Annotated in this window: 52 protein-coding genes and 1 tRNA gene (1 of these 53 running past the window's edge); 26 read left to right on the forward strand and 27 right to left on the reverse strand. The window is 67.2% G+C overall.

Going from position 1 to position 57275, the window contains the following annotated elements; all coding sequences use genetic code 11:
- Positions 1 to 1227, reverse strand: a 1227-nt coding sequence (gene aroA, locus ACE5CZ_RS02140; protein ID WP_374945715.1) for a 3-phosphoshikimate 1-carboxyvinyltransferase, incomplete at its 3' end; no start/stop codon positions are given.
- Positions 1228 to 1428: 201 nt separating this feature from the next.
- On the opposite strand from aroA, the gene ACE5CZ_RS02145 reads away from it, so the two are divergent.
- The gene (locus ACE5CZ_RS02145) at positions 1429 to 2049 is read left to right on the forward strand and encodes a sigma-70 family RNA polymerase sigma factor (RefSeq protein ID WP_374945773.1); all 621 of its coding nucleotides are present in this window, start codon (positions 1429 to 1431) and stop codon (positions 2047 to 2049) included.
- On the forward strand, positions 2046 to 2288 hold the full coding sequence (locus tag ACE5CZ_RS02150) for a zf-HC2 domain-containing protein (RefSeq protein ID WP_374945716.1): 243 nt from the start codon (positions 2046 to 2048) through the stop codon (positions 2286 to 2288). Before ACE5CZ_RS02145 ends, ACE5CZ_RS02150 begins: the two co-directional genes overlap by 4 nt.
- Before the next feature lie 69 nt (positions 2289 to 2357).
- Here ACE5CZ_RS02150 and ACE5CZ_RS02155 read toward each other — a convergent pair whose 3' ends face one another.
- Positions 2358 to 6170 carry a multifunctional oxoglutarate decarboxylase/oxoglutarate dehydrogenase thiamine pyrophosphate-binding subunit/dihydrolipoyllysine-residue succinyltransferase subunit gene (locus ACE5CZ_RS02155; RefSeq protein WP_374945717.1) on the reverse strand — a complete coding sequence of 1271 codons (3813 nt, stop codon included), beginning with the start codon at positions 6168 to 6170 and terminating at the stop codon, positions 2358 to 2360.
- A gap of 189 nt (positions 6171 to 6359) precedes the next feature.
- Here ACE5CZ_RS02155 and ACE5CZ_RS02160 point away from each other — a divergent pair, with 189 nt between their 5' ends.
- The 3 genes from ACE5CZ_RS02160 (at position 6360) to ACE5CZ_RS02170 (ending at position 10298) form a co-directional block, all read left to right on the forward strand.
- Positions 6360 to 7799, forward strand: coding sequence for a GuaB1 family IMP dehydrogenase-related protein (locus tag ACE5CZ_RS02160; RefSeq protein ID WP_374945718.1), 1440 nt, complete (start codon positions 6360 to 6362; stop codon positions 7797 to 7799).
- A 119-nt stretch (positions 7800 to 7918) separates the two neighbouring features.
- Complete coding sequence (locus ACE5CZ_RS02165) at positions 7919 to 9268, forward strand: hemolysin family protein (protein ID WP_374945774.1); 1350 nt, start codon at positions 7919 to 7921, stop codon at positions 9266 to 9268.
- Positions 9261 to 10298 carry a hemolysin family protein gene (locus tag ACE5CZ_RS02170; RefSeq protein ID WP_374945719.1) on the forward strand — a complete coding sequence of 346 codons (1038 nt, stop codon included), beginning with the start codon at positions 9261 to 9263 and terminating at the stop codon, positions 10296 to 10298. The genes ACE5CZ_RS02165 and ACE5CZ_RS02170 overlap by 8 nt, the downstream gene beginning before the upstream one ends.
- 20 nt (positions 10299 to 10318) lie before the next feature.
- On the opposite strand, the gene ACE5CZ_RS02175 is transcribed toward ACE5CZ_RS02170, so the two are convergent.
- Entirely contained in the window at positions 10319 to 11404 is a 1086-nt protein-coding gene (locus tag ACE5CZ_RS02175; RefSeq protein WP_374945720.1) for an NADH:flavin oxidoreductase/NADH oxidase, read from the reverse strand.
- Positions 11405 to 11424: 20 nt separating this feature from the next.
- A complete protein-coding gene (locus ACE5CZ_RS02180; RefSeq protein ID WP_374945721.1) occupies positions 11425 to 12060 on the reverse strand; it encodes an HAD family hydrolase in 636 nt (211 codons plus the stop codon).
- A 53-nt stretch (positions 12061 to 12113) separates the two neighbouring features.
- On the opposite strand from ACE5CZ_RS02180, the gene ACE5CZ_RS02185 reads away from it, so the two are divergent.
- Positions 12114 to 13007 (forward strand): NAD(P)H-hydrate dehydratase, encoded by an 894-nt coding sequence (locus ACE5CZ_RS02185; RefSeq protein ID WP_374945722.1) that lies wholly within the window; start codon positions 12114 to 12116, stop codon positions 13005 to 13007.
- Positions 13008 to 13010: 3 nt separating this feature from the next.
- Here the strand turns inward: ACE5CZ_RS02185 and ACE5CZ_RS02190 are convergent, their stop codons facing one another.
- On the reverse strand, positions 13011 to 13715 hold the full coding sequence (locus ACE5CZ_RS02190; protein ID WP_374945723.1) for a YceI family protein: 705 nt from the start codon (positions 13713 to 13715) through the stop codon (positions 13011 to 13013).
- Between the two features lie 157 nt (positions 13716 to 13872).
- Between ACE5CZ_RS02190 and ACE5CZ_RS02195 the strand changes: the two genes are divergently transcribed.
- Together ACE5CZ_RS02195 and ACE5CZ_RS02200 are read left to right on the forward strand one after the other, a co-directional pair.
- Entirely contained in the window at positions 13873 to 15117 is a 1245-nt protein-coding gene (locus tag ACE5CZ_RS02195; RefSeq protein ID WP_374945724.1) for a glycosyltransferase 87 family protein, read from the forward strand.
- Positions 15117 to 15428 (forward strand): MTH1187 family thiamine-binding protein, encoded by a 312-nt coding sequence (locus tag ACE5CZ_RS02200; RefSeq protein ID WP_374945725.1) that lies wholly within the window; start codon positions 15117 to 15119, stop codon positions 15426 to 15428. Before ACE5CZ_RS02195 ends, ACE5CZ_RS02200 begins: the two co-directional genes overlap by 1 nt.
- Here ACE5CZ_RS02200 and ACE5CZ_RS02205 read toward each other — a convergent pair.
- From ACE5CZ_RS02205 to ACE5CZ_RS02230, 6 genes are all read right to left on the reverse strand, one after another.
- Complete coding sequence (locus ACE5CZ_RS02205) at positions 15418 to 16107, reverse strand: response regulator (protein ID WP_374945726.1); 690 nt, start codon at positions 16105 to 16107, stop codon at positions 15418 to 15420. The two genes, ACE5CZ_RS02200 and ACE5CZ_RS02205, sit on opposite strands and share 11 nt — an antisense overlap.
- Before the next feature lie 18 nt (positions 16108 to 16125).
- Complete coding sequence (locus ACE5CZ_RS02210; RefSeq protein WP_374945727.1) at positions 16126 to 17400, reverse strand: hypothetical protein; 1275 nt, start codon at positions 17398 to 17400, stop codon at positions 16126 to 16128.
- Positions 17397 to 18563 (reverse strand): sensor histidine kinase, encoded by a 1167-nt coding sequence (locus ACE5CZ_RS02215; protein WP_374945728.1) that lies wholly within the window; start codon positions 18561 to 18563, stop codon positions 17397 to 17399. Before ACE5CZ_RS02215 ends, ACE5CZ_RS02210 begins: the two co-directional genes overlap by 4 nt.
- Before the next feature lie 230 nt (positions 18564 to 18793).
- Positions 18794 to 19999, reverse strand: a complete 1206-nt coding sequence (locus ACE5CZ_RS02220; protein ID WP_374945729.1) for a homoserine O-acetyltransferase — start codon at positions 19997 to 19999, stop codon at positions 18794 to 18796.
- Between the two features lie 82 nt (positions 20000 to 20081).
- Positions 20082 to 21410, reverse strand: coding sequence for a bifunctional o-acetylhomoserine/o-acetylserine sulfhydrylase (locus ACE5CZ_RS02225; RefSeq protein ID WP_374945730.1), 1329 nt, complete (start codon positions 21408 to 21410; stop codon positions 20082 to 20084).
- A gap of 51 nt (positions 21411 to 21461) precedes the next feature.
- Entirely contained in the window at positions 21462 to 22568 is a 1107-nt protein-coding gene (locus ACE5CZ_RS02230) for an acyltransferase family protein (RefSeq protein ID WP_374945731.1), read from the reverse strand.
- Positions 22569 to 22683: 115 nt separating this feature from the next.
- Between ACE5CZ_RS02230 and ACE5CZ_RS02235 the strand changes: the two genes are divergently transcribed.
- Entirely contained in the window at positions 22684 to 23472 is a 789-nt protein-coding gene (locus ACE5CZ_RS02235; protein ID WP_374945732.1) for an SDR family oxidoreductase, read from the forward strand.
- Here the strand turns inward: ACE5CZ_RS02235 and ACE5CZ_RS02240 are convergent.
- Entirely contained in the window at positions 23460 to 23588 is a 129-nt protein-coding gene (locus ACE5CZ_RS02240; protein WP_374945733.1) for a hypothetical protein, read from the reverse strand. The two genes, ACE5CZ_RS02235 and ACE5CZ_RS02240, sit on opposite strands and share 13 nt — an antisense overlap.
- A gap of 52 nt (positions 23589 to 23640) precedes the next feature.
- On the opposite strand from ACE5CZ_RS02240, the gene ACE5CZ_RS02245 reads away from it, so the two are divergent.
- From ACE5CZ_RS02245 to ACE5CZ_RS02255, 3 genes are read left to right on the forward strand one after another with little or no spacing between them, the layout of a single operon-like run.
- On the forward strand, positions 23641 to 24159 hold the full coding sequence (locus tag ACE5CZ_RS02245; protein ID WP_374945734.1) for a phosphoribosyltransferase: 519 nt from the start codon (positions 23641 to 23643) through the stop codon (positions 24157 to 24159).
- Positions 24160 to 24190: 31 nt separating this feature from the next.
- Complete coding sequence (locus tag ACE5CZ_RS02250) at positions 24191 to 24892, forward strand: uracil-DNA glycosylase (protein WP_374945735.1); 702 nt, start codon at positions 24191 to 24193, stop codon at positions 24890 to 24892.
- Positions 24893 to 24901: 9 nt separating this feature from the next.
- Positions 24902 to 25480, forward strand: coding sequence for a GNAT family N-acetyltransferase (locus ACE5CZ_RS02255; protein ID WP_374945736.1), 579 nt, complete (start codon positions 24902 to 24904; stop codon positions 25478 to 25480).
- A gap of 20 nt (positions 25481 to 25500) precedes the next feature.
- Here the strand turns inward: ACE5CZ_RS02255 and ACE5CZ_RS02260 are convergent, their stop codons facing one another.
- Entirely contained in the window at positions 25501 to 26025 is a 525-nt protein-coding gene (locus tag ACE5CZ_RS02260; RefSeq protein WP_374945737.1) for a DinB family protein, read from the reverse strand.
- A 30-nt stretch (positions 26026 to 26055) separates the two neighbouring features.
- On the opposite strand from ACE5CZ_RS02260, the gene ACE5CZ_RS02265 reads away from it, so the two are divergent.
- The gene (locus tag ACE5CZ_RS02265; protein WP_374945738.1) at positions 26056 to 27504 is read left to right on the forward strand and encodes an amidase; all 1449 of its coding nucleotides are present in this window, start codon (positions 26056 to 26058) and stop codon (positions 27502 to 27504) included.
- 43 nt (positions 27505 to 27547) lie between these two features.
- Positions 27548 to 27958 (forward strand): siderophore-interacting protein, encoded by a 411-nt coding sequence (locus tag ACE5CZ_RS02270; RefSeq protein ID WP_374945739.1) that lies wholly within the window; start codon positions 27548 to 27550, stop codon positions 27956 to 27958.
- Between the two features lie 39 nt (positions 27959 to 27997).
- On the opposite strand, the gene ACE5CZ_RS02275 is transcribed toward ACE5CZ_RS02270, so the two are convergent.
- The 10 genes from ACE5CZ_RS02275 to ACE5CZ_RS02320 form a co-directional block, all read right to left on the reverse strand.
- Positions 27998 to 29281 (reverse strand): GNAT family N-acetyltransferase, encoded by a 1284-nt coding sequence (locus ACE5CZ_RS02275; RefSeq protein WP_374945740.1) that lies wholly within the window; start codon positions 29279 to 29281, stop codon positions 27998 to 28000.
- Positions 29282 to 29323: 42 nt separating this feature from the next.
- Complete coding sequence (locus tag ACE5CZ_RS02280) at positions 29324 to 31831, reverse strand: glycoside hydrolase family 65 protein (RefSeq protein ID WP_374945741.1); 2508 nt, start codon at positions 31829 to 31831, stop codon at positions 29324 to 29326.
- On the reverse strand, positions 31828 to 32631 hold the full coding sequence (locus ACE5CZ_RS02285; RefSeq protein WP_374945742.1) for an HAD family hydrolase: 804 nt from the start codon (positions 32629 to 32631) through the stop codon (positions 31828 to 31830). The genes ACE5CZ_RS02280 and ACE5CZ_RS02285 overlap by 4 nt, the downstream gene beginning before the upstream one ends.
- Before the next feature lie 110 nt (positions 32632 to 32741).
- Positions 32742 to 33617 carry an SDR family NAD(P)-dependent oxidoreductase gene (locus tag ACE5CZ_RS02290; RefSeq protein ID WP_374945743.1) on the reverse strand — a complete coding sequence of 292 codons (876 nt, stop codon included), beginning with the start codon at positions 33615 to 33617 and terminating at the stop codon, positions 32742 to 32744.
- Positions 33614 to 34012, reverse strand: a complete 399-nt coding sequence (locus ACE5CZ_RS02295) for a Fe-S oxidoreductase (protein ID WP_374945744.1) — start codon at positions 34010 to 34012, stop codon at positions 33614 to 33616. Before ACE5CZ_RS02295 ends, ACE5CZ_RS02290 begins: the two co-directional genes overlap by 4 nt.
- Positions 34009 to 35460, reverse strand: a complete 1452-nt coding sequence (locus tag ACE5CZ_RS02300) for a dihydrolipoyl dehydrogenase family protein (protein WP_374945745.1) — start codon at positions 35458 to 35460, stop codon at positions 34009 to 34011. Before ACE5CZ_RS02300 ends, ACE5CZ_RS02295 begins: the two co-directional genes overlap by 4 nt.
- 15 nt (positions 35461 to 35475) lie before the next feature.
- On the reverse strand, positions 35476 to 36279 hold the full coding sequence (locus ACE5CZ_RS02305) for a crotonase/enoyl-CoA hydratase family protein (RefSeq protein WP_374945746.1): 804 nt from the start codon (positions 36277 to 36279) through the stop codon (positions 35476 to 35478).
- Positions 36276 to 37136, reverse strand: coding sequence for an arginase family protein (locus ACE5CZ_RS02310; RefSeq protein WP_374945747.1), 861 nt, complete (start codon positions 37134 to 37136; stop codon positions 36276 to 36278). Before ACE5CZ_RS02310 ends, ACE5CZ_RS02305 begins: the two co-directional genes overlap by 4 nt.
- 41 nt (positions 37137 to 37177) lie before the next feature.
- Positions 37178 to 37924, reverse strand: a complete 747-nt coding sequence (locus tag ACE5CZ_RS02315) for a PspA/IM30 family protein (protein ID WP_374945748.1) — start codon at positions 37922 to 37924, stop codon at positions 37178 to 37180.
- Between the two features lie 49 nt (positions 37925 to 37973).
- Complete coding sequence (locus ACE5CZ_RS02320; RefSeq protein ID WP_374945749.1) at positions 37974 to 40079, reverse strand: TPM domain-containing protein; 2106 nt, start codon at positions 40077 to 40079, stop codon at positions 37974 to 37976.
- Between the two features lie 105 nt (positions 40080 to 40184).
- Between ACE5CZ_RS02320 and ACE5CZ_RS02325 the strand changes: the two genes are divergently transcribed.
- Positions 40185 to 40928 (forward strand): gamma-glutamyl-gamma-aminobutyrate hydrolase family protein, encoded by a 744-nt coding sequence (locus ACE5CZ_RS02325; protein ID WP_374945750.1) that lies wholly within the window; start codon positions 40185 to 40187, stop codon positions 40926 to 40928.
- Here the strand turns inward: ACE5CZ_RS02325 and ACE5CZ_RS02330 are convergent.
- From ACE5CZ_RS02330 to ACE5CZ_RS02345, 4 genes are all read right to left on the reverse strand, one after another.
- Positions 40917 to 41387: a MarR family winged helix-turn-helix transcriptional regulator gene (locus tag ACE5CZ_RS02330; RefSeq protein WP_374945751.1), complete on the reverse strand. Its 471-nt coding sequence runs from the start codon at positions 41385 to 41387 to the stop codon at positions 40917 to 40919. The two genes, ACE5CZ_RS02325 and ACE5CZ_RS02330, sit on opposite strands and share 12 nt — an antisense overlap.
- Before the next feature lie 134 nt (positions 41388 to 41521).
- A complete protein-coding gene (locus ACE5CZ_RS02335; protein WP_374945752.1) occupies positions 41522 to 43276 on the reverse strand; it encodes a pyruvate dehydrogenase in 1755 nt (584 codons plus the stop codon).
- Positions 43277 to 43309: 33 nt separating this feature from the next.
- Positions 43310 to 44002, reverse strand: coding sequence for a Pr6Pr family membrane protein (locus ACE5CZ_RS02340; protein ID WP_374945753.1), 693 nt, complete (start codon positions 44000 to 44002; stop codon positions 43310 to 43312).
- Positions 44003 to 44032: 30 nt separating this feature from the next.
- Positions 44033 to 44104, reverse strand: a tRNA-Arg gene (locus tag ACE5CZ_RS02345).
- A 112-nt stretch (positions 44105 to 44216) separates the two neighbouring features.
- Here ACE5CZ_RS02345 and ACE5CZ_RS02350 point away from each other — a divergent pair.
- The 11 genes from ACE5CZ_RS02350 to prmC all read left to right on the forward strand — a co-directional run.
- Positions 44217 to 45011, forward strand: coding sequence for a transglutaminase family protein (locus ACE5CZ_RS02350; protein ID WP_374945754.1), 795 nt, complete (start codon positions 44217 to 44219; stop codon positions 45009 to 45011).
- Between the two features lie 58 nt (positions 45012 to 45069).
- Positions 45070 to 46749, forward strand: a complete 1680-nt coding sequence (locus tag ACE5CZ_RS02355; protein ID WP_374945755.1) for an arginine--tRNA ligase — start codon at positions 45070 to 45072, stop codon at positions 46747 to 46749.
- Between the two features lie 9 nt (positions 46750 to 46758).
- The gene (locus ACE5CZ_RS02360) at positions 46759 to 47529 is read left to right on the forward strand and encodes a DUF2993 domain-containing protein (RefSeq protein WP_374945756.1); all 771 of its coding nucleotides are present in this window, start codon (positions 46759 to 46761) and stop codon (positions 47527 to 47529) included.
- Positions 47529 to 48437 carry a hypothetical protein gene (locus ACE5CZ_RS02365; protein ID WP_374945757.1) on the forward strand — a complete coding sequence of 303 codons (909 nt, stop codon included), beginning with the start codon at positions 47529 to 47531 and terminating at the stop codon, positions 48435 to 48437. Before ACE5CZ_RS02360 ends, ACE5CZ_RS02365 begins: the two co-directional genes overlap by 1 nt.
- A gap of 116 nt (positions 48438 to 48553) precedes the next feature.
- The gene (gene lysA / locus ACE5CZ_RS02370; RefSeq protein WP_374945758.1) at positions 48554 to 49987 is read left to right on the forward strand and encodes a diaminopimelate decarboxylase; all 1434 of its coding nucleotides are present in this window, start codon (positions 48554 to 48556) and stop codon (positions 49985 to 49987) included.
- Complete coding sequence (locus tag ACE5CZ_RS02375; protein WP_374945759.1) at positions 49984 to 51342, forward strand: homoserine dehydrogenase; 1359 nt, start codon at positions 49984 to 49986, stop codon at positions 51340 to 51342. The genes lysA and ACE5CZ_RS02375 overlap by 4 nt, the downstream gene beginning before the upstream one ends.
- 4 nt (positions 51343 to 51346) lie before the next feature.
- Positions 51347 to 52444, forward strand: coding sequence for a threonine synthase (thrC, locus tag ACE5CZ_RS02380; protein WP_374945760.1), 1098 nt, complete (start codon positions 51347 to 51349; stop codon positions 52442 to 52444).
- Positions 52441 to 53373 (forward strand): homoserine kinase, encoded by a 933-nt coding sequence (thrB, locus tag ACE5CZ_RS02385; protein ID WP_374945761.1) that lies wholly within the window; start codon positions 52441 to 52443, stop codon positions 53371 to 53373. Before thrC ends, thrB begins: the two co-directional genes overlap by 4 nt.
- A 195-nt stretch (positions 53374 to 53568) precedes the next feature.
- The gene (gene rho / locus ACE5CZ_RS02390) at positions 53569 to 55746 is read left to right on the forward strand and encodes a transcription termination factor Rho (RefSeq protein WP_374945762.1); all 2178 of its coding nucleotides are present in this window, start codon (positions 53569 to 53571) and stop codon (positions 55744 to 55746) included.
- Between the two features lie 3 nt (positions 55747 to 55749).
- Complete coding sequence (prfA, locus tag ACE5CZ_RS02395) at positions 55750 to 56832, forward strand: peptide chain release factor 1 (RefSeq protein ID WP_374945763.1); 1083 nt, start codon at positions 55750 to 55752, stop codon at positions 56830 to 56832.
- An 8-nt stretch (positions 56833 to 56840) separates the two neighbouring features.
- Positions 56841 to 57275, forward strand: partial view of a peptide chain release factor N(5)-glutamine methyltransferase gene (prmC, locus tag ACE5CZ_RS02400; RefSeq protein WP_374945764.1) — the beginning only. 468 nt of this gene lie beyond the right edge of the window; only the first 435 of its 903 coding nucleotides appear in the window; the start codon lies at positions 56841 to 56843; its stop codon lies off the right edge, out of view.

Consider the following 57275-nt stretch of genomic DNA (forward strand, 5'->3'; position numbering starts at 1 on the left):
CTTCCAGGTGCCGCCGTGCAGTGGGGCGGGCTCGATGCGCAGCCCGTCGTCGAGTTCGGTGACGGCGCCGCCGAGGGCGTTGATCTCTGTGGCCAGGGCGGCGAGCCGGTCGGTCTCGTGGTGCCGAATATGCCCGATGCCGGTGATCTCGCTGGGGGAGTCGGCTAGTGCAGCGAGCGCCACAAGCGCCGGGGCGAGCTCGCCCCCCTCTGAGAGGTCGAGCGTGATGCCGTGGATCCGGCCATCGCCTTCCACCGTGAGAACTCCATCGGCCAGCAACACGGTGGCGCCGAATAGAGGAAGGTGGTCGACGAGGTGTGCGCCGACCTGGGTCGTGCGTGCCGGCCAGCGGCTCATGCTCACGCGCCCGCCGGTGGCGATCGCAGCGGCGAGAAACGGCGCCGCGTTCGACAGATCGGGTTCGATGTCGACGGTGAGGCCCCGGATGCGACCGGGCGCGACCACCCAGACGCCCGGCTCGGGCGACTCGACAGTCACTCCTCGAGCTGCCAGCGCCTGGATCGTCATCTCGATGTGCGGTTGGCTCGGGACGCGCTCGCCCGAGTGGCGCAGCACGAGTCCGTCGTCGAATCGGCTGGCCGAGAGCAGCAGGCCCGACACGAACTGGCTCGAGCTGGACGCGTCGATGACGACCGTGCCGCCGGTGACGCGACCGGTGCCGTGCACGGTGAAGGGGAGCGCCCCGGCACCGTCGTCCGCGATATCGACGCCCAGAGAGCGAAGCGATGAGATGGTCGTCGCCATGGGCCTGCGCCGGGCGGCCGCGTCGCCGTCGAACACGGTGGGCCCGAGGGCGAGAGCGGCGACGGGCGGGATGAAGCGCATGACGGTTCCCGCGAGACCGCAATCGACCGTCGTGCTTCCGAGCAGTTCTTCGGCGGGGGTGATTATCCAGTCGTCGCCGAAGCGACCGTCTCCGGCAACGGATTCGATCGTCGTGCCCAAGGATCGGAGGGCGTCGACCATCAACGTCGTGTCTCGCGAATGCAGCGGGGCTCGGAGCGTCGACGGCGAATCCGAGAGAGCGGAGAGCACCAGCTGTCTGTTCGTGAGGCTCTTCGAGCCAGGCAGCGCGACAGCCGCGATGACCGGGCCTGAAGCCGTCGGTGACGGCCAAGCCGAATCTCCCGGCGGAACGGATGCGACCCCCGGAGTCTCGTCGTCGTAGGGAGAGAAGCGCGGATCGAGTTGGTTGATGATGCCCATTGCCCCCCAGATTACCGCGACGCCGGAATAAACCGCGCGGCGAATGCGGTTGTTGATCCTATCGAGGGCCGCACCGGCACTCGCATGAGCGAGAGGCAGAGTGATGCAGACGTGGTGACACAGCAGCTCGCGCGTTTCGTGGTCGAGCCCGCCGGTCTGGCCTGGGCCGAACGCGCGCTCGCAGAAGTAGACTCTGCTCTGATGAGCAACTCCACACCTGACACTCCTCCCGCGGCGACCCCAGATCCTCGGGACCTGTTCGAGGAACAGGCGATACCGTTCCTCGACCAGCTGTACGGCGCTGCCCTGCGCATGACCCGCAACCTGGCCGACGCACAAGACCTGGTGCAGGAGACATTCGTCAAGGCGTATGCGGCCTTCGGCCAGTTCGAGCAGGGCACGAACCTCAAGGCGTGGCTGTATCGCATTCTCACGAACACGTTCATCAACACCTATCGCAAGAAGCAGCGCGACCCCTATAAGGGCACCATCTCCGACATGGAGGACTGGCAACTCGGCGAGGCCGAGTCGGCGACGGCCATGTCGAGTCGATCGGCCGAGGCCGAGGCAATCGACCACCTGCCCGACAGTGCGGTCAAAGACGCGCTGCAGTCGATCCCCGAAGATTTTCGTCTGTCTGTCTATTTCGCCGACGTCGAAGGTTTCTCCTACCAGGAGATCGCCGACATCATGAAGACCCCTGTCGGCACGGTAATGAGTCGTCTGCATCGAGGCAGACGGCTTCTGCGGGGACTTCTGACCGACTACGCAGCAGATCGCGGCATCCGTGTCGCATCGAAGACCGGGAGCACGAAGAAATGACCGATTGCGGTTGCGACAAGGCCAAGGCAGAACTCGAGGAGTATCTGCACAATGAACTCTGCTCGACGGATGCCGAAGATATCCGCGAGCACCTCGCCGGATGCACCGACTGCGAGTCCGAGCTCCACGTGGGGCGCGTCCTCACCGAGGCCGTGCAGCGCGCCTGCCGCGAGACGGCACCCGGCGACCTCCGCAACCAGGTGCTGCTGTCCATCCGCACGATTCAGGCCACGCACTAGCGAGAGACCGACAACCGGCTTCTCCCCGCATCCCGACAGGTCGGGTGTGCTGGAGAAGCCGGTTGATCGTCACTTCTGGATGGCGCGCTCGATCAGTTCGGCCTGTTCGACGGCGTGCCTCTTGGCCGAACCAGCCGCGGGCGATGCTGCCGCCGGGCGCGAGATCACGCGCACGAACCGTTTGAGGTGCGGGGCGACCTCGACGGCCACGAACGGCCACGCGCCCTGGTTCTCGGGTTCGTCTTGCACCCAGACGACCTCGGCATTCGGATACTGCCCCAGAACCGACTTCAGCTCGTCGAGCGGGGCCGGGTAGTACTGCTCGAGTCGAACGAGGGCGATCGTGTCGTCGGGCTTCTTCTGCAACTCGTTGAGCAGGTCGTAGTGGATCTTGCCGGAGTGCAACAGCACTCGCGTAACCGAGGCCTTGTCGGTGATGCGCACATCGTCGACGACGGGCTCGAAGGTTCCGGTCGTGAGATCAGGCACGTCACTGGTGGCGCCACGCAGTCGAAGCATCGCCTTCGGGGTGAACACGATGAGCGGCTTGCGGGGTCGAGCGTAGGCCTGCCGACGCAACAGGTGGAAGTACGACGCCGGCGTGGAGGGACGCGCGACCGTCATGTTGTTCTCGGCGCACAGCTGCAGGTAGCGCTCGATCCGGGCGGAGGAGTGATCCGGCCCCTGTCCTTCGTAGCCGTGGGGAAGAAGCAGCACGAGCGACGAACGCTGCGCCCATTTCTGCTCGGCCGACGAGATGAACTCGTCGATCACGATCTGGGCACCGTTCGCGAAGTCTCCGAACTGAGCTTCCCAAAGCACGAGCGCGTCGGGCCTTTCGACGGAATAGCCGTATTCGAAGCCCATGGCGGCGTACTCGCTCAGCAGCGAGTCGTAGATCCAGAATCGTGCCTGGCTTTCGCCCAGGTTGGCGAGGGGGAGCCACTCCTGCCCGTTCTCACGGTCGTGCAGCACGGCGTGCCGCTGCACGAAGGTGCCGCGGCGCGTGTCTTGGCCGGCAAACCGCACGGGGGTTCCCTCGAGCAGCAGCGAGCCCAGCGCGAGGAGCTCGGCGAACGCCCAGTCGATGCCACCCGATCGGCTCATCTCGAGGCGCTTGTTGAGCAACTGCTGCAGCTTGGGGTGAACACTGAAGCCTGCGGGCTTGTTCTGGAAGGCGTCACCGATCTGGTTGATCGTGGACTCGGACACGGCGGTCGAGAACGGCTCGGAGGCCGAGGCGTCGTTCTGCTGGGCGTCGGGCAGCTCGAGGTCTGCGACACTCGACCCATCGGGCGTGATGATCGGGATCGACGACGTCTGCGCAGCGTGCGTCTCGGCGAAGGCACGCTCGAGGCGGTCCTGGAAATCGCGGTGGGCGGCCTCGTACTCCTCTTCGGTGATGTCGCCACGACCGACGAGCGACTCGGTGTAGAGCCGGCGCACACTGCGCTTGGCCTCGATGAGGTTGTACATCAGCGGCTGCGTCATCGAGGGGTCGTCTCCCTCGTTGTGACCGCGGCGGCGGTAGCAGATCAGGTCGATGAAGACGTCGCGGTGGAACTGCTGGCGGTACTCGAACGCGAGCTGGGCGACGCGCACCACCGACTCGGGGTCGTCTCCATTGACATGGAAAATGGGCGCCTGAATAGTCTTCGCGACGTCGGTGGAGTAGACCGAGGAGCGGGATTCGCCAGGGGGGGTGGTGAAGCCGACCTGGTTGTTGATGTTGACATGGATGGTGCCACCGGTGCGGTATCCGCGGAGTTGCGACATCTGCAGCGTCTCCGCAACGATGCCCTGGCCGGCGAGAGCCGCATCACCGTGGATGAGGATCGGCAGCGTCGAGAAGGTTCCGATCGCCTTGCGGTCTTGTTTCGCCCGAACGATGCCCTCGAGCACGCCGTCGGCCGCTTCGAGGTGGGAGGGGTTGGCGGCGAGGTAGACCGGAATCTCGGTTCCGTCACTGCCGTGGAACGTGCCCTCGGTGCCCAGGTGGTACTTGACGTCTCCGGAGCCCTGCACCGTTCGCGGGTCTTGGGTGCCCTCGAACTCGCGGAAGATCTGACCGTAGGTCTTGCCGGCGATATTCGTGAGCACGTTGAGGCGGCCTCGGTGCGCCATGCCGATCGCGACCTCGTCGAGGCCCTCGTCGGCGGCGCCCTGGATGACCGCGTCGAGCAGGGCGATGGTCGACTCTCCGCCCTCGAGGCTGAACCGCTTCTGCCCCACGTACTTGGTCTGCAGGAACGTCTCGAACGCCTCGGCCTCGTTGAGCTTGGCGAGGATGCGCATCTGCTCGTCGTGGCCGGGCTTGGCGTAGGGCCGCTCGATCTTGTCCTGGATCCACTTGCGCTGGGCGGGATCCTGGATGTGCATGTACTCGATGCCGGTCTTGCGGCAGTAGGAGTCACGGAGAACCCCGAGGATGTCACGCAGCAGCGAGCTGCGCTTGGCGCCGAACTCGCCGGTCACGAATTCTCGGTCGAGATCCCACAGGGTCAGCCCGTGATTCTCGATGTCGAGGTCGGGGTGGGTGCGCTGGCGGTATTCGAGCGGGTCGATGTCGGCCATGAGGTGGCCGCGTACGCGGAATGCGTTGATCAGTTCTTGAACCCGGGCGGTCTTGTCGACGGCGTCGGAGAGGTCGACGCTGATGTCGGGAGCCCAGTGGATCGGCGCGTAGGGGATGCGGAGCTCGGCGAAGATGTTCTCGTAGAAGTGCCGTTCGCCGATGAGCAGTTCGTGCACCTTGCGCAGGTACTCGCCCGAACCGGCGCCCTGGATGACGCGGTGGTCGTAGGTGCTGGTGAGGGTGATGATCTTGCCGATGCCCAGGTCGTTGAGCGTCTTCGGGCTGGTGCCCTGGAACTCGGCGGGGTACTCGAGGGCGCCGGCGCCGATGATGCAGCCCTGGCCCTTCATCAGGCGCGGAACGGAGTGCACCGTTCCGATGCCGCCCGGGTTGGTCAGCGAGATCGTCGTTCCCTGGAAGTCGGCCGCCGTGAGCTTGTTCGCCCGCGCCCGGCCAACCAGTTCTTCGTAGGCGCCGAGAAACTCGTTGAACCCCATGGTGTCGGCGCGCTTGATGCCCGGAACGAGCAGCGCACGCGTTCCGTCTGGCTTCGGGATGTCGATGGCTATGCCGAGTCCGACGTGGGCGGGGGCGACGACCGACGGTTTACCGTCGACCTCGTCGTAGAAGACGTTCTGGCTGCGGAACTCCTTCATCGCCTGCACGAGGGCCCAGCCGATGATGTGTGTGAACGACACCTTGCCGCCGCGACTACGTTTGAGGTTCGAGTTGATCACGATGCGATTGTCGATCAGCAGCTTTGCCGGTATCGATCGCACGCTGGTCGCCGTCGGCACCGTCAGGCTGGCATCCATGTTGGTCGCGAGCGTCTTGGCCATACCCCGAAGAGGCGTGACCGTGTCTTTCTCGGCGTCGCCGGGTGTGGGGGATTCGGCTGCCGCCTCACGCTTCGGCGTCGAGACCGGCGCCTCGGCGGGGATCGGGGCCTGGCGCGCCTGGACGCTCGTCGTGCGGGCCTCGCGCTGGTCGGCGACGGATGCGCCCGAGGGCGCCTCGGTCGAGACGGTCGCAACGGGTGACGTGGGCGGGGTGCTCGCCCCGGAGCCTTCCGCGATCTGCTCCGACTCGGTGGCCGCGGGCGGCGTCTGCTCGGCGACGACGGGAGATGCCTTCTCGTTCTTCGAGACGGCGGTCGAATGGTAGCTCTCGAGGATCGGCCACCACGACTCGTCGACCGACTGGCGGTCTGCCTTGAACTGCTCGTAGAGTTCCTCGACAAGCCATTCGTTGGCTCCGAACTCCGACGATCCTTCGTCGTTTTCCACTCCGGTCGTTTGGCTAGACAAGCCCGATCGCCCACTCTCTTCATCGTGCATCGACAATTCGCTTGAATTCAGTGCATTCGTCACAGTCGTCGGCGCCCTGCATCGTTGCCGGAGGGCGCCCGGACACGTTCGAGGACAAGCCTAATCCCCTGAGCCGTGAGCGCCACCCGGAAGGGATCGCCCCGGACGGAAACGAGTACCGTGGAAAACATGGAGTTCTATTCCGCGACCGCGACCCACGACCTCACATATTCGGACGTCTTCCTCGTGCCGAGCCGTTCGCGTGTGACGAGCCGCCTCGACGTGTCGCTCGCGCCGAATGACGGCAGCGGCGCGACCATCCCGATCGTCAGCGCGAATATGAATTCCGTCACAGGCCCGCGTCTCGCGGCGAGCCTCGCGCGGCGCGGCGGTCTCGGTGTTCTTCCGCAGGACATGCGCCTCCAAGACCTCGATGCGGCCATCCGCTGGGTGAAGGCCCAGCCCGTCGAGTTCGACACCCCATTCGACTTCGCACCCGCAGACACCGTCGAGCAGGCCCTGCTCCAGGTTCCGGCCCTTCCCGGCCAAGGAATCGTCCTTCACGATTCGGCCGGTGTCTTCCTCGGATGCATCGCCGCGGCGCGGCTCGCCTCCGCGCCGCCCGACGCCCTGCTCGGGGACCTGCTGCACGATCCACTGACGGCGCTATCGGCCGATGACATCGATTCGCCCCGGGAGGCATTCGACGCCATGGTCGAGGCAGACCTCGAGTTTGCTCCGGTGATGCGGCACGGCGCGGTCATCGGAACGCTGAGCCGCACGAGTGCCCTGCGTTCCACGCTCTACACGCCGGCTCTCGATGCGCACGGCCGCCTCCGGGTCGCCGCGGCGGTCGGCATCACCGGCGACGTGGCATCCAAGGCTCGCGCCCTCGCTTCGGCCGGCGTCGACGTGCTCGTCATCGACACGGCCCACGGGCACCAGGAGGGCATGCTGCGCGCCATCGAGGCGGTGGCGAACGAGAACCTCGGACTGCCGATCGTAGCCGGCAACATCGTGACCGCCGAGGCGGTTCGCGACCTCGTCTCGGCCGGAGCGACGATCCTCAAGGTCGGGGTCGGCCCGGGCGCCATGTGCACCACCCGCATGATGACGGCGGTCGGTCGCCCGCAATTCTCCGCCGTTCTCGAGACCGCAGACGCCGCCCGCGAGCTCGGAGCGCACGTGTGGGCCGACGGGGGAGTGCGCTACCCCCGCGACGTGGCGCTGGCCCTGGCGGCCGGCGCATCGAGCGTGATGATCGGTTCCTGGTTCGCCGGCACGATCGAGGCGCCCGGCATGCTGAAGACGGATGCGACGGGCCGGCTCTTCAAAGAGAGCTGGGGCATGGCTTCGACCAAGGCCGTCAGAGACCGGTTCGGTCGACTCGACGCCTACGAGCTCGCCCGCAAGACGCTCTTCGCCGAGGGCATCTCATCGAGCAGCATCTACCTCGATCCGCTGCGCCCGTCTGTCGAAGACCTGCTCGACATGATCACCTCTGGTGTGCGCAGCTCGTTCACCTACGCGGGCGCCTCGGACGTCGCGCAGTTCCGCGATCGCGCGTTGGTCGGAATCCAGTCGGCTGCAGGATACGAGGAGGGAAAAGCGCTGCCCGTCAGCTGGTAGCTCCGGGCTCGCGGTTGAGGCGAGCCGGTATACTGGCGAGACAATGGACGACCCTCCCTCAGCGCATCCATCCGCACTTCTGAACAGCTTTGGTGGCCATCGTGCCTCTTGACTGGATCATGTTCGGCGTCGGCATCGTCCTCACCTTCGGTACCGGCATCTTCGTCGCCAGCGAGTTCGCGCTGGTCAACTTGGATCGGAACGATCTCGAGTCGCGGCAGAAGCGGGGTGCCGCAGGACTCGGCCCGACGATTGCGGCCCTGAAGATCACCTCGACGCACCTTTCGAGCGCCCAGCTCGGAATCACGCTCACAACGCTTCTCACCGGGTACACGATGGAGCCGGCCATCTCCAACCTGCTCCGCGCCCCGCTCACGGGCGTCGGCATCCCCGAGGCCGTCGTGCCCGCGGTCTCGGCGACGATCGCCATCGCGTTCGCCACGCTGCTGTCGATGATCGTCGGCGAGCTCGTGCCGAAGAGCTTCGCGCTGGCGCTGCCCCTGCAGACCGCGAAGCTGGTGATCCCGTTTCAGCGACTCTTCACGATGGTCTTCAAGCCGGCAGTCAGCCTGCTCAACAACAGTGCCAACGGACTGCTGCGCGCGATCGGCATCGAGCCGAAAGAGGAGCTCTCGGGCGCTCGCACGGCCGAGGAACTCTCGTCGCTCGTTCGACGCTCGGCCCTGCAGGGCAGCCTCGACGTCGATACGGCCACGCTGCTGAATCGCACTCTCCTCTTCTCCGGCCACACGGCATCCGACGCCATGACGCCTCGCCCGCGCATCGCCAGCGTCAAGCGCACCGACAGTGCCGAAGACGTGATCATGCTCACCCGCACGACAGGGCACAGTCGCTTTCCCGTTCTCGACGACGACATCGACGACATCGTCGGCGTCGTTCACGTGAAGCAGGCGGTCAGCGTTCCTCGGGGGCGACGCCGCGATGTGCCCGCCGCGGCACTCGCATCGAAGGTGATTCGCGTGCCCGAGACCATGAAGCTCGACTCGCTGCTCGGCGAACTGCGCGGGCGCGGCTACCAGATGGCGATCGTGGTCGACGAATACGGCGGAACCGCGGGCGTGGTCACGCTTGAGGATCTCGTCGAGGAGCTCGTCGGCGAACTCGATGACGAGCACGACCGTTCCCGCGCGGGAGTCGTGAAGACCCTCAACTCGGTGTCGTTTCCCGGAATGCTCCGTCCCGACGAACTGGCCGACAGGGCGGGCATCAGCGTTCCCGATGACGGACCTTACGAAACGGTGGCGGGATACATGATGAGCGAACTCGGGCGCCTGCCCGTCGTGGGCGACACGGTCGAATTGCCTACGGGGCAACTCGCCGTCGTGCGACTCGACGGTCGACGCATCGACCGCATCCGATTCACGCCGACCGCGACAGACGAGGCTGCGGCGCCCGTCGACGGCCTCGCGGCTGACGACGCAATTCGGGAGGCGAGCGACCGTGGCTGATTGGCTGGGTATCGTGTGGCTCGTCGTGCTGCTGGCGGCCAACGCATTCTTCGTCGGCGCCGAGTTCGCCGTCATCTCCGCCCGTCGCTCGCAGATCGAGCCACTGGCGGAGCAGGGCAGGGCCAGCGCCAAGACCGCCCTGTGGGCCATGGAGCACGCGACCCTGATGCTCGCCATGTGCCAGCTCGGCATCACGGTGTGCTCGCTCCTCATCCTCAACGTCTCCGAACCGGCGATCCATCACCTTCTCGAAATTCCGCTCGCACTCACGCGGCTTCCCGAGGAGGTCATCGGCACGATCGCGTTCATCATCACGCTGCTGGTCGTCTCTTTTTTGCACGTCGTATTCGGCGAGATGGTTCCGAAGAACCTGTCGTTCTCGCTGCCCGATCGCGCGGTGCTGCTTCTCGCCCCGCCGCTCGTCGGGCTCGCCCGCGTGTTCAAGTTCGTCATCGTCGCGCTCAACACGACGGCCAATTCGATCCTCCGGCTCTTCGGGGTCGAGCCGAAAGACGAGGCGGCCAGCGCGTTCACGCTCGACGAGGTGTCGACCATCGTGTCGCAGTCGACCCGGGAGGGCGTGCTGAGCGATAAGACGGGAGCACTCACCGCGGCGTTCGAGTTCACGTCGAAGACCGTCAAAGACGTGGCCGTGCCGCTCGAATCGCTCGTGAGCCTCTCCGACCACGTGACGCCGGCCGAGATCGAGCACGCGGTGGCGAAGCACGGGTTCTCGCGCTACATCGTGGTCGACGAAGAGGGTCGCCCCGACGGCTACCTGCACCTCAAAGACGTGATCGACCTCGACGAGAGCGACGTAGACCGCCCGGTTCCCGCGAAGCGCATCCGGCAACTCGTCTCGATGTACGAGGCGACCGAGCTCGAAGACGCGTTGGCCAGCATGCGCCGCACGAATGCCCATCTCGCGCGCACGTTCTCCGAGTCCGGCCGCACCACCGGCGTGCTCTTTCTCGAGGACATCATCGAGGAGCTCGTCGGCGAGGTGCAAGACGCCACCCGGCGCATCTGATCGACCGGACTATCGCGGGGCTACTCGGGCCAGGACGCCCGCGCATACTGCGACGGCCAGTAGTCGATCTCGATCCCGAGTTCGTGGGCTGCCCGCAGGGCGAAGTGCGGGTCCCTCAGCATCTCGCGCCCGAGCATGACGGCGTCGGCGCGGCCTTCGTCGACGATCTGCGCCGCCTGCGCCGACGTGGTGATGAGCCCGACGGCGCTCACGGCAACATCGCCGGTTCTGGCGATGTACTCGGCCAGTGGAACCTGGTACCCCGGGGTCAGCGGAATGGTGACGCCGGTGATGTTGCCGCCGCTCGAGATGTCGAACACATCGGCGCCGAGATCCCGAGCCCAGCGAGCGACCACCGAAGTCTGCTGCTCGTCCCAGCCATCGACAGCCCAGTCGGTCGCGGAGAATCGCACCAGCAGGGGCACATCGTCGCCGACAGCCGCACGGGTGGCCGAGACGATGCGAAGGAGCAGACGGGCTCGGTTCTCGAGGCTGCCTCCGTATTCGTCGGTGCGCTCGTTGCTGAGCGGCGACAGGAATTGGTGGATCAGGTAGCCGTGCGCCGCGTGGAGCTCGAGTACGTCGAATCCGGCTTCGATCGAACGGAGCGCGGCCGCGACGAAGTCGTCGACCACGCCGTCGATGGCGCCGGAGTCGAGCTCCGCCGGCGCCGTATAACCGGGGAATGCGACGGGCGACGGGCCCACGGACTGCCAGCCACCGGCATCCACCGGCACCGTGCCCCGCTCGTCGGCCCACGGGCGAAACGTCGAGGCCTTGCGCCCGGCGTGGGCAAGTTGGATGCCGGCCGCAGCGCCCTGCGAGTGCAGGAAGTCGGTGATCCGTCGGAAGCCCCGCGCCTGGTCATCGTTCCAGATGCCGAGATCTTGAGGGGAGATGCGCCCTTCGGGGCTGACCGCGGTGGCCTCACAGATCACGAGGCCGGCGCCGCCCTGGCCGAATGACCCGAGATGCACGAGATGCCAGTCGGTGGTCATGCCGTCTTCAGCATCGGCGGAGTACTGGCACATGGGGGCGACCCAGATGCGGTTGCGCAGTGAGATGCCGCGAAGAACGAGTGGGGTGAACAGGGCTGTGCCGCTCATGGCGAGAACTTTCGTGGGGGTCACACAGACACGGAAGCGGTGAGGGACCGCGCTTCGAGGAAGGTGCGGAGCAGTTCTGCGGTGGTGAAGACGTGGCCCTCGATCCCGAGCTCGGCGGCTCCGTCGACGTTCACCGCCTTGTTGTCGACGAAGATCATGTCGCTCGCGTCGAGCTGCAACTCGTCGAGCACATCGCGGTAGATGGCCCGCTCGGGCTTGAGTCTGCCCATCTCGGCGCTGACGAACACGCGCTCGAACAGCGAGCCCATGGGCCCGTGGCGAAAATATCCGCCGAAGTCGTAGCCCGCGTTCGAGAGCAGCGCGATGCGGGTGCCACCGTCGCGGAGCGCAAGGAGGATCTCGTAGGTGTCGGTGTTGACGCTGAGCCAACTGCGATAGTCGGCGATCCACAGCTGTTGGATCTGCGACTCGCTGAAGTCGACCCCCGCGTGGCGTGCGATCTCGAGCCAGTAGTCGAGAATCGGCAGAGTGCCACGGTCGAGCGCGTCGCGATTGGCCCAGTAGGGAGGCCAGAAGTCATCTTCGGGCACCCGTGCGATCGACAGGAGCGCCTGACGGTCGGCGTCGGAGGGGGAGTAAGAGATGACCTCGCCGTAGTCGAAGACCACGACCTTGCCGGGAATGCTGATGGGCATGGGGCTCCGCAAGTCGTCGAGGGTGGGGGTCCATCCAATCTATCGTGGAGTTCGTGAGCGAGAAGACCGAAGACAGAGCCGACCAGACGACCGTGGAAACAGGCGATGCGATCGAATGGACCGCCGCCGACGCGCGGTCGATCGTGCGGGTGCCGCGCGCCAGCGACGACAAGTACCGCCGGGGTGTGCTCGGGGTTCAGACGGGCTCGAACGCGTATCCCGGCGCGGCGGTGCTCGGCGTCGATGCGGCGGCTCGCACGGGGGTGGGAATGATCCGCTACCTCGGGCCCGACACGCCCACTCGTCTGGTGCTGCACCGCCGGCCGGAGGTCGTGACGGCGGCGGGTCGAGTTCAGGCCTGGCTGCTCGGCTCGGGCATCGACGCCGGGCAGAGATCGGATGCCGAGACCGCGTCGCTGAGAGACGCCCTCGGCCAGGGCGTGCCCTGCGCGATCGACGCCGGCGCGCTCGACCTGGTGCTGGAGGCAGGACGCGACACGATCATCACCCCCCACGCAGGAGAGCTGGCCTCGCTGTGGGCACGGGCCGGGGTCGCGGTCGAGCGGGCGACGATCTCCGACGACCCGGTGCGCTGGGCGAGAACGACGGCGAACCGTTTCGGCGTCACCGTTCTGCTGAAGGGGGCGCGCACGATCGTCGCCGCACCGAGTGCAGCGAGCGTGAGCGTGACCGCCACGTCGAGCTGGGCGGCGACCGCCGGATCCGGCGACGTGCTCGGCGGCATCCTCGGTGCCCTTCTTGCGACGAACGCCGAATTTCTCGCAGACGGTGGCCCGGACATCCTGCCGCGGGTAGCGGCCACGGCCGCCTATCTGCACCAGGCGGCCGGCGCGAGGGCATCGGGAGGAGGGCCGATCACCGCACTCGACATCGCCGAGTCCCTGGGCGACACGATCGCGGACCTGCTCAGAAACGACGCCGACTGAGAGTCACCGCGGAGCGACCTCGAACGTGAAGTCGATCGATCCGTCGTCGTCGACGCGCACGTAGCCGAGATCGATAGCCGCCACGCCGTAGTCGTCGAACGTCACAGGAACGCTCCCCGCGAGGGTCAGGCGCCCGTTCTGCAGCCTTGCGGTCAGGGAGACGTCGACGGGGCGGCTGACACCGTGGAGGCTCAGCTCTCCGGACGCGGCCACGAGCATCGGCTGCCCGGCCACCAGCGCGTCGCTGAGAGCGACCGGTGACGACAGCGTGAACGACGCGGTGGGGTAGTCGGCACAGTCGAGCGCGGGACCCCTGAAATATGCGTCACGCGTGGCATTATCGGTCGAGATGCTGGCGACCTCGACGACGATTGTCGCGCGGATGAGCATGCCGTCGTCGACGGTGGCCGACCCGGCCACGTCATCCGTCGTGCCCGAGACGGCGAGTGAGGAGCCGTTCACGACGGCGCCGACCGTGTAGCCCGCACTCGATCCGTCGGTGATCTCCCACTCGCCGGAGAGTTGAGCGATGTCGTCGAATACGACGCGCGACGGCTCCTCGTGAACCGTCGGCAGCACGCTCGGCACCATCGAGGCGGTGCTGGCGGACGCGTTCGGATAGAGGATGGGACCGGCGACAGCGGCCATGGCTCCCAGAGCAAGAATCGAAAGGGAGACGCCGATCACGATGCTCGAGCTTCTCTTCATGATCCGTCCGGATGAGTGCGGTGGGTGGAGCTCTAGACAAGCAGGCCTAGGTGGCGCCTTGCTGGGAGCGCTCGGGGAGCGGGCTGTGTGATGCTTCTTCCGGAGGACAGGCCGGCCGCGGCCTAGTATGGGCGACGTGCGGATGTTGCTGGCGACCATGGCGAGACGACCGGCGGTTCTGTGGTCGGCATTCCTGGCGGTGCACGCGTGGCTCGCATTCGTGGGCCTCACCCACGCGACCCTGCCGTGGGGCGACGTGACCCTGCAGTACAGGCCGTGGGTTCAGAACGCCCTCGCCGGCGACATCGTGGGGGTGTCGCATCCTTGGGTCTACCCGCTCGTGGCGCTGGTGCCGATGCTTGCGGCGATGGTGCTCGGTCCCGAGCTGTACGGCATCGGATGGCTGCTGGTCGTGGTTGTCACCAACGCCGTCGTGCTCGCATTTCTTCTCGCGCGCACCGGCCCGGGCGCCCGGCTCGGCGCGCTGAAGATCTCTGCGGCGTGGTGGTGGATCGGCTTTCTGCTGCTTCTCGGCCCCGTCGCCCTCGGCCGCATCGACGTGACGACGGTGGCCATCTCGATGATCGCACTGCTCGTGGCGCAACGACGCCCGGCGGTGGCCGGGGCCCTGCTCGCCATCGCGACCTGGATCAAGGTGTGGCCCGCGGTTCTCGTCGCTGCGATCGTGGTGGCGATCCACCGGCGGGGATCGGCTGCGATCGCCTTCGTCGCGTCGGCCGTCGCTCTCGGACTCGGCGTGCTCGCTGTCGGAAGCGGCGCCAACAGTCTTGGATTCATCTTCGAGCAGTCCTCGCGCGGGCTCCAGATCGAGGCACCAGTCAGCACCGTGTGGATGTGGATCGCCCTCGTCGATCCCGCCTCCGCGACGGTGCAGTACATCCCCACGATCAACACGTTCCAGGTCGTCGGGGCGGGAGTCGCCGAGGCCAGTGCCCTGATGACGCCTCTTCTCGTCGCGTCCTCGGCCTCGCTCCTCGTGCTCGGCGCGTTAGTGGCTCGCAGCGGAGCGAGGGCGGTTCACCTGCTCGCGCCCCTCAGCCTCGCAATCGTCGTCGGCCTGCTCGTCTTCAACAAGGTGGGCTCACCGCAGTTCGTGCTGTGGATCGCGGCGCCCGTGGTGCTCGGCATCGCCACACAAGGAAGACGCTTCGTTGCTCCGGCCGCGCTCGGTGCGGGTATCGCCGCGGTCACCCAGATCGTCTACCCCTTCGGGTACGATGCGCTGCTCGCGCTCCAGCCGTGGATGCTGGTGGTGCTGACCCTGCGCAACGCCGCGCTCGTCGTGTTGTTCGGCCTGGCCGTGCATATGGTCTGGCGACTTCGGCGCGCGCACGGCCCCGTCCGTCGTATTCACCCGCTCCCAGAAAGCCAGGTCATCTGATGCTCGTCGCATTCTCCGTCGCCCCCTCCGGAACCGGACGGGAGGACGGGTCGGTGCACGACGCCGTCGCCGCCGCGGTGAAGGTCGTTCGCGATTCCGGTTTGCCGAACCACACCGACTCGATGTTCACGACGATCGAGGGGGAGTGGGACGAGGTCTTCGCCGTCATCAAGCAGGCAACGGATGCCGTGGCTCCGTTCGGCAGCAGGGTCTCGCTCGTGCTGAAGGCCGACATCCGCGCCGGCTACAGCGGCGAGCTGACGGCCAAGATCGAGCGGCTCGAAGGCGCGCTCGACGAGCTCACTCGGTGAGGTCGTGCTCCGACGTGCGGTGAAAGTCGACCTGCACGAGGAGCCCGTCTTGAATTGCTCGCTTTCGCAGGGCCACCTTCGTGCCCACATCGATGCCGGCCACGCGGTACTTCTCGCGGATGCGCTTGAGGTAGGACTTCGCCGTCTCTTCTGAGATGTCGAGCGCCTGCGCGACCTGCTTCACGGGCTCGCCACCGCCGTACAGGGCCATGACGCGCCGTTCCTGTGCGGAGAGCTTGGGTGCTCCTCCGACCTCGTCGGCCGACAGGGCGAGGTCGAGTTCGCTCGAGATGAAGGGCTTGCCGGCGTGGGCGGCGCGGATCGCCTCGACGATCATTCCCGCCTCCTCGCTCTTGACGAGGTAACCCAGTGCGCCGGCGGCGATGGCCTCGCGAATGACCGCCGGCTCGGAGTACGTGCTCATGAGCACGGTCTTGACGCCCGTGGTCTTCAGCGTGCGGAGCTTGACGGAGATGGGCAACGAGTCCTTGAGGTCGAGGTCGAGGAGAACGACGTCGACGGGAAACTCGTGGTGAGTGAGGAGATCGGGCCAGGTCGTGACGGCGGCGACCATGTCGATGTCGTCGGCCGCGTTCCGAATCCATTCCGTGAGTGCGCCGAGGAGCATGCGGTGGTCGTCGACGATCGCGAGTCGGATCGGTGCTGCGGAGTCTGTCACGGTTGTCCTCCCGGCCGTCTACGCGGCGGCCTGCTGTGCCACTGTACGAACTGTCGTCACGATCGTCATGCTGGCCCCTGAGACCATCTCCGAATGATGGCCCACACGATCGAGTGCCGGCCACACGGCGGGGTCGATGCGCCGCCTGGGAACGCCGTCGACCGTGAGTGCGACCGGAAACCCAATCCTATCGGGAGCGATTCCGTCTGCTTCGACGTTCTGCGGCCCGATCCGGATGTGCAGCGTCGGCTGCACGCGCGCCGAGTTCGCCACGAGCAGCCAGACGGCCGAGAGCAGGCCCTCTCGTTCGCTCGGTTCAAGCAACCCGGCAAGTGCACGCGGGTCGGTGAGAGTCACGACGGGTCCCAAGATCTCGGACTCCTCGATGGCGTGATGAAGCCAGGTGTCGTTGCGACCGGCCACGAGCAGGAGGCGTAGCTCGGTGGCGATCGACGATGCCGCCGCTGCCAGTTCGGGATCGAGGGGGAGCTCGATGGATCCGCTGGCCACGCCGTCGAGAATGTGTTCCGCGTCGAGGTCGAGGCGTGCCAGTTCGTCGGATGCGCGCATGCCGAATGCGAATCGGGGCGCCAGAAGCGTGCTCTCGACCACGGAGCGATCCAGCTCCATCTGCACGAGCGTGCCGAAGCTCCTCACGATGACCGCACCGAGTAGCGGAGGAAGGAGGGCGGTCGCTGCGAGCTGCACCGTTGGGCCGGGGGCGAAGTCGTCGGAGGAGAACCCCGAGACCACCATGGCGGCGATGATGACCGCGAAGACGCCATCGGCCAGAATCAGTTGCCGTGCCGGGCGCGCACCGACCAGGGCGAGCAGAGTCGCCCCGACTCCGAAGATCGTGGGTGAGTGCAGGATCGGTTCGGGCGTGCCGACGTTGGCGAACGTCTCTACCAGCAGGCCGAGCGCTAGAAGCACCGTGGCAGAGGTGAAGGCGACGGCGGGAATGCGTCCGTGGTACCGGCGCGCGAGCAGGCACGACCCGACGAAGGCGATGATGAGGAGGACCCAGGCGACGGCCCGGAGACCGGTCGCCTCGTCGGGGGTGTCGCCGAACACGTCGACGACGAACGTGGCCAGGCCGTGCAGAAACAGGAACGAGCCGACCACGATCGCGCCGATCCCGAGATATCCGTATCCGAGCCCGGAATCGCGGGCAAGGTCGTTGCGGAGGGCCGAAACCGCCCGGGGGCCGATCTGGCGTGCTCGAACGAGTCGGCTCAGCACATTCGGATCTTCGCCGGGCATGGAACCGCCGGTCGCCCGGGTCTCGGTCACAGTTTCGGAACCTCCAGAACGACCGTGGTGCCCGAACCGGGCGCGGAGAACAGCCTGGTTCGGCCTCCCACCTCTTTGATACGCGCGACCACCGACTCGGCGAGGCCGAGTCGCGCCGCGTCGACGTGCTCGAGATCGAACCCGACTCCGGCGTCGGTGACCATCGCCCGAACCGTCGTGTCATCCTGCGTGATGGTCACCTCCGCGTCGCCGACGCCGGAATGTCGACGAACGTTCTCTAAACATTCGCCGAGTGAGAGCAGAAACGCATCGAGCACGTCGCTCGGCAGCAGAAGACGGCCGGCCCCGTGCCACGACACCGTCAGCCCCATGCGATCGAAGCGCTGTTTGACCGACTCGAGGGTGTGTCCGAGGTCGCTCGTCTCGGTCGCCTCGAGGGTGTAGGCGCCCGACGACCGGGGCATCGGAGTACCCCCGAGGCGCAGCTGTCGCAACAGGCGTGCGTCTTCAGACGCCTGTGCCCGCAACGCGTCGCGTCTGACGCCCACCCCCGAATGCGCGAGCAGGGTCAGGGTGGCGAGAACGGTGTCGTGCATGAGCCTTGCCCCCTGCCGGCGCTGCGCCTCGGTCTCCGTCGCGTGCCGTTCGGCGAGATGGGCCCGCCCGAGTCGCGCGATGCGGGCGAGGGCGCGTGAGATGGTCACGGAAAGCCACATCGTGACGCCGGCGAGGAGCGACCAGCCGACGGCGAACGAGAGCACGCTCTGCAGGGGCGGCAGCACGCCCCACGTGGAGACGATCGTCGCCCCGAGCGCAAGCGCGGCTCCCGTCGCCAGCGTGGAGATGCGCAGGGCGCCGTCGAGGTTGCAGATGACGAGGGCGGGCAGGGCACCCGAGCCGAGGATGAGGCTGGCGCTCACGGTCGAACCCACGCCCGGGCCGAGTGCATCGATGCCCAGAAGCACGATCGTGACGGATCCAGCCAGCAGGACGGTCGCCGTCCAGGCCAGTGATCGAGTTCTGCCGATGATAGTGAACCCCGCGGCCATGGCCCCGTAGAACGGCACGGTCACGGTGAGGAGATCGAGGTTCGCCGGCACGTCGAGGGCCAGGGCGAAAAACGACGCACCGAGGAAGGAGAGCCCGACGAGCCGCGACGTTCTGGCGAAGAATCGTCGCTGCCCGTTCGCGCTCAGCGGCACGGGCGGCACCGGTCGACTGCTGAGAACCGGCGTCCAATCACGCCAGTCATGTTATCGGGTTCGTGCCCCGAAGTGGGGGAGCTGAACATATTGTGTTGCAGATACCGGGGGCGTAGCCTGAGGGAACCACTTGGGGGGATCCGCCGGGAGTGTCGTTGCTAAGACGACCTCCCGGCTTTATTTTTGCCCGGCTTTGTTTTGCTCGACTTGGCCGGACTCGCGTCGCCGGGTCAGGCATCCAGCAGTCGCCTGATGTGCCGCCCCACCGCGTCGTTCTCGATGAGGAACCCGTCGTGCCCGAACGGCGACGATACGACGACGGCATCGACCCCGTCTATGTTGCCGGGAACATGGCGCGCAATCTCGAGCTGGTCTTCGATGGGAAAGAGGCGATCGCTGTCGATGCCGATCACGACCGTGGGCACGGTCACGTTCGACAGCGCGTTCGACAGGCCGCCGCGCCCGCGACCCACGTCATGGGAGTTCATGGCCTGCACGAGAGTGATGTACGAGTTGGCATCGAAGCGCCGGGTGAATTTGTTGCCGTGAAAGTCGAGGTAAGACTCGACGGCGAACCGGCCGTCGCGGCCCAGAGGACTGATGCCCGACTGCCAGCTTCGCTCGAACCTGTCGTTCAACTCCGTAGGGCTGCGGTAGTTGAGAAGAGCCATGCGACGGGCCAGGGCGAGGCCGCGATGGGGCCCTTCGCCGTCGGCCGCGTCGTAGTAATCGCCGCCCGCGAATCGCGGATCGATGTGGATCGCCTCGACCTGCACCGAGTTCAGCGCGACCTGGTCGGCGCTCGAGCGTGCGGGGGCGGCGATGACGGCGAGCCGCTCGATGCGTTCGAGATGGGCGACCCCCCACTCGATCGCGTGCATGCCCCCCATCGAACCGCCGATGACCGCCGCCCAGCGTGAGATGCCGATGGCGTCGGAGAACGCGACCTGGGAGCGCACCTGGTCTGCGACGGTCGTGTAGGGAAAGGCCCGACCCCATTCCGTGCCATCAGGCCCGAGGGATGCCGGCCCCGTGCTTCCCTGGCAGCCGCCCAGCATGTTCGGACTGACGACGAACCACCTGTCGGTGTCGATCGCGAGGCCCGGCCCGACGATTCCGCTCCACCAGCCGTCGGTCGGATGCCCCGGGGCCGCGTCGCCGACGAGGTGGCTGTCGCCGGTCAACGCGTGCAGTACGAGAACGGCGTTGTCGCGCGCGGGCGAGAGAATTCCGAGAGTCTCGTACGCGATGCGCACATCGGGAATGCTCGCTCCGACCTCGAAGTCGAACGATCCGATCGAGACGAACTGACGGCTGCCGACCGGGTCGCCGTCGCGCCAGGCACCCGATGCGGGGGGCTTGCCGAGGATGGAGCGGATCTGCGCATCGGTGATGAAGCCGCTCGGAACGGTGTCTTCGGGTGTCTGCCAGTCCATATCACTTCATTCTCGCGTGCAGCGGGCGACCCGGCCCGATTGTTACGTCGGGTCGGGTCGCCGGGTCGTTCGCTGCGGTGGACTAGACCGCGGCGTTGGCGCGCGCCACCTCGCGTGCGGCTGTGAGGCCGGCCTGAAGGTCGGCCTTGATGTCATCGATGTTCTCGAGACCCACCGACAGGCGAACGAGTCCCGGCGTGACACCCGAGGTGAGCTGCTGCTCGGGGGTCAGTTGCGAGTGCGTCGTCGACGCCGGGTGGATGACGAGACTGCGCACGTCGCCGATGTTGGCGAGGTGGCTGAACAGCGTGAGGTTGTCGACCAACGCGCGCCCCGCATCCACGCCGCCCTTGAGCTCGAACGACAGCACGGCGCCGACGCCCTTCGGGGCGTACGTGTTGGCCGCGGCATACCACGGGCTCGTCGGCAGCCCGGCGTAGTACACGGTGGCGATGTCGTCGTGGGCGTCGAGCCACTCGGCGACGTCTTGCGCGTTCTGCACGTGGCGCTCGATGCGCAGGCTGAGGGTCTCGATGCCCTGGATGAGCTGCCACGCGCTCGCGGGTGCAATCGACGAGCCGAGGTCGCGCAGCAGCTGCACGCGCGCCTTGATGATGTAGGCGATGCCGTTGCCGAGCGCCTCGGAATAGTTGACTCCGTGGTACGAGGGATCGGGGGAGGTGAGGCCCGGGAAGCGCTCCGAGTTCTCGCTCCACGCGAACGTGCCGCCGTCGACGATCACCCCGCCGATGACGGTGCCGTGGCCGCCGAGGAACTTGGTGGCGGAGTGCACGATGATGTCGGCGCCGTGCTCGAACGGGCGAATCAGATAGGGCGTCGCGATCGTGTTGTCGACGATGAGCGGCACACCGGATTCGTGCGCGACGTCGGCGACGAGGCGGATGTCGAGGATGTTGATCTTCGGGTTTCCGATGGTCTCCGCGAAGAAGAGCTTCGTGTTCGGGCGCACGGCTCGGCGCCACTCGTCGGCGTCGTCTTGGTTCTCGACGAAGGTGGTCTCGATGCCGAGTTTCGCGAGCGTGTACTTGAACAGGTTGTAGGTTCCGCCGTAGATCGAGGCGCTCGACACGATGTGGTCGCCCGCCTCGGCGATGTTCAGCACGGCGAAGGTCTCGGCGGCCTGGCCCGAGGCGACCAGCAGCGCCGCCGTTCCGCCTTCGAGGGCTGCGACCCGCTCCTCTACGACGTTCTGCGTGGGGTTCTGGATGCGCGTGTAGATGTTGCCGAATTCGGCCAGCGCGAACAGGTTCTTCGCGTGGTCGGAGTTGTTGAAGACGTAGGAGGTCGTCTGGTAGATGGGTGTGGCGCGGGCATTGGTCACCGGGTCGGGAGCCGCGCCCGAGTGGATCTGCTTGGTCTCGAATTTCCAGTCGGCGTCGTTGTCGCTCATGAATCCTGCTTCCTTGGGGCGAGTGCGAGAGCTGGTCGCTCTCAGGCGAGCCTAGGAACCGGGCGCACGAGCGTCAACGCCCGGGGACACACGGCGTAACAGCCACCGCGGGTTGGGCTCGACCAGGGGCCGGAACACCTGTCGAATCGGCCGCGATGCCAGAAGAAACGTGACGACGATCGCGAACAGGATCATCGCCGGCAGGTACCAGAGCTGAGGGTCGCTCTCGAGGATGCCCGACTCCCGGAACGGGTAGAGGACGAAGGTGTGCAGCAGATAGATGTAGAGCGTCGCCTGCCCCAGGTCGGTGAAGACGGTGCGCCGACGGGGAACGAGAACGAGAAAAGCGAACGACAGGATGACGGCGACGGCGATTACGGCGAGGCGGATACCCCCGGCCCACCAGTCGTCGTACCCCATCGCCGGATAAGGCTCGTCGAACAAGAGGAACCCTCGGATGCCGATCTCGCGCCAGAAGTCGATCCCCAGAAAGGCCACGACGGCGACGGCCGCGAACGCGGCGACTGCGCCGGCGCGCCACCATGTCACCGTCGCCGGAGACCACGACAGCCATCGTCGGGTGAGGTCGCTGCCCCGCAGTCGCCACCCGAGTACGAAGAACGGCAGCAGGCCGAGGGTGCGCGACACGGCGAACTCCGACGTGATCGCTCCGAAGTAGCCGGCCCACACCGAGACGATGACGCTGGTGAGAAGCGGATAGCGCAGTTGGGCGAGGTACGGCAGGCCCACGCGCCACGCGATCAGAGACAGGATGAACCACAGGGTCCACGACGGCTGTGCCAGGTCGAGGTTGAGCGTGCCGACCACCGCCCAGCGCACCAGGGTCCAGATGGTCTCGAAGATCAGGTAGGGCAGTACGAGGTCCCTCACCAGGCGCTTGAGCTGCTTCGCGCCAGGAGGGCTCGCCTTGGCGAAGTAACCGCTCACCAGCACGAACACGGGAACGTGGAACGCGTAGATGACGAGGTAGACGCTGTACGACGTGTCGGAAGCCGAGATGAGCCGCAGAATCGCGTGACCGACGACCACGAGGGTGATCGCCAGGTAGCGGGCGTTGTCCCAGAGGGGCAGCCGCTCTTTCGACACAGTGTCGGGGGCAGCGCTGCCTGGAGGGCGGGACCGCGGCGGAGTTGTCACGGCGCCCAGCCTAGCTCCGCGTCGAATTCGGCCGAAGCGCCTTCGGTCGGGACTGCGCTCGGGAAAGGACTAGCGTTGAGACCTACGTTTTCACCGGGGTCGGGAGATGCATTCAATGATTCGTCGCGCAGTCGTCACGGGAGCCAGTTCGGGCATCGGGGAGGCCACTGTGACCGCCTTGCGCGCCGACGGCTGGGATGTCGTCGGCGTCGCCCGCCGCCGGGATCGTCTCGAAGCGCTCGCGAACCGGACCGGCGCCCGATACTTCGTCGCCGACCTCACCGTTCAGAACGATGTGAACGCCCTCGCCGCGTACCTCGCCGAGACCGGCGGTGTCAGCACCCTGGTCAACAACGCGGGAGGTGCGCGCGGGCTCGACTCCATCGAGAACGGCGGTGTCGACGACTGGTCGTGGATGTACGAGGTCAACGTGCTGGCGGTCAAGAGAGTGATCACGGCGCTTCTTCCGCTTCTGCGGGAGTCGACCCGCGACGGCGGTGTCGCTGACATCGTGACCGTGAGCTCGATCGCGGGGCACATCGCGTACGAGGGCGGCGGCGGGTACAACGCGTCGAAGTTCGCCGTGCACGCGATGCTCGAGGTGCTGCGACTCGAGGTGAGCGGAGAGCCCATCCGTGTGCTCGAGGTCGCGCCGGGCATGGTCTACACCGAGGAGTTCTCGCTGAACCGGTTCGGGGGTGACAAGGAACGGGCCGAGAGTGTGTACGCCGATGTTCCCGACCCCCTGGTCGCCGACGACGTCGCCCGCGTGATCGTCTCGATGGTGGAGCAGCCACCACATGTGTCGCTCGACCTCGTGGTCGTCAAGCCGGTCGCGCAATCCGCGGCGTACAAGGTGCACCGCGGGGCGCTCGAGACCAGGCCTCAGGATCACCGGGCCTGATCCGAGGCCGGACCGATCTTCGCGAGCCAGTCGTCCACAATCACGTCGTCGGCGAAGAGCACAACGCCGAAGACCAGCAAAGGCCCGTCACCAGCTGGCCGCGGCTCCACCGTCATGAACGGGTGGTACGCGCCCCGCTCGGGGCAGGAAAGCCGGTACCGTTGACGCATGATTCGACACGACGAGACGACACGTGCCGGTGAACTCACGGAGGCCGAGCCCGAACGCGAAGTGCTGGGATGGCTCGAATTCGGCGACGCCTCGCGGGAGCTCGCGCGCGACGTTCTGCAGAGCGGATTCGTTCCCGATTTCGTGATCGCCATCGCTCGCGGAGGCCTCCTCCCCGCCGGAGCCCTCGCCTATGCGCTCGGCACGAAGAGCTGCGGCAGCCTCAATGTGGAGTTCTACTCAGACGTCGAGACCACGCTTCCCGAGCCGATCCTGCTGCCGCCGATGCTCGACAACACGGCTCTCATCGGCAAAAACATCCTGCTGGTCGACGACGTGGCCGATTCGGGTCGCACACTGGCCCTCGTCGTCGGCCTGCTCGAGAACGTCGGTGTCATCGTCAAGACGGCGACGCTGTACTCGAAGCCGCGATCCGTGATCGAACCCGACTTCTTCTGGCGAAAGACCGACAGGTGGATCGTCTTCCCCTGGTCGGCGCACCCGCCGGTCAGCGTCTGATGTCCATCCACCTGGCCGGTGGCTGAACCTTATGTCCGACCCGGCCGATCTCTTCTCAGGCAGGCACCAGATCGATCCCGCCTGGGCCGACGCGCTCCAGCCCGAAGCCGCAACGATCGACGATCTCCGGCGGTTCCTCGCTGAGGAGGACGCGGCGGGGCGCGGGTTCCAGCCCGCTGCAGCCCAGGTGCTCCGCGCTTTCCGGCTGCCGCTCGCCGATGTGCGCGTGCTCATCCTCGGCCAGGATCCCTATCCCACGCTCGGGCACCCCATCGGTCTCTCCTTCGCCACCGACGTCCACGTGCGTCCTCTTCCCCGCAGCCTTCAGAACATCTACCGAGAATTGCGCGACGACATCGGGGTTCCGACACCGGAGCACGGCGACCTCTCCGCGTGGTCGCACTCCGGCGTCATGCTCCTCAACCGCGTCCTCACCGTGAGGCCGGGCGCCGCCGGCTCGCACCGGCGCGTGGGATGGGAGCGGGTGACCGACCTCGCGGTACGCACGCTCGCCTCGCGGGGCACCCCGCTGGTTTCCATTCTCTGGGGCCGGGACGCGGCCGCCGTCAGGCCGCTGCTCGGCACCACGCCCACGATCGAGTCAGCGCATCCGAGCCCCCTGTCGGCCAGCAGGGGATTCTTCGGGTCGCGGCCGTTCAGCCGGGCGAACGCCCTGCTCGAAGCGCAGGGCGCGCAGCCTGTCGACTGGTCGCTCGTGCCCCGGCCGCAATAGGCTTGCACAATGCTTGAAGAGGAGTACCAGCCGCGGCGCAGACTGCCGCCCGAGTTGCGCCCGAAGTCGCCGCCTCCGCCGACATTCGAATACGTCATCCGCGACGCCACGACCCGAGACCTTCCCGACATCCGGGAGATCTACAACCACTACGTCGCGAACAGTACTGTCACCTTCGACGAAGATCCGATGTCGCTGAAGGCCTGGCGCTCCAAGTTCGCCTGGGTGGCCAAACTCGGGTTCCCGTTCCTCGTGGCGGTCTCACCCGGTGGCACCGTGCTCGGCTTCGCCTATGTGGCCCCGTGGAAAGAGAAGGCGGCCTATCGGCGCACCGTCGAGAACTCGATCTACCTTGGGCCGGCCGCGACGGGCAAGGGGCTCGGCAAGGCGCTCATGGCCGAACTGCTGACACGCGCCAAGGCCGTGGGCATCAAAGAGGTTCTCGCCGTGATCGCCGACCAGGGTGCCGAGGCATCGTTGAAGATGCACGAGAGCTTCGGGTTCACAGAGGTGGGCCGGCTCGGCAGGGTCGGGTTCAAGTTCAATCGCTGGCTCGGAACGGTGATGCTGCAGAAGTCGCTGAAGTAGGCGACGTCCCGGGGCGGGCGCTATTCGCCCGTCGCGCCGTCGAGCATCTCGCGCAGGATGTCGATGTGACCGATGTGGCGTGCCGTCTCCTCGACAAGGTGCGCTGTAATCCACCGCAGGGTGAAGCGAGCTTCGCGGCCGTGGCAGAGGTCGTCGAGCGAGTACCTCTGCTGCACGGCGCGTGATTCGGCGATGGCCGCCTCGTAATCGGCGATGATGTCGTCGAGCGAGTCCGCTTCGGTGACGCGGAACTCGCCGTCGGGGTCCTCGTCCGTCCAACGGTATGCGATGTTCTGCTCGCCATGCATGACCTCGCGGAACCAGGACCGCTCCACGTCGGCCAGGTGGCGGATCAGCCCCGAGACCGTGGTGAGCGAGGGCAGGAGCCGGCGGGCGGCATCCGAATCGCTGAGACCCGTGGCCTTGTAGATCACGGTGGCGCGTTGCAGGTCGAGGAACGCGTCGAGCGTCGATCGTTCGTCGCCGCGGCCGGGAGGCTCGGGCCTGTCGTCGTCGGGGAGGGTTCCGGTGCTCGTCGAGGTCACGGGTCTCAGCCTAGAACTAGGCTCGAAATCATGACATCCCCGCACGAGCTCTCTGCCCTCGATCAGTACCGGCTTGTGCAGCGGAGAGAGCTCGGGGTTGTCGAACTGACCCGTCACTATCTCGACCGCATCGAGGCCCGCAACGGCGAACTCGGGGCGTTCTTCACCGTCACCGCCGAACGCGCGCTGAAGCGTGCGCGGCACGTCGAAGAGTGCGTGCCCCGGTCGACGAGACTCTGGGGGTTGCCGTTCGCCGACAAGGACCTGTGGCGACGTGAGGGAGTGCGCACGACGTTCGGCTCGCGCGCGTTCGCCGACTTCATACCCGAGAGCACCGACGAGCTTCCTCGCGTACTCGACGAGGCGGGCGCCGTCAGCCTCGGCAAGACCGCGACGCCGGAGTTCGGGATGACGAGCCACACCGAGACGGTCGTCGCACCGCCCGCCCGCAACCCGTGGAACACCGATCTGGGCCCCGGCGGATCGAGCGGCGGAGCAGCGGTCGCGGTCTCGGCGGGCCTGCTGCCGTTCGCACCGGGTTCGGATGGCGGGGGATCGATCCGCATCCCGGCCGCGGCCTGCGGGCTCGTGGGCCTCAAGCCGTCGCGGGGACGCGTGCCGGCCCTGTCGGGCATCGACGCGCTCGGCGGGCTCTCGGTGGCAGGGCCGATTGCACGCAGTGTCGCGGATGCGGCATTTCTGCTCGACGGCATGATCGGGCGCCGGGGTTCGGCCGTCGACGACCATTTCGCCCTGCGTGCGCCGAGCGAAGACGACGGCGATTTCCTCGGCTACGCGATCCGCGGGGAGGGACGCTTTCAGATCGGAGTGTGCGTCGACTCGCCGTGGTCGTCGTCGCACGAGATCGTCGTCGACCCCGAGATCATGTCGGTGCTGGCGGATACGGTCGAGGCGCTTTCCGCGCTGGGGCACGGCATCGAGGAGGTCGGCCTCGAACCGGCGCCCGCATACGTCGGCGCGTTCAGCGCGGTCTGGCAGGCGGCGGCCGCGCAGATCCGGCTCGGCCCCGGGGGCCGGGCGCATCCGGATGTCGGCGGCGACATCGAGCCCCTGACCCGCTGGCTGCGCGACCGCGGCCGCGGCCTGTCGGCTGTGCAGCTCGCCGACGCCCTGGCGGAGTTGTCGCGTTTCGAGCGCGGTGTCATCGCGGGATTCTCGGGCTTCGACGCCGTTCTCACCCCGACGCTCGCCCTGCTCCCTCGGCCCATCGGCTGGTACGACGCGGTCGATGCACAACGCAACTTCGCCCAGCAGGTGCAGTACTCGCCGTTCACCTCGTTCGTGAATGTCGCGGGACTCCCGGCCATCACGCTGCCGATCGGCACGAGTGCGGGTGGCCTTCCCATCGGAATGCAGCTCATCGGTCGTCCGGGTGGCGAGGGAGTTCTGCTGTCGATCGGGCGACAGCTGGAGCGACGCCTGCGCTGGGAGGACCGGCATCCGCTCGCGTGGAATTGATGCGGTAGTCCACTCGAGGTTAGGTATGCCTATACTAAGTTCGATGAGAGTTCTGATGACCGAGGCGGGAGCCGTACCCACGACCGCCGGGCGCATACTGCTGGCAGGCGATTCGACGATTGTTCCCGCCATCCGCGAACTGATCGAGACCCTTCCCGATACGGCCCGGGGACAGGTCTTCATCGAGGTCGCGACCGCGCTCGACATCACGCCGCTCGAGACCCCCGAGCGCATGACGGTGAGCTGGCTGGCTCGCGACGTGCGTGCCGGAGCTCCCGGACAGATACTCGATCAGGCTGTTCGTGCCTGGGTCAGCGAGATGACCACCGGCGACGTCGTCGTCGACGGAGCCGAGTTGTGCGTCTGGCTGGGCGGCGAGGCTGCTCGCAGCGACGACCTTCGTTCGAACCTCGAAGACAGACTCGGCTCGAGTCGCGAAACCCTCGCGCGCTGATTTCACTCCCGCAGCGAACTCTTCGCGCGAGGCCGGCCGCTAGAACTGCGTGTTGGCGTAGACCGGCGCGGCAGAGGCGAGAAGTCGCTGCAGTGTGGCCGCAGACGACGGGGTGAACTCCCGGAGCGCTCCGGCCGCCGAAGCAGTGCGCGCATCTGCGCCCCCGAGATAGAGGGCGCCGAGCACCCAGGCATCCATCTCGAGGTCTACGTGCGCGTCGGCGATGCGCTCGAGTCGACCGGCGCCGGCCTCGGTTGTGAGCCTGAACGAGCCCGCCGCGAATCCGAGGGGATCGTCGACGCGGAATGAGACGCTGCCGTCGTGGCTGTACGCGCGCGCGGCGAAGGCGACGATCGGGTCGAGGATACGCAGCCAGATGCGATCGTCGACGTTCTTCACGCTGACGACCCGCGGGTCGACGAGCGCCCAGCGCAACGCGTCGTCGGGCGGGCCCGACGAATAGGTGACGCGGGTGGTCAGGTCGATCGAGGCCAGGTACTGCCACAGCGCGAGGGAGGCGTTCGGCTCGGTCGCCACGAAGTCGGTGACCTCGATCGTGTGGGGCTGGGAGTGCCACCCGGCGAAGCGGTAGGTCACGTAGCCGTCGAGAACGCCGGCGTCGGAGTAGTGCACGGCCGCACGGCGGCCCCTGTCTTCGTCACCCTCTTCGGTGATCCGTCCGGAGATGCGGTCGCCATACTGAGCGTGTCGACCGATCGAGCCCGGCTGCTTCGCGTGGAAGGCATCGAAGAGGGCGGGAGCCAAACCGGGTATGTCGTGTACATCGATGACCGAGCACTGCCCCTGTGGGAGGGTCATGAGCGCGAAACGCGAGTCGGTGTCGACGGCCAGGTCGTGAACCCAGGTCGCGGTGCCGAACCCGAATCGGCGGTAGATCGATGCCTCCGATGCGGTGAGCGCGGCCACGGCGAAGCCCGCGTCGGCGGCGCGGGCGAGATCGTCGGTCATCATTCGGCGCAGGATGCCCCTGCGCCGGTGCGTGGCCCGAACCGTCACAGACGAGATGAGGTGAGCGGGAAGCTGCACACCGGGGCTGACCGTCAGCGGTCTTTCAAACGACGCGAACGTGGCGACCGGGATGTCGGCGTGCAGCGAGTGGGCGGGCGCCGCGGTGTCGTACACGCCCGTGAGGGCCTGTGCGTCTTCGACGAGGTAGCCGGCCAGGGCCGCGGCGTGGGCCGGCGTCGGACGGCGACCCAGAAATCCGAGCGTGTCTGCCTCGAGCCAGCCGGCGGTCGACGCGTCCGGAGCGTCGCCGTCGCGGCCGGCCGGGAAGGTGCGGAATTCGAGGGACTTCGTCACGGTACTCACGCCTCCCACGTTAGCCGAGCAACGCGACCGGACTCAGTCGATCGGTTCGAGCAGGCCCGCCTCACTCGCGTCGAGCGAGATGGTCGGAAGGGAGGAGGTGATGACGCTTCCGTCTGCACGGAGATTGCCTTCGACGTCTGCGGCCCGGGGGGCGCCCGGCAACCGGGGCCCGTGGTGGTCGAGCCCGATGAGAACGGGCTCTCCGGCCTGCACCGTCACGCTCTCGCCGCGCACGACGATGGTTGCCCGATCTCCCTCTTCGACGGTCAGCTCGATGTCGCCCTGTCGCACGTCGATCTTCACACGGGTGTTGCGCAGGGTGATGCGATAGGTGAGACCCTGCCACTCTTCGGGCAGGCGCGGATCGATCGTGATTCGCCCGCCGTGGTCGCGGAAGCCTCCGAATCCGTACACCAGCGCGCTCCACACGCCCCCCGTGGATGCGACGTGCACCCCGTCGGCGGTGTTGTTGTGCAGGTCGGCCAAGTCGACGAACAGCCCCGACGTGAAGTACCTGAGGGCGAGGGACGAATAGCCGACTTCTGCGGCGATGATCGACTGCACCACGGCCGAGAGGGTCGAATCGCCGGTCGTGATCGGGTCGTAGTAGTCGAAGTCTGCGCGCTTCTCGGCAGCCGTGAACTGGTCGCCCTGCAGCAGCAGTGCCAGAACCACGTCTGCCTGCTTCAGCACCTGGAAGCGGTAGATCACGAGGGGATGGAAATGCAGGAGCAGGGGACGCTTCTCAGGCGGCGTGTGCGAGAGGTCCCAGCGCTCCTTCTCGAGGAACTGGGCGTCTTGGGGGTGGATGCGCAGGTTGTCGTCGAAAGGGATGTGCATTGCCTCGGCGGCTCGCGACCACGCGTCGATCTCGGCCTCGTCGAACGAGACCCTCGCCGCCATGCGGTCGTACGCCTGGGGGTTCTCCTCACGGATGCGCGTGACCGCCGCGGCGGCGGAGCGCAGATTCGACCGGGCCATGACGTTCGTGTAGAGGTTGTCGTTGACCACCGTCGTGTACTCGTCGGGGCCGGTGACGCCGTGGATGTGGAAGATGTCTCCGCCGTTGGCTCGCCAGAATCCGAGGTCGGCCCACATGCGCGCGGTCTCGACCAGAATGTCGATGGCCTCACGGGCGAGAAAATCCTCATCGCCCGTAGCTGAGACATACTGCGTGAGAGCATGCGAGATGTCGGCGTCGATGTGGTACTGCGCGGTGCCGGCGGCGTAGTACGCCGACGATTCGAGGCCGTTGATGGTGCGCCACGGAAAAAGGGCGCCGAGCTGGTTGAGCTCGGTGGCGCGCATGCGGGCGTGGTCGAGCATCGCGTGCCGGAAGCGCAGTGCGTTGCGCGCGGCGATGGGCGACGTGTAGGTGAGGAAGGGGAGGACATAGACCTCGGTGTCCCAGAAATAGTGGCCGCCGTAGCCCGACCCGCTGACGCCCTTGGCCGATACGCCCTGGCCGTCTGCGCGCATGGATGCCTGCGCCAGCTGGAACAGGTTCCACCTCGTGGCCTGCTGCACGACGGGCTGCCCCGTGAGCACGACGTCGGTGCGGGCCCAGAAGTCTCCGAGCCAGTCGCGTTGACGCTCGACGAACGACTCCATGCCCTCGTCGCGGGCGCGGTCGAGCGTGCGGTCGCAGCGGTCGGCCAGTTCGCGGGTGGGCACGCCCGATGACGTGTGGTAGCTGACCGTCTTCGTGATGCGGATGGTCTGGCCCTGTTTGGCGCGGATGCGGTAAACGTGTTTGGCGAGGTCGTCGCCGATCTGCGACGACTCCTCGAACTCGTTCTCGGTCTGAATCGTGTGATCTGCTCCGCAGGCGATTGTCATGCCCGAGTTCGTGCAGCGGTAGCCGAGCACGTAGCGGCCGTCTTGATCACGCTGGTAGCGCGGCTGCAGCACACGGTCGGTGAATGCCTCCGCCTTGCGGGGGTCGAAGTCCTTCGATGAGGCTGCCGGCGCGTGGTATTCGTCGATGCCGTCCTGCCGGTTGAGGATCTGGCTCGAGATGACCACCGACGCGTCGGCGTCGAGCAGAGTGACCTCGTAGTCCATGAAGGCCAGGTGCCGATCGGTGAACGACACCATGCGGCGCGAGTTGATGAGCACCCGTTTGCCCGAGGGCGTGCGCCACTCCAGCGAGCGACGCAGGATGCCGTCCCGCAAATCGAGCCTGCGCTCGTACATCGGCAGGTCGGCCTCGGTGAGCACGAGCGGCTCGTCGTCGACGTAGAGCCGGATGATCTTCGCGTCGGGAGCGTTCACGATGGTCTGGCCGACGCGGGCGAAGCCGAAGGCCTCCTCTGCGTGCCTGATGGGCCAGGTCTCGTGGAACCCGTTGATGTAGGTGCCGTGCTCGTGGCCGTCTCGCCCTTCGTCGACGTTGCCTCGGAGGCCGAGGTATCCGTTTCCGATCGCGAAGAGCGTCTCGGTGCGGCCCATGTCTTTCGAACTGAAGTCGGTTTCGACGAGCGCCCATTCGTCGAGGGGAAAGCGGTTGCGATCGAGCGGATCGCGGGAGACCAGGTTCATGCGGATTCCCCGTGCGTGAGAGTCGATGACAAATGGACGTTCAGAGGAAGCAGCTCGTCGAGGTCGTCGACGACGATCTCGGCTCCGCTGGCGAGAAGTTCTGCGGTGCCGGCACCCCGATTGACCCCGACGACGAGACCGAAGTCGCCGTCGCGTCCGGCCTGCACGCCGGAGTGCGCGTCCTCGACGACGACGCACTGCTGCGGCGTGAGTCCGAGGCATTCCGCTGAATAGGCGTAGGTGGCGGGGGATGGCTTGCCGACAAGACCTCGATCGGCCGCGACGAGGCCGTCGATAACCACGTCGAAGCGATCCCGGATGCCTGCCGCGCGGAGCACGGGTTCGGCGTTCCGCGAACTCGACACGACGGCCACGAGGATGCCCGCGTCTGTGACGGCGTCGAGGAACCGCAGGGAGCCGGCGTAGGGTGCGACGCCGTCGGTTGCGAGAGTCTCGGTGAACACCGAGTTCTTGCGATTGCCGAGGCCGCAGACGGTCTCGAGTTCGGGGGCGTCGTCGGGTGTTCCCTCGGGCAGGATGATCGATCGCGATGCCAAAAACGATCGAACCCCGTCGTAGCGGGGCTTGCCGTCGATGTAGGCGAAGTAGTCGGCGTCGGTGTAGGGCTCGGCGATGCTCTGCGAGGCCAGGTAAGTCGAGAAGAGGCGAGCCCAGGCCGCCATGTGCACATCGGCCGTCGGAGTGAGAACGCCGTCGAGGTCGAAGAGCACGGCCCTCAGCGACAGTAGCCGCTCGCGCGCGTCGGGCGGAGTGAGCACCGGAACAGGGGCAGAAGTCACAGGAGTCCTTGTGGGTTCTGGGGGCGAGGGGAAACGAAAAAGTCTGGAGGTGATGCGGGGCATTTTTGCAATCGTAGCGGCTGCATGGAAACGTTTCCTCACTCCCCGCGTCAGGTGCGGGAAAGCCACGGCTGGATGAGCGACTCCGACACCCCCCAGAGGCGTGTGGCGACGGAATCGTCGCGGGCGGCCCTGCTCGTTCTGCCGTGGGGAACGAGTCCGTCGAAGTACGTTCCGCTCGGAGCCGATGGTTCGGCCGCCGAGGCCAGCTCGACCAGCGGCGCGGCACCGGCTTCGGGAGTAATTCCGAGTCCGCCGAAGCCGAGCGCGTTGCCGAGCCGGAGCATCCAGGACCCGGCGCCGAAAGAGGTCGTGACGAAGCCCGGATGGAACGCGTATGCGGTGATGCCGCTGCCCTCGGTTCGGCGAGCCAGCTCTCGTGTGGTGAGGATCACCGCGGTCTTGGCCGAGCCGTACGCCTGCCATCCGCCCAACCACGGGCGCCCGCGGCTGTCGAGGTCGTTGAGCCTGAGCCGTCCCCAGCGGGCGGCCACGCTGGCGGTAGAGACGACCGTCACGGAGTGCCCCGCCGCGGCCGTCTTGCGGAATCTCGGCAACAGGAGCGTGGTCAGCAGGAACGGCGCGAGATGGTTCACCTGAAAGGTCGACTCGTGGCCGTCGACCGTCTGCTCGCGGTGCGATACGAGTCCGCCGGCGTTGTTCGCGAGCACATCGATGCGTTCGAACCGGTCGAGAAGCTCATCAGCCACGCGGCGCACGTCAGAGAGCGACGCGAAATCGGCGACGAATGCGTCGGCGTTCTCGATGGATGCGGCCACGGCGCGCGTACGGTCGGCATTGCGACCGACGACGGCGACCCGGGCCCCGCGGCGTCCGAGCTCCTCCGCTGCGGCACGACCGATTCCCGAACTCGCCCCGGTGAAGACGGCGGTCGCGCCGTCGAGGGGGCGACCGTCGGCTGTCACCTGTAGTTGCCCTTCTCGAGCCCGGCCTCGATCTCGAATCGGTTGGTCAGGGCGTTTTTGCCCGCGAGCAGGTACAGCGCGGGAAAGACGAGGCCGTACTTCTTCCACTGCTGCCGGTGCACGGCCTCATGCTCGAGCACCGCCGGCTTGGCGTTGGTGTCGGTGAGGTATACGCCGCCGACGCACGATCCGCCGCGCGAGAACGCCCACTTCGGCAGGCCTCGAAAAACGAAGAGGCCGTCTACCCGACGCACTTTTCCGGTGCTGAGGGTGAAGCCCCAGGCGAGCGCGATCGCGGTGGCATACAGGTAGCCGGCGCGGGCCAACGGGGGAGCGAGCAACACGGACTTCAGGGCCCTGGTCGCGGCCGTGTCGGGGACGGTGACCGGACTCACGCGCCGACGGGCCGACCGTAGGTCTCGAGGAGGCGGAGCCAGACCTCGTTGACGGTCGGGTAGGCCGGCACGGCGTGCCAGAGGCGCTCGATCGAAACCTCGGCCGTGACCGCGATCGTGGCCGCGTGCAGCAGTTCGCTCACGTCGGGGCCGACGAACGTGAGGCCCAGAATGACACTGCGGTCTTCGTCGACGACCATGCGTGCGGTGCCCGTGTAGCCGTCGGCGCGCACGCTCGCTCCCGCAACGTTTCCGATCTCGTAGTCAACGACGCGGGTTCGGTATCCGGCCTTCTCTGCGGCGGCGGCCGTGAGCCCGATCGAGGCGACCTCCGGGTCGGTGAACGTGACCTGCGGAACGGCCTGGTGATCTGCGGTGGCGACATGTGCGCCCCACGGCCCGTCGAAGATCTCTCGACCCGCGGCGCGTGCGGCGATGACGTCGCCCGCGGCGCGCGCCTGGTACTTGCCCTGGTGGGTGAGCAGCGCACGGTGATTGACGTCGCCCGTGGCATAGAGCCAGCCCCCGTCGAACGGCTCGCCGTCGTCGGTGACGACCCGCAGTGTGTCGTCGACCGTGAGCCAGTCGCCCGGGATGAGCCCGATGGTCTCGAGTCCGAGATTGTCGGTGCGGGGAACGCGGCCCGTGGCCACGAGCAGTTCATCGGCCACGACGGTCGATCCATCGTCGAGGCGCACGAGCACGTCGCCGCCGGGGAGGCGCTCGACGGCGGCGGGCGACGTGTGCAGGCGAAGGGTGACTCCGAGGCTCGTCAGCGACGTGCTCACGAGCTCACCGGCGAACGGCTCCATCGTGTCGAGGATGCCGCCCCGGGAGACGAGCGTGACCACTGATCCGAGGCCCGCGTAGGCGGTGGCCATCTCGACAGCGACGACGCCGCCCCCGATGATCGCGAGGCGGGGTGGGATCGTCTGGGCGCTCGTGGCCTCCCTGCTCGTCCAGGGCCGGGCTTCCTTCAGCCCGGGGATGTCGGGCAGGAGAGCTGCCGATCCTGTCGACACGGTGATCGCATGCACGGCGGAGTATCGCGTCGTCTGCCCGTCGGCGCCGGTCACCTCGATCTCTTTCGGGCCGACGAACCGGGCGTAGCCGCGAATCAGATCGATTCCCGCTCCGGCGACCCATTCGGCCTGGCCGTCGTCTTTCCAGTCGCTGGTGAACGAGTTGCGGCGTTCGAGCACGGCGGCCACGTCGATGTCGCCCGTGACGGCCTGTTTCGCGCCGTCGACGGCGCGTGCGGCGCGCAGCACGGATGCGCTTCGCAGCAGGGCCTTCGACGGCATGCACGCCCAGTAGCTGCACTCGCCGCCGACGAGTTCGCTCTCGACGAGCGCCGTGCGCAATCCGCCTCGAACGGCCCGGTCGGCGACGTTCTCGCCGATGGCGCCTGCCCCGATGACGATGAGGTCGTATTCGGTCGTTGTCATGATGATGTCCTAGCGTCAGTGGCCCGTGAATCGGGCCGTCGTGCGGGTGGCGAAGGCCTCGAGGCCGATGCGGGCGTCGTCGCTCGCAGCGAGACGCACCAGGGCGGGTTGGAGTTCGGCCTCGGCCGCAGCATCGCCCGAACGCACGGCGATGCGGGCGTTGGCCAGCGCCGCCTGTACGGCGAGCGGCGCCTGCGCTGCGACGCGCTCGGCGAGCTCGAGCGCCCGATCGAACTGGATGCCGTTGGGCACCACTTCTTGCACGAGGCCGATGCGCAGGGCCTCGGCCGCGTCGAACATGTCGCCCGTCAGAATCCAGCGCATGGCGTTGCCCCAGCCGACGGCGCGAGGAAAACGAAGCGTGGCTCCGCCGAACGGCAGGATGCCCCGACTCACCTCGAGCTGACCGAACCGCGTCGAATTGGCGGCGACGACGATGTCACTGGCGAGCATCAGCTCTATTCCGAGAGTCAGGCAGATGCCCTGCACGGCCATCACGACCGGCTTGCTGAGGCTGCGGCCCGAGACCTGCCACGGGTTGATGCCCTCGTCGTCGACGTAGTCGATTCCGGTCTCCGTGATGCGCGGGCCGATGTCGGCCAGGTCGAGGCCGGCGGTGAAATGATCGCCCGCCGCGTGAACGAGGCCGACGCGGAGGTCTGGGTCGGAATCGAGTTCGCCGTAGGCCGTGGAGAGCTGCTGCAGCATCGAGAAGTCAGCCGCATTGCGCTTCTCGGGCCTGTCGAGCCTCATGAGAAGCACGTGCCCGCGGCGCTCGGTGACGACGCGAACATGATCGGTCCGATCGGCTTCGGTCATAAGGCGCGCTCCTCTGGTGAAACGACGGGACGGGTGAGCGCCGAGATGATGCGAAGAATGCTGGGCAGGTCGTTCGAGGCGGATTCCGGCGTCGACGGGGCGAACTCCGTGATGCCCCCGCCGACGAGCGGAAAGACCGCGCGGACAGCCGCAATGGCCTGCACGAGGTGCTGCACCGACGGGCCGAACGGCTCGGGATACCCCACGCCGTCGATCTCGGCGGGGTCGAGCACGTCGAGGTCGACATGGATGTAGACCGAACTCGCTCCCGTGCCCGCGATCGCGGCGATCAGCGCCTGGGGCTCCTGCAGTTCGGTGGCCGTCACCATCGCGATGCCGGAGGCGTCGATGTAGGCAGCCTCCTCATCGTCGAGCGAGCGCGTGCCGGCGAGCACCAGGTGCTGCGTCGACAACGGCGTGGAGGGAACGAGGGGCTCCGGCCCGTCGCCGAGCAGAGTGCGCAGAACCATTCCGTGAAATGCGTGAGAGGAGGAAGTCTCGGGCGAGTTGAGGTCGCCGTGCGCGTCGAACCACACGACCGCGGTTCTCGAGTCGCCGGAGTTCGCGAGCGCGTGCGGGATCGCTCCGAGTTCGACGGCGCAATCGCCGCCGATCGTGATCACCGGGGCGGAGGTGCCCGCGAGCACACGCCGTTGGCTCGCGAGCACCGACTGGATCGCCGTGTAGCGCAGAACCCCGGTGCCCTGCGACTCGCCCGCGCCGGCCGGCACATCGACGATTCGCGTGGCGGCGGCGGGCAGGTCCCCCTGGATGGCCGTCGCCCCGTCGACGAGGCGCATGGCCCGCGACGAGCCGGAGCCCTGCCACTGGGGCACGATCACGAATGTAGCTGGCACTCGCTCAGTCTTCCACGGTCTTCGGCGCGCGTGACCGAATGCTATTCGACCGGGGCGTCGATCGGCCGGGGCGCTTGGTTCTTCGCCTTCAGCTGCGCCAGGCGGGCGTCGACTTCGGTGAGTTCGCCGAGGTCGTCGAGGCTCTCGAACTGCGAGTCGAGGCTCGAGGCCGTCAACTCCTCCTGGCCGCGTACCTTGGCCTCCTCGCGGCGGATCTTGTCTTCGAAACGCCCCAGCTCGCTCGTGGGGTCGAGAACGTCGACGCTCTTGAGCGCGTCTTGAACCGTGCTCTGCGCTTCGACGGTCTTGGCGCGCGCGGCCAGCTCGTCGCGCTTGCGCGTGAGCTGGCCGAGCTTCTCTTTCATGGAGTTGAGGCCCGACTTCAGCTTTTCGACCACTTCGGTCTGCGATGCGATCGACGGCTCCGCGTCGGTCGCCTCCTTCTCGCTCTGCAGTTGGCGCGTCAGGGCGACCTTGGCGAGGGCATCGAACTTGTCGGCGTCGACGGTGTTTCCGGCCGCGCGGAGTTCGTCGCCCTTCTGGCTGGCGGCCAACGCCTTGCGACCCCAGTCGTCGGCGGTCTGAACGTCTTCGCGGTGGTCGTCCTCGAGCATCCGCAGATTGCCGATGGTCTGGGCGATGGCGCTCTCGGCATCGGCGATGTTGTCGCTGTAGTCGCGCACGAGCTGGTCGAGCATCAACTGGGGATCTTCGGCCTGGTCGATGAGCGCATTGATGTTCGCCTTCGCGAGCTGGGTGATGCGACCGATGATTGACTGCTTTGCCATTGTCATACTCCTTGGGTTGGAACCGTGGATTGTGCGTCGTGAATTGAATTTAGAAGCGTCCGCCGCCGCCGCGACGACCGCCTGAACGCCCTGATGACGAGCTGCGTCCTGATCCCGACGACCGTGACGAGCCCGACGACCGTGACGACCCCGACGAACGTCCGCCGCCGCCCCAACTCGACGAGCCGCCGAACATTCCGCCCGAGTAGGAGCCTCGCGACGAACCGCCGCCGGAGAGCAGTCCGCCGAGGAGCCCTCCCAGCACGGCCGAACCGTCGATTCCCGAGCCTCCGCCCTGGCCCGAGTAGTCGTTGTATGCGCTCACGTCGGTGCGGGCTGCCTGGTCGGCGGACTGGGCGAACTGGTTGGCTTGGCTGGCGAGCGCCAAGGCCCGCTCCGGATCGCTCGCCTGCACGCCGTTCGCCTCGCCCAGAAGTCGTTCGGCCTCGGCGATGCGGGTGCGGGCGTCGAGGCTGACCGCGCCTCGCCGCGTCACCACGTATTGCTTCACAGCGGTGATGGTGCTGGATGCGGCGGTGAGCGTTCGCGACAACTGCTCGTGCGTGCGCGCAGCACGTTCGGCCTGCTGGCGTACTCCCGCGAGTGCCGCATCGAGCGGGGCGTTCGCGCTCTGCAGCGCGTGGAGGGCGGTGACCGGGTCTGCTGAACCGGATGACTGAGCCCGAGCAACCGCGGCGTCGAGGGTCGAGATGAGGGGGGTGAGCTCGGCCCCGCGGGAGGCGCCCTGCGATGTGGCGAGCACCGTGCGCGCCTCGGAGCTGTCGCTCGAGGCCTCGGTGATCGCCGACACGAGCGCGGTCGCAGCGCTCGCGAGCGATGCGGCCAGTGTGTCGATCGCGGCCACAAGCACGCCGGCCTGGGCCACGGCCGCCTGTGCGCGCTGGATGCTCAGGGCGGCCTCGCTCGCCCGACCGCCGCCGATGAGACCGGGCACGGCCGCGGCGGTCGCGTCGGCGTAGGCGAGCAGCTTCTCTGCCTGCGCCGGATTGTCGGAGATGGTCGCGAGCGCTTCAGGGGCGTAGCGTTCTCCGAGGCCGGCCAGCTGCTCGACTGCTGCAGCAATATGCTGCCGAACTGCGGCCGCGCCCGACGCTATGGCGTCGAGTGCGGGCTGCGGATTCTTCTCGAGTTCGCGCAGCGCCGCGAACGCGTCGGCCTGCGCGTCGAGTTCGGCGTCGGCGCTGGTGCACAGCTCGATGATCTTGAGCGACCACGATCGCCGGTCTTCGGGACTGTCGGGAGTATGGTCGTCGAGGTTCTGCTTGAGGGCGAAACTCTGGCGCACCTTCTGTTTCGCACTCTCCAGAGCCTGGGCGAAAGCCGCGGTCGCGTCGTCGCCGAACTGGGCGATGGCGAACCCCAATTCTTGTTCGCTGCTCGAGATCGCGTCGTCGAGCTGAACGAGGAGCCTGCCGACCTCCCGGTCGAGATCGACCTGGCTCGGGCCGCTCGCGCCCGCCTGCGCGTCGGCGGTTCTGGACTTCGACCGCTTGCGCACATAGACGGCACCGACGACGCCGCCGACGGCGACGACCGTGCCTCCGAGCGCCCAGGTGAGTATCGTCGAGCCAGTGCCGGTGGTGCTCGCCGCCTCGCCCGGAGTGATGACGGGATCGGACACTGGATCGCCCCGGAGAAGCTCCTGCAGTGCCGTCGCGGCGTTGATCGCCGCACCCGCCCAGTCGTTCTGGCGCAGCGACGGCTGGATCGCGGTGGTCTCCAGCTCGGTCAACTGCGCGTCGGTGAGAGCGAAATCGGGGTCGACGGAAACCTGGTAGAGGCGATCGTCGGTGGCGACGGCCAGCAGAACGTCGTTCACGCCGAGGCCGTTCTTGACCGCGGTGTCGTCGGCCCATGCCTCCCTGTCGGCGACGCCGGTGAAGCTGTCGACGTAGACGACGAACAGGTTCGTGCCCTCGCTCTGCGACAGCTCGTCGAGGGCATCTTGAACCTCCGCGGCGCGGTTGCCGATCACTCCCACGCGATCGACGACGTAAGCGCCGCCCAGGTTCACGGGCTCTGTCGCCAACGCGGCTTGGGGAGCCTGCACGGCGAGCAGGGCGAGAACGAGTCCGACTCCGGCGACGAGGCCGGATCGGAGCGGGAAATAGCGTCGTCGATCGGTTCTAGACATCGCTGGCAGTCTAGAACAGGGGCCTGCGTCAGGCCTATGACCCGTTTGTGTCGTCTCGTTACGGCCGCACTGGGGAGGACGCGGTGGAATCAGCATGATGGACGCATGGCCACCCGCACCGCGAAGAGACTCAGCGTCGTCGAGGTGACCCGGTATCGCCCGCGCGATGTCGAGTATCACGCCTACGTCGAGGTGCTCAATTCGCGAGCGGTCAGGGCCGCCGAAGATGCCGGTTGGATCGTGAACCGGGTCGCCGCGGCCGACGTCGGTACGGCATCCCTCCTCGCCCTGACCGATTCGAGTGACGCCATCATGCTCATGGGCGGCGAAGACATCTCCCCGCGCTTCTACGATGGCGCAGACGACTACCCGTTCGAGAGCCAGCACTTCGAGACCGCCGACGAAGGCCAGATCTCACTCGTGCACCGGGCGATCCGCCGGGGAACGCCCCTGCTGGGCGTCTGCCGTGGTCTTCAGATCATCAACGTCGCCCTCGGCGGTGGCATCGTTCAAGACCTGGGAACCGAGACCATCCATAAGAACCTCGGGGCTCCGATTCGCGACATCATGGCAGCGCACACCGTCGCGCTCGGCGAATCGAGCAGGCTCGCCCGAGAGCTGGGCGTCTCAGAACTCGTCGTGCAGAGCGCGCACCACCAGGCGGTCGGTCGCCTGGGCGACGGGCTGGTCGCAGTGGGTTGGGCGCCCGACGGTGTCGTCGAGGCGGTCGAGCACGTCGACGCCGCCATCACGGGAGTGCAGTTCCACCCGGAAGACCCGGGCGCTCCCGCGGGGCAGCTCGCCGAACTCGTAGCTCGACTGAGCGTGCGCGAGGCCTCACTCGTCTGAGGCCTCACCGGTCAGTTCGCTGGTTCGCGTGGCTGCCGCGATGATCGCGGTGAGCGCCGACTGAAGGGCCTGCAGTTCAGGGATCGGCATGCCCAACTGCTCGATCATGGTCTGGGGGATGCTCTCGGCCGTCGATCGCAGGTTTCGACCGGCATCTGTCAGCGTCACGTCGAGTCGCCTCTCATCGGCGGCACTGCGTCGCCGATCGACGAGACCGGATGCCTCGAGCCGCTTGAGCAGGGGCGACAGGGTGGCGGGTTCGAGCTGCAGGGCGGCCCCGAGGTCTTTCACCGACCGTGGCTCCTGCTGCCACAGCGCCAACATCACGAGGTATTGCGGATGGGTCAATCCGAGCGGATCGAGCACTGGGCGGTACAGCGCGATCACACTTCGAGAGGCGACCGCGAGAGCGAAGCACACCTGGTTCTCGAGCGCGAGGACGTCGACGTCGTGGCTCATGCTCGTTCCTCCCGCTCGTGCGGTGGGCACGAATCAATAGGGCACTAATTGTATGGTGCTCAGCGTCATGGCGCGTACAGCTACAACGCGTACAGCTTCAATGCGCACAGCTACGGCGCGCACAGCTATGACGCTCACAGACCGGGAACGTGTCGGATGTTCGTGCGCGCCAGCCGCACGGCCTCGCCCGCTCCGCCGTTCAGCACGAGCTTCGACATGGCCAGCCCGAATGAGGTGACCTGCTTCGCCGTGATCGTGGGCGGCAGCGACAGCGCGAGCGGATCCGTTGCGATGTCGACCAGCGCGGGTCCGTCGTGGGCGAAGGCCTCGCGGAGCGCGCCCTGCAGGTCTTTCGGATCGTCGACGCGACGCGCGAAGAGGCCCAGCGCCGACGCGACGGCCGCATAGTCGACGCCGGGCACATCCACCCCGAAGTCGGGGTAGCCGTCGACGAACATCTCGAGCTTGACGAGCCCCAGTGTCGAGTTGTTGAACACGACCACCTTGACGGGCAGGGAATAGGCGGCGATGGTGATCAACTCTCCGAGCAGCATCGACAGGCCACCGTCGCCCGAGATCGTGACGACCTGCCTGCCGGGATACGCCGACTGGGCGCCGATGGCCTGCGGCACCGCGTTCGCCATCGAACCGTGCAGGTACGAGCCGATCAGCCGCCGCCGACCGTTGGGGGTGATGTAGCGCGCCTGCCAGACATTTCCCATGCCGGTGTCGGCGGTCACGATCGCGTCGTCGGCGATCAATTCGTCGAGCACGGTCGCGGCGTATTCCGGATGGATCGGAATCGTCGTGTCGACGTCGGTGTACTTTCCCACGACCGAATCGAGCAGTTTATGGTGGCGTTTCAGGGTCTTCTCGAGAAAGCTTCTGCTGCGCTCGCCACGGACGAGCGGGGTGAGTGCGGCCAGGGTCGATGCGACGTCGCCGTGGATCGCGTGCGTCACGCTGGCCCTGCGGCCGAGGTGCGACGCGTCGGCGTCGACCTGGGCGATGACGACCTTCGACCCGTCGGGCAAGAACTGCTCGTAGGGAAAGTCGGTACCGAGAAGGATCAGCAGCTCGGCGTCGTGGATTCCGGCGTGCGCGGCGCCGTATCCGAGAAGGCCCGTCATGCCGACGTCGAAGGGGTTGTCGTACTGGATCCACTGCTTGCCGCGCACCGTGTGGCCCACCGGGGCCGCGACCAGATCGGCGAAGGCCACGACCTCGTCATGCGATCCCTCCACGCCCGCTCCCGCGAAGACGGCCACCGTCTTCGCCTCGTTGATCGCGTCGGCGAGGCGTGCGATGTCGGCGGCGTCGGGCACGATCGCGGCGGCCCGGGGCAGAACGAATGCCGGGGCCGAGCCCACGGCATCCAATTCGGCCACATCGCCGGGCAGCGAGACGACGGCGACGCCGCCGAGCCCGGTGGCGTGGCGGATGGCCGAGTTCACGACGCGGGGGGCCTGCGCGGCAGAGGAGATGAGCTCGCAGTAGTTCGAGCACTCGACGAAGAGCCGGTCGGGGTGTGTCTCCTGAAAGTAGGAGCTGCCGATCTCGACGCTCGGGATGTGGCTCGCGATGGCCAGCACGGGGGCGCCGGACCGGTGCGCGTCGAACAGTCCGTTGACGAGGTGCAGGTTGCCGGGGCCGCAGCTGCCCGCGCACACGGCCAGCCGGCCCGTGAGTTGCGCCTCGGCCCCGGCGGCGAACGCCGCGGCCTCCTCGTTGCGCACGTGGATCCAGTCGATGCCACCCCGCGCTGCGCCTCCTGATCGACGCACGGCGTCGACGACGGGGTTGAGGCTGTCACCCACGATGCCGTAGATGCGATGGACACCCGCGTCGATGAGCTGGGCGATGAGCTGGTCTGCAACGGTTTTGGCCATGCCACCAGTAAACCCCGGCGGGCCGTGAACGTTCTAGGCCTGTCGAGTCTCCCGCGTCGCGCCGCGTCGACGGCGCGAGATCCACAGCACCGCTGCGGCGGTCAGGCCGATGACGGCGGCGATCAGCACCACGTAGAACGCGACCGAGAAATACCCCTCGGCCGACGTGTTCGGGTTGAGGAACGGGTAGGGGTACCAGTAGTCGGTGCCGAAGACCTGATCGATGACGGACGGTCCGCGCACGAGTGTGTAGACGACCCACACGATGGGATAGACGAGGATGCCCGTGATGCGCGCGGCACCGAGTGGTTCGCGGCCGGGAGAGAAAAGCCAGTCGAGAAGCAGGTAGGCAGGAGCGACCGCGTGCAGCACCTCGTTCGACCAGCCCAGCGTCGCGCCCTGGGGCAGCTCGATGCCGCGCAGCAGGAGGTTGTAGACGATTCCGGTCACGACCATGTAGGTGACGGCCGCGGCTCGCAGGGTCTGGAACCACTGCGGATCGGAATCGCTGCGGGACACGAGGAAGTACGAACCGAGGAGCAACACGACTGCAGCCACGATGTTCGACTGGATCGTGAAGAAGCTGAAGAAGTTGACGATATTGCTGCCGACGTTCGTGACGCCCTTGCCCGACCAGTAGCCGACGCTCGTGACCAGCTGGCCGACGATGGCGGCGATGATGGCCAGGGCGACGCACGCCCGAAGTGCCGCGAAGAGAATTCTCATGCCGGTGCAATCCCCTCGACCGATCAGCTGTGCCCTCGACTGGATTTGAACCAGCGACCTATTCCTTCGGAGGGAAGCGCTCTTCCGCTGAGCTACGAGGGCGTACGTGAGAAAACCTACCAGAAGCGACACGCGGTCGGGCGCTCGATCGCGAGCGCAGAGCGGCAGCACGCGCAACATCATCCCGAAACATTCGGGTGACATGATGCATCTCATGAAGCGCTCGGTCTCCGCCCACATCGCAGTCCGGATCGACAGTCCCGTCACGATGGTGTTCGCCGCCTCCGTTGCGGAGGGGATCACCCGCGAGGTCGAGACCATCGACTTTCGTTACGGCGCCAGCACCATGACGCCGGTCGAGATCAGCGATCTGCATGGCACGCGCCTCCACCAGTTCACCGTCGGTGCGGGAGTGCTCACGATGGACTACTGGGCGACGGTCACGGGCGAGGCGGCGCCCGCCGCGATCACCGCGATCGACCGCATCACGTATCTCAAGCCCAGCCGCTACTGCGAATCCGACATCCTGCTGCCGACGGCGGTGTCCGAGTTCGCGGGGTTGACGGGCAGGGCATTGCTCGACGGTGTCAGCTCGTGGGTCGGCGACAAGTTGAGCTACGTTCCCGGCTCCAGCCTGCCCACCGACGGAGCCGTGCGTACCCTTCTGGCGCGGCAGGGCGTGTGCCGCGACTACGCGCACCTCGTCGTGGCGCTGCTTCGCGCGCTGGATGTTCCGGCGCGGCTCGTCGCTGTCTACGCGCCAGGCCTCGATCCCATGGACTTCCACGCGGTGGCAGAGGCGTTCATCGACGACGCCTGGCATATCGTGGATGCGACGGCGCTGGCCCCCCGACAGAGCCTGGTGCGAATCTCCACGGGTCGCGACGCAGCCGACACCGCGTTTCTCACCAATCACGACGGACTCCTGACGCTCACGGAGCTCGAAGTGACGGCGACGGTCGACCAGCTGCCGGCCGACGACATCACCCAGCTGGTGCAGTTGCGCTGATCCCGCGCCGCACCGGGGCAGACCGGCGCAAGCGGGCCGAACGGTAAGATCGACGCTCGTGACTCCCGAACAGCTCTCCCGTGCCCTCTTCGACATCGTGGCCGCTCGCTTCGAGCTGCGCCGTGCCGACGGCGAGAGCGTTCCCGACGCGCACATCACGCGTGCCGACCTCGCACTCGAGCGCCCGAGAAACCGAGACCATGGCGACTGGGCCTCCAACGTGGCCATGAAGTTCGCCGGCCGCCTCGGCACGAACCCCCGCGCGTTCGCGGCCGAGATCACGCCCGAGATCGAGGCGATTCCCGGCGTCGCGTCGGTGGATGTCGCAGGTCCCGGCTTCATCAACATCACGCTCGACACGGCCGCGGCAGCCCAGATCGCCCGCCAGATCGTCGAGGCGGGCGACACGTACGGCCGCAACGACTCGCTCGCCGGCCACTCGGTCAACATGGAGTTCGTATCGGCGAATCCGACGGGTCCGCTGCACCTCGGCCACACGCGCTGGGCGGCACTCGGCGACGCGATCGCCCGCGTGCTCACGGCATCCGGGGCCGAGGTCGCGACCGAGTACTACATCAACGACGCCGGCAACCAGATGGACAACTTCGGCCTGTCGATCCTTGCCGCGGCCCAGGGCGAGCCGACACCCGACGGCGGATATCCCGGCGCCTATATCGGCGAGCTCGCCACGCACGTGCTCGAGAAGGCCCCTCAGCTGCTCGATCTTCCGCGAGACGAGGCCGTCGGCCTCGCCCGAGACCTCGGGTATCTCCAGCAGCTCGAAGAGATCAAGGACTCGCTCGAGCGTTTCCACGTGCACTTCGACGTGTTCTTCTCGGAGCGCACGCTGCACGAGATCGATCCCGAGACAGGCCGGAGCCTCATCGACGACGCGGCCGACAGGCTGCGAGCCCAGGGACATGTCTTCGAGGCCGACGACGCCCTGTGGGTGCGCACCACCGATTTCGGCGACGACAAAGATCGGGTGCTCACGCGCGGCAACGGCGTCGTCACGTATTTCGCGGCCGACGCCGCCTACTACCTCAGCAAGAAAGATCGCGGCTTCACCGAGAAGATCTACCTCCTGGGCGCCGACCACCACGGTTACGTGGGCCGGCTCAAGGCCTTGGCTGCAGCCGCGGGCGACGACCCCGACGTGAGCATCTCGGTGCTCATCGGCCAGCTGGTCAACCTCAATGGCGCAAAGCTCTCGAAGCGGGCCGGCAACATCATCGAGCTCGACGACCTGCTCGTGTGGGTCGGGGCCGACGCACTGAGGTATTCGCTCGCACGGTATCCCGCCGATTCGCCGCTCTCGCTCGACGGCGACGTTCTGCGGTCGAAGACCAACGACAATCCGGTGTTCTATGTGCAGTACGCGCACTCGCGCACCCGTTCGGTTGCACGAAATGCTGCGACCGCCGGCGTCGAACGGTCGGTCTTCGACCCCTCATTGCTCTCGCACGAGGCCGAGACCGAGCTGCTCGGTTCGCTGCAGGAGTTTCCGCGGATCGTGCAGAAGTCGGCCGAACTGCGCGAGCCGCATCGCATCGCCCGCTATCTCGAGGAGGTCGCAGGCCATTATCACCGCTGGTACTCGCAGGCCCGTGTGCTTCCGCTCGGTGACGAGCCGATCAGCGACCTCCACCGCACCCGGCTGTGGCTCAACGACGCGGCGGGCCAGGTCATCCGCAACGGACTCGATCTGCTCGGCGTCTCCGCCCCGGAACGGATGTAGAAAGTCATCGTGGGAGAGTCGACGAGCGTGATCGAGAGGCAGCCGCGACAGCGCCGACGCAGCAGCGGCGTCGTCATCGCCGTGATCGTCGCAGTCGTCGTCGCGGTGCTCGTCGTGGTCGCAGATGTGGCGTTGCGAGCGTACGCCGAGAACCGGGCGACTGCAGAGATCACGTCGAGCCTTCCCGACACCGTGCGGGGTGACGTCGACGTGAAGATCAGCGGGTTCTCGTTTCTGCAGCAGTACCTGTCGGGCACTTTCGATCGCGTGACGCTCGACGCGCCCGACCTCATGGTCGACGGTATTCCGGTCGATGCCCGCGTCGTGGCCACCGGCGTTCCCACCGACTTCGCAAAGCCCGTCGACGCGCTGTCGGCCGAGCTGACCCTCAGTGAAGACGCCGTGAACAGCGTCGTCGAGGTTCCGGGAGCGGCGAGCCTGGCGCTCGAGAACCAGGCCATCGGCTACGACGGATCGATCTCGTTCCTGGGGCTCAGCCTCGATTACTCGGTGACCGCCGCGGTCTCGGTCACGGCCGACTCGGTGGTGCTCTCGCCCCAGACGGCAACCCTCACCGCGGGGACGACGGTACTCGACGCGTCCGATGCATTGAATGCCGTCCTCGACGAGTCGATCCCCCTCTGCGTCGCGAGCTACCTGCCGTCGGGCGTCCAACTGCACCATGTGTCCGTGGTGCCGGGATCCGCGACCGTGACGCTCGACGCATCCGATTTCACCCTCGACGAGGCGAGCCTGCGTTCCGTGGGAACGTGCCCGTGATGGCATCTCCGTTCACCTTGTACGACGTGCCCGAATCCGCCGGGGCCGCTCGGGCACTCGCCGTCACCGCCGACGGTGCCATCTGGTGCGTTGTGGGCTCCGCCGGCACCGTCGTGCGGCTGACGCCCGACGGCGAGCAGATTCGACACGAACTCGGGGCCGCGGCTGAGCCCCACTCCGTGGCGGCTGCCACGCGGGACTCGGTCTGGGTCACCGATCGCGGGTCCGACCGCGTGCTCCGGATCGATGCCTCCGGAATCGTCTGGTCGGCCGTCGTCCCCACCCCGCATTCCGGGCCGGCCGGCATCGTCGGGCTCGACGACGGCAGCGCCTGGTTCGTCGAAGAGTTCGCGGATGCCGTCGGGCACGTCGACATTCTGGGTCGCGTCGCCGAGTTCGACACGGGCGTGCCCAGGGGAGCCCCGGTGTCCATCGCCTCCGACGGCTCGTCGGTGTGGTTCGCCCTTCCCGGCGAGGGCGCCGTCGCCCGTGCTCGCGGTGGGGATTCGCTGCCCGGCCTCGTGCGTTTCGACGACCCTCGTGCCGCCCCGGCGGATGTCGGTGTCGGTGGCGACGGATGCCTGTGGTTCGCCGATCCCGCTCGTCACCTGGTCGGGCGCGTGAGTCGCGGTGGGGCCGTCACGGAGTTCGTGCCGGCGGGCGGATCGGCGCGGCCCACGCGCGTCGCGGCTGATCGAAGAGACGGCTGCTGGTTTCTCATGGAGGACGTCGGCGAGCTCGGTCATCTCGACGGCTCGGGGCGCATCACGATCATCGCCGTCCCCGATGATCGTGGCGCCCCCGTCGCGATCGCGGTGGCCCCGTCGGGCGACGTCTGGCTCGCACTGGAGTGCGGGGTGCTCGCACGGCTGCACTCCTCCGCGGGCCTCGCGGCGCACATCCAGTAGTATTCTGCTGTCGCCCGCCTGCGGGCGTGCAGACGGCTTCAGGAACCAATCCGGGTTCGCTCGCCCCCACCCGACCAGTGGTCCCGTGCCGGGACGATCGATCTCCAGGATCCTCCATGACCTCCGTCGCAAGTCCCCTCGCGCCCGACTGGCTGTCCGTGCCGGTCGACGCCAATGAGCTGTCTCCGGTCGTCTGGCCTTCCAGCGCCCACCGCGACAAGCACGGTGTGCTCTCCATCGGGGGAGTTCTGGCCACCGACCTCGCCGGCCAGTACGGGACCCCCCTCTATGTGGTCGACGAGGAGCATCTCCGCTCACGCGCCCGCGACACGCTGGCGGCCTTCTCGTCTGAGTTCGAGCGAATCGGAACGCGGGCCAAGGTCTACTACGCGGGCAAGGCGTTTTTGAGCACGGCGGTCGCGCGGTGGGTCAGCGACGAGGGACTCGGCGTCGATGTGTGCACCGGCGGCGAACTCGCCGTCGCCCTGGCAGCCGGGGTCGACGCATCCCGCATCGGCATGCACGGCAACAACAAATCGATCGCCGAGATCGAGCGCGCCGTGGCGGCCGGTGTCGGCACGATCGTGATCGACAGCGAGATCGAGATCGACCGTGTGGCGGATGCTGCGGCGCGCCTCGGTAGGGTTCAGTCCGTCAGACTGCGAGTGAACAGCGGCGTGCACGCCCACACGCACGACTTTCTCGCCACCGCCCACGAAGACCAGAAGTTCGGCTTTCCCCTCGCTCGTGCCGAGGCGGCCGTGCGCACGATTCGCGCCCGACCGAGCCTTGCGTTTCTCGGGCTGCACTGTCACATCGGATCGCAGATCTTCGGCGCCGACGGCTTCGCGGAGTCGGCGTCTCGACTCCTGGCGGTGCACTCGAGGCTGCTCGAAGCAGGACCCGTGTCCGAACTGAATCTCGGGGGAGGGTTCGGCATCGCCTACACGACCGCCGACGATCCGACCCCCATCGCCGAACTGGCCGCGCGCATCGCCGATATCGTCGAGGCGGAATGCCGGGCGCTCGACATCCCGCTTCCGGTTGTCGCGTTCGAACCCGGGCGTTCGATCGTCGGGGGTGCGGGAGTGACCCTCTACAGCGTCGGCACGATAAAAGACGTCGACGTGACCCTGCCCGGCGAGACGTCGGATGCGACCGCAGCACGTCGCTACGTGAGCGTCGACGGCGGCATGAGTGACAACGCGCGCCCGGCCCTCTACGGGGCCGACTATTCCGTGCGCATCGCGGGTCGCGCGTCCGATGCCGACGCCGCCCTGGTGCGCATCGCCGGCAAGCACTGCGAGTCGGGAGACATCGTCGTCTACGCCGACTACCTCCCGGCCGACGTGGCCCCGGGCGACCTGCTGGCCGTTCCCGCGACCGGGGCGTACTGCTGGGCGTTGGCGAGCAACTACAACCTCGTCGGTCGACCGCCCGTCGTGGCCGTGGCCGACGGTGAGGCGACACTCCTCATTCGCGGCGAGACCGAACACGACCTTCTCGCGCGCGACACCGGTGTCGCCTCGACCGAACCTGGAGCATCATGATCGCGTACCGCAACCTCCGAGTCGCCCTGCTGGGAGCCGGTTCCGTCGGTGCCCAGGTGGCGACCCTGCTCACAGAGCACCACGACGAACTCGCGGCGCGGGTCGGCGCCGGACTCGACCTGGTCGGCATCGCCGTACGCGACGTGGATGCTCCCCGCTCGGCTCCCATAGACCCCGCCCTGTTGACGACGGATGCGATGGGCCTGATCGAGTCGGCCGACATCGTGATCGAGCTGATGGGCGGCATCGAGCCCGCCCGAAGCTACATCCTGCACGCACTCAACTCCGGCGCCGATGTGGTCACCGGAAACAAGGCGCTGCTCGCCGCCCACGGGCCCGAACTGCAGGCCGCCGCCGAGCAGGTCGGCGCGCAGGTCTACTATGAGGCCGCCGTCGCCGGAGCGATCCCCATCATCCGTCCGCTGCGCGAGAGCCTTGCCGGCGACAGGGTCGAGCGCATCCTCGGCATCGTGAACGGCACGACGAACTTCATCCTCGACAAGATGGACGTCGAGGGCGACACGTTCGAGAACGCGCTGGCCGTGGCCACCGAGCTCGGCTATGCCGAGGCCGATCCGACCGCCGACATCGAGGGCTACGACGCGGCTCAGAAGGCCGCGATCCTCGCCCGGCTCGCGTTCCATACCGACGTGCCCGTCGAGGCGGTGCACCGCGAGGGCATCACCCAGGTCACCGCGGCCCAGGTGAGCCAGGCCCAGAAGGCCGGCTACGTGGTCAAGCTGCTGGCGATCTGCGAGCGACTCACCGACCCCGAATCGGGCGTCGAGGGTGTCTCGGCCCGCGTGTATCCCGCCCTGATCTCGCGGCAGCATCCGCTCGCTGCCGTTCACGGGGGCAAGAATGCCGTGTTCGTCGAGGCCGAGGCCGCGGGCGACCTGATGTTCTACGGCGCGGGGGCGGGGGGCCTCGAGACGGCATCCGCGGTACTCGGCGACGTCGTCTCGGCGGCTCGGCGCCACGTGGCCGGAGGCCCCGGTGTCGCAGAGACGACGCACGCGAACCTCACGATCCTGCCGATCGACAGCGTGAGCACCCGCTACCAGATCACGCTCGAGGTGTCGGATGCGCCGGGCGTGCTTGCGCGCATCGCCTCGCTGTTCAGCGAGCACGGCGTATCGGTCGAAGCAGTGCAGCAGTCGATCGCGTCGGTCGAGTCCGATTCGGGCAAGACGGATGCCGTGGCGGCCGGAACGCCGGGTCCCTCCGGCACCGCTACCCTTGTCATTGTCACGCACTTGGCCAGCGAGCGCGCACTGTCGCGCACGGTGGCGGCCATCGCCGACCAGCAGGTCGTCGTGCGGGTCGAATCCGTCCTGAGAGTTGAAGGAGCATAATCCCGTGAGCACTACACGAGCATCCCGCCAGTGGCGCGGAGTGCTGCACGAGTACGCGGACCGTCTCGACATCTCGGAGGCGACTCCCATCGTGACGCTCGGCGAGGGCGGAACGCCCCTCATCCCGGCGCCCGCGCTGTCTGCTCGCACCGGCGCCCAGGTCTATGTCAAGTTCGAGGGCATGAACCCCACTGGCTCGTTCAAAGACCGCGGCATGACCATGGCCATCTCCAAGGCGGTCGAGCATGGCGCGAAGGCCGTCATCTGCGCATCCACGGGCAACACCTCGGCATCTGCGGCGGCCTACGCCACCCACGCCGGCATCACGGCAGCAGTGCTGGTCCCCGAGGGCAAGATCGCCCTCGGCAAGCTCAGTCAGGCCATCGCCCACAACGCCGAGCTGCTGCAGGTTCGCGGCAACTTCGACGACTGCCTCGACATCGCGCGCGACCTCGCGGCGAACTACCCCGTGCACCTCGTGAACTCGGTGAACCCCGACCGCATCGAGGGCCAGAAGACCGCGGCCTTCGAGGTCGTCGAGGTGCTGGGCGACGCTCCCGACTTCCACATCGTTCCGGTCGGCAACGCGGGCAACTACACGGCGTACTCGCGCGGATACTCCGAAGAACTCGTGCGTGGCGAGACAACCAAACTTCCCCGCATGTTCGGGTTCCAGGCGTCGGGCAGCGCGCCGATCGTGCGCGGCGAGATCGTTCGCAATCCCGAGACGATCGCATCCGCCATCCGCATCGGAAATCCGGCGTCGTGGGAGCTTGCACTCGCGGCCCGCGAGGCCAACGACGGCTACTTCGGCGCAATCGACGACGACAGGATCCTCGAGGCGTACCGCATTCTCTCGTCTGAGGTCGGAATCTTCGTCGAGCCCGCTTCGGCGATCAGCGTCGCAGGCCTCCTCGAACGCGCCGACGCTGGAGTGATCGGCAAGGGCGCCGTCGTGGTGCTCACGGTCACGGGCCACGGTCTCAAAGACCCGCAGTGGGCGCTCAAGACCGCCGACGGATCCGACGTGACGCCCACGTCGGTGGCCGTGGACACCGACGAGATCGCCGGCGTGCTCGGTCTGTCGAAAGCCGGCTCGTGAGCCTTGCGGGGCGTTCGGTCACGGTCAAGGTTCCGGCCACCACGGCGAACCTCGGCCCCGGATTCGACACCCTCGGCCTGGCGCTGGCGCTCTACGACGAGTTGACGGTCACTGTCAGAGACCACCCCGGAGCGACCGTGCAGGTCACCGGCATCGGTGCGGGCGAAGTGCCCACCGACGAGTCCAACCTGGTCGTTCGAGCCATCGCCCACGCGTTCGCGGCCTATGACCAGCCAATGCCCGGGCTCGATCTGGTTGCTCACAACGTCATTCCCCACGGCCGGGGCCTCGGCTCGTCGGGCGCGGCCATCGTGTCGGGAATCATGGCGGCACAGGGGCTGCTCGAGGGAATCGTCGAGATCGATGCCCTGGGCCTGCTCGCGCTGGCCACCGAGATGGAGGGGCACCCCGACAACGTGGCGCCCTGCCTCTTCGGGGGTCTCACGATCGCGTGGGTCACGGCTGAGGGCCCGCAGTTCAAGAAGCTGATCGTTCACCGGGGCGTCTCGCCGCTGGTGCTCGTGCCGCAGGCCACGATGTCGACGGCCCTCGCGCGGAGCCTCCAGCCCGAATCCGTGCCGCACGCAGATGCCATCTTCAACGTCTCGCGATCCACGCTCCTGATCGCGGCCCTGATCCAGAGCCCCGAGCTGCTTCTCGCCGCGACCGAAGACCGGTTGCATCAGAACTATCGCGCCGAGGCCATGCCCGACACATCCCGTCTGATCGGTCTCCTGCGCGAGCAGGGCTTTCCGGCGGTCGTGTCCGGGGCCGGGCCGAGCATCCTGGTGTTGTGCAGCGATCCTGCCCAGCGTCTTGCCGCGGTCGAACTGGTCGAGTCCGAGTCGGCCACGCCGTGGAGATCCCTCGTTCTGGCTGTCGACTTCAAAGGTGCTACAGTGGTCACGCATCCGGTTGAAGCGGCTTGATCCAAGCTCGTACCCGGTAGCAGTCTCACATTCATCGCTGCCCCCGCGACATTCGCGTACTGGCTCAGCACCTCGCGCCCATACGCCTCGTACTCGGACAGCTCTCTGTTTAGAACCGCCTGCATAGAACCGAACACTTAGCACCGCCCCGGCGGCAGGCTAAGAGCGGTCAGCAGTGGAAGGAACCCCACACACGTGACTGACGTCAATCTCCGCGCCCCCGGCGCGGAAAACCGCACAGACCTCGCCGGCCTCAAAGTCGCTGAGCTGTTAGCGCTCGCCAACGCCCTCGGCATCACCGGCGCAGCTCGGCTCCGCAAGGGCGAACTCGTCCAGGCGATCACCGATCACCAGGCAGGCGATTCCGCTGCCCCGGCGAACAACGTCGACGAGGCACCCGCGCCTTCGGCCGATCAGCCGGCTCCCGCATCCGAACAGCTGCCGACGACGGCCGACCTCCCCGAGAACGCTCGTGCTGAAGCCGTCGCCGACGACGCCTTCGTTGCCGCACCGCTCGCAGATATCGCCCCTGTCGACGAGTTCGTTCAGGTCGAGTCGCCGCAGGTCGACACCTCGGCTCCGCGCAAGCGCGCCCCTCGCCGCGCCAAATCCGTCGACGGCGCCGGCGCTGTCGAACTCGAGACCCGCACCCCCGCCGTGTCGCATGTTAATGCCAAGAGCGAAGAACTCTCCGCGCTCCTGCCGCCCGTCACCCGCGGACGCGCAGCAGACAAAGACGTCCGCGCCTCGGGTGCCGTCGTCACCGAAGACAGCCAGGGCTCCGAGACCGAAGAGTCGCGCTCCGAGCAGCCCCGCGAGCAGGGCGGTCGTCAAGGCCGCAACCGCAACCGCAATCGTGACCGCGGCGGCAATCAAGACAAGCAGAACACCCAGGAACAGCCCGCAGACAGCGCCCAGGTCGCGGAGCGTCCGTCGACCGATCGTGCGGGCGCCGCGCGCGGCCAGAACGAGAACGGTCAGAACGGTCGTAGCCAGAACGGTCGCGGCCAGAACGACCGCGGCCAGAACGACCGCGCCCAGAACGAACGTAGCCAAAACGAACGCGCCACGAACGAGCGCAGCGACTCGAACGGACCGGCGCTCGACGACGACGGCCGTAACGACCGCAGCGCGCGCAACCGCTACCGCGATCGCAAGCGACGCGGGCAGACCGGTAACGACGAACTCGAGCCCGAGGTCAGCGAAGACGACGTTCTGATTCCGGTGGCCGGAATCCTCGACATCCTCGACAACTACGCGTTCGTGCGCACGAGCGGCTACCTGCCCGGCAACAACGACGTCTACGTCTCGCTGGGCCAGGTCAAGAAGTACAACCTGCGCAAGGGCGACGCTGTCGTCGGATCGATCCGCCAGCCTCGCGAAGGCGACGGCAACGGCCGGCAGAAGTACAACGCGATCGTCAAGATCGAATCGATCAACGGGCTTCCGATCGAGGAGGCCGCCACGCGTGTCGAATTCAACAAGCTCACCCCCCTGTACCCGCAGGAGCGCCTGCGCCTCGAGACCGAGCCCGGCAAGCTGACGCAGCGCATCATCGACCTGGTCGCGCCCATCGGCAAGGGCCAGCGCGGGCTCATCGTCGCGCCGCCCAAGGCCGGCAAGACCATCGTGATGCAGCAGATCGCCAACGCGATCTCGACGAACAACCCCGAGGTCCACCTCATGGTCGTACTCGTCGATGAGCGTCCCGAAGAGGTCACCGACATGCAGCGAACGGTCAAGGGCGAGGTCATCGCCTCGACGTTCGACCGGCCGGCCGAAGACCACACCACCGTCGCCGAACTGGCCATCGAGCGCGCCAAACGCCTGGTCGAACTCGGGCACGACGTCGTCGTCCTCCTCGACTCGATCACGCGACTCGGCCGGGCCTACAACCTGGCCTCCCCGGCGTCGGGCCGGATCCTCTCCGGCGGCGTCGACGCATCCGCGCTCTACCCGCCGAAGCGTTTCTTCGGTGCCGCCCGCAACATCGAGAACGGCGGATCGCTCACCATTCTGGCCTCGGCACTCGTCGAGACCGGCTCGAAGATGGACGAGGTGATCTTCGAGGAATTCAAGGGCACCGGCAACATGGAGTTGCGGCTCTCGCGTCAGCTGGCCGACAAGCGCATCTTCCCGGCCGTCGACGTCAACGCGTCGGGAACACGTCGCGAAGAGCTGCTCATGGGCGTCGACGAGACGAAGATCACGTGGAAGCTGCGACGCGCCCTCGCCGGTGTCGACCAGCAGCAGGCGCTCGAGATCGTTCTCGGCCGCCTGAAAGAGACCTCGTCGAATGTCGAGTTCCTCATGCAGGTGCAGAAGACGATGCCGGCTCCCGCGGGTCACAACGGACGCGACCTGGAGAAGTAGGACATGTTCGAGTCAGTCGAGACACTGCTGACCGAGCATGACGAGTTGCAGGAGCAGCTCGCCGATCCGGCGCTGCATTCGGATCCGGCCCGGTCGAAGAAGGTCAATCGTCGCTACGCGGAACTCAGTCGCATCATCGCGGCCTACCGCCAGTGGCAGCAGCTCGAGAGCGACCTCGCGGCGGCCCAGGAGATGGCCGCCGAGGATGCATCCTTCGCCGAAGAGGTTCCCGGAATCACCGACGACCTCGCGGTCGCCGAGGAACGGCTGCGTCGTCTCCTGATTCCGCGCGACCCGAACGACGGCCGTGACGTCATCATGGAGATCAAGATGGGCGAGGGCGGTGCCGAATCGGCGCTGTTCGCCGCGGATCTGTTGCGCATGTACCTGCACTATGCCGAGAGCAAGAAATGGAAGACCGAGATCATCGAGCAGACCTCGAGCGACCTGGGGGGCATCAAAGACGTGCAGCTCGCCATCAAGGGCTCGTCGACCGATCCGGCGCAGGGAGTCTGGGCCCACCTCAAATACGAGGGCGGCGTGCACCGTGTGCAGCGTGTTCCCGCCACCGAGTCACAGGGGCGAATCCACACGTCTGCGGCCGGCGTGCTCGTGTTTCCTGAGGTCGATGAGCCCGAAGAGGTCGAGATCAGCGCCAACGACCTGAAGATCGATGTCTATCGTTCCTCGGGCCCCGGCGGCCAATCCGTCAACACGACAGACTCCGCCGTGCGCATAACCCACCTTCCGACCGGCATAGTCGTGGCGATGCAGAACGAGAAGAGCCAGCTGCAGAACCGCGAGGCGGGCATGCGGGTGCTGCGCGCCCGGGTACTCGCGCGCCAGCAAGAGGAGATCGACGCCGCCGCATCCGTCGTTCGTAAGAGCCAGATCCGAACGATGGACCGCTCCGAGCGGATCCGAACCTACAACTTTCCCGAGAACCGGATCGCCGACCACCGCACGGGGTACAAGGCGTACAACCTCGACGGTGTCATGAATGGAGCCCTCGAGCCCGTCATCGAGTCGTGTATCGCCGCTGACGAAGAGGCGCGCCTGCAGGAGCTCGGGGGAGCGGCCGAATAATGACCACGATGGTCGGTGAACAGACGGCAACCTCCATGCCGCCGACGGTCAGAACCCTTCTCGAGCATGGCGTCGCCGTTCTGGCGAAGAGTGGCATCGCCGACCCGCAGGTCGACGCCGAGTTGCTCGTCGGCTTCGTGCTCGGCGTGAGCCGCGGCCAGGTGCAGGCCATGACGATCACAGACAAGAAGCTGGGCGTCGAGGATGCCGTCGCCATCACCGAGGCGATCGAGCGCCGCGCGGCCCGCGAGCCGCTCCAACACATCACGGGCGTAGCCTGGTTCCGCAACCTCGAACTCGAGGTGGGTCCTGGAGTCTTCGTGCCGCGGCCCGAGACCGAGTTCGTGGCCGGTCTCGCCATCGATTCGCTGCGTTCGATCGTCATCGATCCGCGTCGCGAAGACGGCCCGATCGCGGTTGACCTCGGAACGGGAAGCGGCGCG

The organism is Agreia sp. (assembly GCF_964263775.1).
Taxonomy (GTDB): domain Bacteria; phylum Actinomycetota; class Actinomycetes; order Actinomycetales; family Microbacteriaceae; genus Agreia.

Bases quoted from the DNA above. Each gene is read 5' to 3' on its own strand.
- prfA (WP_374945763.1), top strand. From the start codon at position 55,750: ATGTTCGAGTCAGTCGAGACACTGCTGACCGAGCATGACGAGTTGCAG.
- ACE5CZ_RS02335 (WP_374945752.1), bottom strand. From the start codon at position 43,276: ATGGCCAAAACCGTTGCAGACCAGCTCATCGCCCAGCTCATCGACGCG.
- ACE5CZ_RS02280 (WP_374945741.1), bottom strand. From the start codon at position 31,831: ATGAACCTGGTCTCCCGCGATCCGCTCGATCGCAACCGCTTTCCCCTC.
- ACE5CZ_RS02180 (WP_374945721.1), bottom strand. From the start codon at position 12,060: ATGCCCATCAGCATTCCCGGCAAGGTCGTGGTCTTCGACTACGGCGAG.
- ACE5CZ_RS02150 (WP_374945716.1), top strand. From the start codon at position 2,046: ATGACCGATTGCGGTTGCGACAAGGCCAAGGCAGAACTCGAGGAGTAT.
- ACE5CZ_RS02250 (WP_374945735.1), top strand. From the start codon at position 24,191: ATGTCCGACCCGGCCGATCTCTTCTCAGGCAGGCACCAGATCGATCCC.
- ACE5CZ_RS02300 (WP_374945745.1), bottom strand. From the start codon at position 35,460: ATGACAACGACCGAATACGACCTCATCGTCATCGGGGCAGGCGCCATC.
- ACE5CZ_RS02195 (WP_374945724.1), top strand. From the start codon at position 13,873: ATGGCGAGACGACCGGCGGTTCTGTGGTCGGCATTCCTGGCGGTGCAC.
- ACE5CZ_RS02220 (WP_374945729.1), bottom strand. From the start codon at position 19,999: ATGGACTGGCAGACACCCGAAGACACCGTTCCGAGCGGCTTCATCACC.
- ACE5CZ_RS02375 (WP_374945759.1), top strand. From the start codon at position 49,984: ATGATCGCGTACCGCAACCTCCGAGTCGCCCTGCTGGGAGCCGGTTCC.
- lysA (WP_374945758.1), top strand. From the start codon at position 48,554: ATGACCTCCGTCGCAAGTCCCCTCGCGCCCGACTGGCTGTCCGTGCCG.
- ACE5CZ_RS02315 (WP_374945748.1), bottom strand. From the start codon at position 37,924: ATGGCAAAGCAGTCAATCATCGGTCGCATCACCCAGCTCGCGAAGGCG.
- ACE5CZ_RS02190 (WP_374945723.1), bottom strand. From the start codon at position 13,715: ATGAAGAGAAGCTCGAGCATCGTGATCGGCGTCTCCCTTTCGATTCTT.
- ACE5CZ_RS02165 (WP_374945774.1), top strand. From the start codon at position 7,919: ATGTTCGGCGTCGGCATCGTCCTCACCTTCGGTACCGGCATCTTCGTC.
- ACE5CZ_RS02255 (WP_374945736.1), top strand. From the start codon at position 24,902: ATGCTTGAAGAGGAGTACCAGCCGCGGCGCAGACTGCCGCCCGAGTTG.
- ACE5CZ_RS02340 (WP_374945753.1), bottom strand. From the start codon at position 44,002: ATGAGAATTCTCTTCGCGGCACTTCGGGCGTGCGTCGCCCTGGCCATC.
- ACE5CZ_RS02200 (WP_374945725.1), top strand. From the start codon at position 15,117: ATGCTCGTCGCATTCTCCGTCGCCCCCTCCGGAACCGGACGGGAGGAC.
- ACE5CZ_RS02325 (WP_374945750.1), top strand. From the start codon at position 40,185: ATGGCCACCCGCACCGCGAAGAGACTCAGCGTCGTCGAGGTGACCCGG.
- ACE5CZ_RS02145 (WP_374945773.1), top strand. From the start codon at position 1,429: ATGAGCAACTCCACACCTGACACTCCTCCCGCGGCGACCCCAGATCCT.
- ACE5CZ_RS02365 (WP_374945757.1), top strand. From the start codon at position 47,529: ATGGCATCTCCGTTCACCTTGTACGACGTGCCCGAATCCGCCGGGGCC.
- ACE5CZ_RS02225 (WP_374945730.1), bottom strand. From the start codon at position 21,410: ATGAGCGACAACGACGCCGACTGGAAATTCGAGACCAAGCAGATCCAC.
- ACE5CZ_RS02330 (WP_374945751.1), bottom strand. From the start codon at position 41,387: ATGAGCCACGACGTCGACGTCCTCGCGCTCGAGAACCAGGTGTGCTTC.
- ACE5CZ_RS02265 (WP_374945738.1), top strand. From the start codon at position 26,056: ATGACATCCCCGCACGAGCTCTCTGCCCTCGATCAGTACCGGCTTGTG.
- ACE5CZ_RS02235 (WP_374945732.1), top strand. From the start codon at position 22,684: ATGATTCGTCGCGCAGTCGTCACGGGAGCCAGTTCGGGCATCGGGGAG.
- ACE5CZ_RS02305 (WP_374945746.1), bottom strand. From the start codon at position 36,279: ATGACCGAAGCCGATCGGACCGATCATGTTCGCGTCGTCACCGAGCGC.
- ACE5CZ_RS02245 (WP_374945734.1), top strand. From the start codon at position 23,641: ATGATTCGACACGACGAGACGACACGTGCCGGTGAACTCACGGAGGCC.
- ACE5CZ_RS02270 (WP_374945739.1), top strand. From the start codon at position 27,548: ATGAGAGTTCTGATGACCGAGGCGGGAGCCGTACCCACGACCGCCGGG.
- ACE5CZ_RS02240 (WP_374945733.1), bottom strand. From the start codon at position 23,588: ATGACGGTGGAGCCGCGGCCAGCTGGTGACGGGCCTTTGCTGGTCTTC.
- ACE5CZ_RS02320 (WP_374945749.1), bottom strand. From the start codon at position 40,079: ATGTCTAGAACCGATCGACGACGCTATTTCCCGCTCCGATCCGGCCTC.
- ACE5CZ_RS02350 (WP_374945754.1), top strand. From the start codon at position 44,217: ATGAAGCGCTCGGTCTCCGCCCACATCGCAGTCCGGATCGACAGTCCC.
- ACE5CZ_RS02175 (WP_374945720.1), bottom strand. From the start codon at position 11,404: ATGAGCGGCACAGCCCTGTTCACCCCACTCGTTCTTCGCGGCATCTCA.
- ACE5CZ_RS02160 (WP_374945718.1), top strand. From the start codon at position 6,360: ATGGAGTTCTATTCCGCGACCGCGACCCACGACCTCACATATTCGGAC.